56 protein-coding genes, 1 tRNA gene and 1 other RNA gene (2 of these 58 cut by a window edge) are annotated in these 56,970 nt (G+C 68.8%); 26 read left to right on the plus strand and 32 right to left on the minus strand.

Annotation, left to right across the window (positions count from 1 at the left end; translation table 11 throughout):
• The 5 genes from WA675_RS00755 to WA675_RS00775 all read right to left on the minus strand — a co-directional run.
• Positions 1-99 carry the 5' portion of an ArsR/SmtB family transcription factor gene (locus tag WA675_RS00755; RefSeq protein WP_336081030.1) on the minus strand. It extends 399 nt beyond the left edge of the window, so the window shows 99 of its 498 coding nt (coding positions 1-99); its start codon is at positions 97-99; its stop codon lies beyond the left edge, outside the window.
• A gap of 101 nt (positions 100-200) precedes the next feature.
• A complete protein-coding gene (locus WA675_RS00760; protein ID WP_336081031.1) occupies positions 201-833 on the minus strand; it encodes a hypothetical protein in 633 nt (210 codons plus the stop codon).
• Between the two features lie 86 nt (positions 834-919).
• Positions 920-1,297: a hypothetical protein gene (locus tag WA675_RS00765; RefSeq protein WP_336081032.1), complete on the minus strand. Its 378-nt coding sequence runs from the start codon at positions 1,295-1,297 to the stop codon at positions 920-922.
• Positions 1,294-1,608 (minus strand): type II toxin-antitoxin system Phd/YefM family antitoxin, encoded by a 315-nt coding sequence (locus WA675_RS00770; RefSeq protein WP_336081033.1) that lies wholly within the window; start codon positions 1,606-1,608, stop codon positions 1,294-1,296. The genes WA675_RS00765 and WA675_RS00770 overlap by 4 nt, the downstream gene beginning before the upstream one ends.
• A gap of 44 nt (positions 1,609-1,652) precedes the next feature.
• Positions 1,653-2,636 (minus strand): AurF N-oxygenase family protein, encoded by a 984-nt coding sequence (locus tag WA675_RS00775; protein ID WP_336081034.1) that lies wholly within the window; start codon positions 2,634-2,636, stop codon positions 1,653-1,655.
• A 123-nt stretch (positions 2,637-2,759) separates the two neighbouring features.
• Here WA675_RS00775 and WA675_RS00780 point away from each other — a divergent pair, with 123 nt between their 5' ends.
• Positions 2,760-3,722, plus strand: coding sequence for a DUF5996 family protein (locus tag WA675_RS00780; RefSeq protein WP_336081035.1), 963 nt, complete (start codon positions 2,760-2,762; stop codon positions 3,720-3,722).
• Positions 3,723-3,724: 2 nt separating this feature from the next.
• Here the strand turns inward: WA675_RS00780 and WA675_RS00785 are convergent, their stop codons facing one another.
• The 4 genes from WA675_RS00785 to WA675_RS00800 form a co-directional block, all read right to left on the minus strand.
• Positions 3,725-3,913 carry a hypothetical protein gene (locus WA675_RS00785; protein WP_336081036.1) on the minus strand — a complete coding sequence of 63 codons (189 nt, stop codon included), beginning with the start codon at positions 3,911-3,913 and terminating at the stop codon, positions 3,725-3,727.
• Positions 3,914-3,980: 67 nt separating this feature from the next.
• Positions 3,981-4,820, minus strand: a complete 840-nt coding sequence (locus tag WA675_RS00790) for a hypothetical protein (RefSeq protein WP_336081038.1) — start codon at positions 4,818-4,820, stop codon at positions 3,981-3,983.
• Positions 4,810-6,549 carry a diflavin oxidoreductase gene (locus tag WA675_RS00795; RefSeq protein WP_336081039.1) on the minus strand — a complete coding sequence of 580 codons (1,740 nt, stop codon included), beginning with the start codon at positions 6,547-6,549 and terminating at the stop codon, positions 4,810-4,812. Before WA675_RS00795 ends, WA675_RS00790 begins: the two co-directional genes overlap by 11 nt.
• On the minus strand, positions 6,546-11,963 hold the full coding sequence (locus WA675_RS00800; protein ID WP_336081041.1) for a glutamate synthase-related protein: 5,418 nt from the start codon (positions 11,961-11,963) through the stop codon (positions 6,546-6,548). The genes WA675_RS00795 and WA675_RS00800 overlap by 4 nt, the downstream gene beginning before the upstream one ends.
• A 259-nt stretch (positions 11,964-12,222) precedes the next feature.
• Between WA675_RS00800 and WA675_RS00805 the strand changes: the two genes are divergently transcribed.
• A complete protein-coding gene (locus WA675_RS00805; RefSeq protein ID WP_336081042.1) occupies positions 12,223-12,780 on the plus strand; it encodes a hypothetical protein in 558 nt (185 codons plus the stop codon).
• The gene (locus tag WA675_RS00810; protein WP_336081044.1) at positions 12,770-13,468 is read left to right on the plus strand and encodes a hypothetical protein; all 699 of its coding nucleotides are present in this window, start codon (positions 12,770-12,772) and stop codon (positions 13,466-13,468) included. The genes WA675_RS00805 and WA675_RS00810 overlap by 11 nt, the downstream gene beginning before the upstream one ends.
• Positions 13,469-13,533: 65 nt before the next feature.
• Here the strand turns inward: WA675_RS00810 and WA675_RS00815 are convergent, their stop codons facing one another.
• From WA675_RS00815 to WA675_RS00825, 3 genes are all read right to left on the minus strand, one after another.
• Positions 13,534-13,893 (minus strand): nuclear transport factor 2 family protein, encoded by a 360-nt coding sequence (locus WA675_RS00815; protein ID WP_336081046.1) that lies wholly within the window; start codon positions 13,891-13,893, stop codon positions 13,534-13,536.
• Positions 13,894-14,019: 126 nt separating this feature from the next.
• A complete protein-coding gene (locus tag WA675_RS00820; RefSeq protein ID WP_336081047.1) occupies positions 14,020-15,234 on the minus strand; it encodes an acyl-CoA dehydrogenase family protein in 1,215 nt (404 codons plus the stop codon).
• A 32-nt stretch (positions 15,235-15,266) separates the two neighbouring features.
• Positions 15,267-16,661, minus strand: coding sequence for an acyl-CoA dehydrogenase family protein (locus tag WA675_RS00825; protein WP_336081049.1), 1,395 nt, complete (start codon positions 16,659-16,661; stop codon positions 15,267-15,269).
• 132 nt (positions 16,662-16,793) lie between these two features.
• On the opposite strand from WA675_RS00825, the gene WA675_RS00830 reads away from it, so the two are divergent.
• Complete coding sequence (locus WA675_RS00830) at positions 16,794-18,212, plus strand: glycosyltransferase family 39 protein (protein WP_336081050.1); 1,419 nt, start codon at positions 16,794-16,796, stop codon at positions 18,210-18,212.
• Between the two features lie 14 nt (positions 18,213-18,226).
• Here the strand turns inward: WA675_RS00830 and WA675_RS00835 are convergent, their stop codons facing one another.
• Positions 18,227-18,988 (minus strand): alpha/beta fold hydrolase, encoded by a 762-nt coding sequence (locus WA675_RS00835; protein ID WP_336081051.1) that lies wholly within the window; start codon positions 18,986-18,988, stop codon positions 18,227-18,229.
• Positions 18,989-19,010: 22 nt separating this feature from the next.
• On the opposite strand from WA675_RS00835, the gene WA675_RS00840 reads away from it, so the two are divergent.
• Positions 19,011-19,415, plus strand: a complete 405-nt coding sequence (locus WA675_RS00840) for a MerR family transcriptional regulator (protein ID WP_336081053.1) — start codon at positions 19,011-19,013, stop codon at positions 19,413-19,415.
• Between the two features lie 33 nt (positions 19,416-19,448).
• Here the strand turns inward: WA675_RS00840 and ftsX are convergent, their stop codons facing one another.
• The 8 genes from ftsX to WA675_RS00880 form a co-directional block, all read right to left on the minus strand.
• A complete protein-coding gene (gene ftsX, locus WA675_RS00845) occupies positions 19,449-20,351 on the minus strand; it encodes a permease-like cell division protein FtsX (RefSeq protein ID WP_336081054.1) in 903 nt (300 codons plus the stop codon).
• Positions 20,351-21,040, minus strand: a complete 690-nt coding sequence (ftsE, locus tag WA675_RS00850; protein ID WP_336081055.1) for a cell division ATP-binding protein FtsE — start codon at positions 21,038-21,040, stop codon at positions 20,351-20,353. The genes ftsX and ftsE overlap by 1 nt, the downstream gene beginning before the upstream one ends.
• A gap of 60 nt (positions 21,041-21,100) precedes the next feature.
• Positions 21,101-21,250 (minus strand): hypothetical protein, encoded by a 150-nt coding sequence (locus tag WA675_RS00855; protein ID WP_336081057.1) that lies wholly within the window; start codon positions 21,248-21,250, stop codon positions 21,101-21,103.
• The gene (locus tag WA675_RS00860; RefSeq protein WP_336081059.1) at positions 21,237-22,094 is read right to left on the minus strand and encodes a mechanosensitive ion channel family protein; all 858 of its coding nucleotides are present in this window, start codon (positions 22,092-22,094) and stop codon (positions 21,237-21,239) included. The genes WA675_RS00855 and WA675_RS00860 overlap by 14 nt, the downstream gene beginning before the upstream one ends.
• A 73-nt stretch (positions 22,095-22,167) precedes the next feature.
• Positions 22,168-23,286, minus strand: a complete 1,119-nt coding sequence (prfB, locus tag WA675_RS00865) for a peptide chain release factor 2 (protein WP_336081060.1) — start codon at positions 23,284-23,286, stop codon at positions 22,168-22,170.
• 54 nt (positions 23,287-23,340) lie between these two features.
• On the minus strand, positions 23,341-24,081 hold the full coding sequence (locus WA675_RS00870) for a helix-turn-helix transcriptional regulator (RefSeq protein ID WP_336081061.1): 741 nt from the start codon (positions 24,079-24,081) through the stop codon (positions 23,341-23,343).
• Between the two features lie 106 nt (positions 24,082-24,187).
• Positions 24,188-25,573, minus strand: coding sequence for a DUF4365 domain-containing protein (locus tag WA675_RS00875; protein ID WP_336081063.1), 1,386 nt, complete (start codon positions 25,571-25,573; stop codon positions 24,188-24,190).
• An 83-nt stretch (positions 25,574-25,656) separates the two neighbouring features.
• Positions 25,657-25,821, minus strand: coding sequence for a hypothetical protein (locus WA675_RS00880; protein WP_442945554.1), 165 nt, complete (start codon positions 25,819-25,821; stop codon positions 25,657-25,659).
• A gap of 141 nt (positions 25,822-25,962) precedes the next feature.
• Here WA675_RS00880 and WA675_RS00885 point away from each other — a divergent pair, with 141 nt between their 5' ends.
• The 6 genes from WA675_RS00885 to WA675_RS00910 all read left to right on the plus strand — a co-directional run bounded on the left by WA675_RS00885 (position 25,963) and on the right by WA675_RS00910 (position 31,168).
• Positions 25,963-26,553 carry an NADPH-dependent FMN reductase gene (locus tag WA675_RS00885; RefSeq protein WP_336081065.1) on the plus strand — a complete coding sequence of 197 codons (591 nt, stop codon included), beginning with the start codon at positions 25,963-25,965 and terminating at the stop codon, positions 26,551-26,553.
• An 85-nt stretch (positions 26,554-26,638) separates the two neighbouring features.
• Complete coding sequence (gene hisN, locus WA675_RS00890; protein WP_336081067.1) at positions 26,639-27,424, plus strand: histidinol-phosphatase; 786 nt, start codon at positions 26,639-26,641, stop codon at positions 27,422-27,424.
• 96 nt (positions 27,425-27,520) lie between these two features.
• A complete protein-coding gene (gene recQ, locus WA675_RS00895) occupies positions 27,521-29,512 on the plus strand; it encodes a DNA helicase RecQ (protein WP_442945527.1) in 1,992 nt (663 codons plus the stop codon).
• Positions 29,513-29,549: 37 nt separating this feature from the next.
• Positions 29,550-29,786 carry a hypothetical protein gene (locus tag WA675_RS00900; RefSeq protein ID WP_336081068.1) on the plus strand — a complete coding sequence of 79 codons (237 nt, stop codon included), beginning with the start codon at positions 29,550-29,552 and terminating at the stop codon, positions 29,784-29,786.
• Between the two features lie 48 nt (positions 29,787-29,834).
• On the plus strand, positions 29,835-30,308 hold the full coding sequence (smpB, locus tag WA675_RS00905; RefSeq protein ID WP_110036321.1) for an SsrA-binding protein SmpB: 474 nt from the start codon (positions 29,835-29,837) through the stop codon (positions 30,306-30,308).
• Positions 30,305-31,168, plus strand: a complete 864-nt coding sequence (locus WA675_RS00910) for a DMT family transporter (RefSeq protein WP_336081071.1) — start codon at positions 30,305-30,307, stop codon at positions 31,166-31,168. Before smpB ends, WA675_RS00910 begins: the two co-directional genes overlap by 4 nt.
• Here WA675_RS00910 and WA675_RS00915 read toward each other — a convergent pair.
• Positions 31,165-32,466, minus strand: coding sequence for an ABC transporter substrate-binding protein (locus WA675_RS00915; protein ID WP_336081072.1), 1,302 nt, complete (start codon positions 32,464-32,466; stop codon positions 31,165-31,167). The two genes, WA675_RS00910 and WA675_RS00915, sit on opposite strands and share 4 nt — an antisense overlap.
• A gap of 222 nt (positions 32,467-32,688) precedes the next feature.
• On the opposite strand from WA675_RS00915, the gene ssrA reads away from it, so the two are divergent.
• Positions 32,689-33,060, plus strand: a transfer-messenger RNA (tmRNA) gene (ssrA, locus tag WA675_RS00920).
• A 43-nt stretch (positions 33,061-33,103) separates the two neighbouring features.
• Here ssrA and WA675_RS00925 read toward each other — a convergent pair.
• Entirely contained in the window at positions 33,104-34,744 is a 1,641-nt protein-coding gene (locus WA675_RS00925; protein WP_336081073.1) for a TerD family protein, read from the minus strand.
• Between the two features lie 17 nt (positions 34,745-34,761).
• Between WA675_RS00925 and WA675_RS00930 the strand changes: the two genes are divergently transcribed.
• Together WA675_RS00930 and WA675_RS00935 are read left to right on the plus strand one after the other, a co-directional pair.
• Positions 34,762-36,282 (plus strand): outer membrane protein assembly factor BamB family protein, encoded by a 1,521-nt coding sequence (locus WA675_RS00930; RefSeq protein ID WP_336081075.1) that lies wholly within the window; start codon positions 34,762-34,764, stop codon positions 36,280-36,282.
• Positions 36,283-36,317: 35 nt separating this feature from the next.
• A complete protein-coding gene (locus tag WA675_RS00935) occupies positions 36,318-36,974 on the plus strand; it encodes a hypothetical protein (protein ID WP_336081076.1) in 657 nt (218 codons plus the stop codon).
• A gap of 13 nt (positions 36,975-36,987) precedes the next feature.
• On the opposite strand, the gene WA675_RS00940 is transcribed toward WA675_RS00935, so the two are convergent.
• On the minus strand, positions 36,988-38,130 hold the full coding sequence (locus tag WA675_RS00940; protein WP_336081077.1) for a serine hydrolase domain-containing protein: 1,143 nt from the start codon (positions 38,128-38,130) through the stop codon (positions 36,988-36,990).
• A gap of 129 nt (positions 38,131-38,259) precedes the next feature.
• Here WA675_RS00940 and WA675_RS00945 point away from each other — a divergent pair, with 129 nt between their 5' ends.
• The gene (locus WA675_RS00945) at positions 38,260-39,141 is read left to right on the plus strand and encodes a hypothetical protein (protein WP_336081079.1); all 882 of its coding nucleotides are present in this window, start codon (positions 38,260-38,262) and stop codon (positions 39,139-39,141) included.
• On the opposite strand, the gene WA675_RS00950 is transcribed toward WA675_RS00945, so the two are convergent.
• Together WA675_RS00950 and WA675_RS00955 are read right to left on the minus strand one after the other, a co-directional pair.
• Positions 39,119-39,979 carry a DUF1266 domain-containing protein gene (locus WA675_RS00950; protein WP_336081081.1) on the minus strand — a complete coding sequence of 287 codons (861 nt, stop codon included), beginning with the start codon at positions 39,977-39,979 and terminating at the stop codon, positions 39,119-39,121. The genes WA675_RS00945 and WA675_RS00950 overlap by 23 nt on opposite strands.
• 56 nt (positions 39,980-40,035) lie before the next feature.
• A complete protein-coding gene (locus WA675_RS00955; protein WP_336081082.1) occupies positions 40,036-40,374 on the minus strand; it encodes a YnfA family protein in 339 nt (112 codons plus the stop codon).
• Between the two features lie 55 nt (positions 40,375-40,429).
• Here WA675_RS00955 and WA675_RS00960 point away from each other — a divergent pair, with 55 nt between their 5' ends.
• Both WA675_RS00960 and WA675_RS00965 read left to right on the plus strand, forming a co-directional pair.
• Entirely contained in the window at positions 40,430-41,125 is a 696-nt protein-coding gene (locus WA675_RS00960; RefSeq protein ID WP_336081083.1) for an AraC family transcriptional regulator, read from the plus strand.
• A gap of 123 nt (positions 41,126-41,248) precedes the next feature.
• Positions 41,249-41,737: an NUDIX hydrolase gene (locus WA675_RS00965; protein ID WP_336081084.1), complete on the plus strand. Its 489-nt coding sequence runs from the start codon at positions 41,249-41,251 to the stop codon at positions 41,735-41,737.
• On the opposite strand, the gene WA675_RS00970 is transcribed toward WA675_RS00965, so the two are convergent.
• The 4 genes from WA675_RS00970 to WA675_RS00985 form a co-directional block, all read right to left on the minus strand.
• On the minus strand, positions 41,713-42,111 hold the full coding sequence (locus WA675_RS00970; protein ID WP_336081085.1) for a VOC family protein: 399 nt from the start codon (positions 42,109-42,111) through the stop codon (positions 41,713-41,715). The two genes, WA675_RS00965 and WA675_RS00970, sit on opposite strands and share 25 nt — an antisense overlap.
• 49 nt (positions 42,112-42,160) lie before the next feature.
• Positions 42,161-42,574, minus strand: a complete 414-nt coding sequence (locus WA675_RS00975; RefSeq protein WP_336081086.1) for an arsenate reductase ArsC — start codon at positions 42,572-42,574, stop codon at positions 42,161-42,163.
• 87 nt (positions 42,575-42,661) lie between these two features.
• Positions 42,662-43,963 (minus strand): D-arabinono-1,4-lactone oxidase, encoded by a 1,302-nt coding sequence (locus WA675_RS00980; RefSeq protein ID WP_336081087.1) that lies wholly within the window; start codon positions 43,961-43,963, stop codon positions 42,662-42,664.
• Positions 43,964-44,023: 60 nt separating this feature from the next.
• Positions 44,024-44,701, minus strand: a complete 678-nt coding sequence (locus WA675_RS00985; RefSeq protein ID WP_336081089.1) for a TetR/AcrR family transcriptional regulator — start codon at positions 44,699-44,701, stop codon at positions 44,024-44,026.
• 130 nt (positions 44,702-44,831) lie between these two features.
• Between WA675_RS00985 and WA675_RS00990 the strand changes: the two genes are divergently transcribed.
• From WA675_RS00990 to WA675_RS01010, 5 genes are all read left to right on the plus strand, one after another.
• Positions 44,832-46,331: an MFS transporter gene (locus WA675_RS00990; protein ID WP_336081090.1), complete on the plus strand. Its 1,500-nt coding sequence runs from the start codon at positions 44,832-44,834 to the stop codon at positions 46,329-46,331.
• A 393-nt stretch (positions 46,332-46,724) separates the two neighbouring features.
• Positions 46,725-48,362 (plus strand): phosphoglucomutase (alpha-D-glucose-1,6-bisphosphate-dependent), encoded by a 1,638-nt coding sequence (pgm, locus tag WA675_RS00995; protein WP_336081092.1) that lies wholly within the window; start codon positions 46,725-46,727, stop codon positions 48,360-48,362.
• Complete coding sequence (locus WA675_RS01000) at positions 48,359-49,687, plus strand: MFS transporter (protein WP_336081094.1); 1,329 nt, start codon at positions 48,359-48,361, stop codon at positions 49,685-49,687. The genes pgm and WA675_RS01000 overlap by 4 nt, the downstream gene beginning before the upstream one ends.
• A gap of 105 nt (positions 49,688-49,792) precedes the next feature.
• Positions 49,793-50,497, plus strand: coding sequence for a DsbA family protein (locus tag WA675_RS01005; protein WP_336081095.1), 705 nt, complete (start codon positions 49,793-49,795; stop codon positions 50,495-50,497).
• A 184-nt stretch (positions 50,498-50,681) separates the two neighbouring features.
• Positions 50,682-50,754 (plus strand) — tRNA-Ala (locus WA675_RS01010).
• A gap of 407 nt (positions 50,755-51,161) precedes the next feature.
• Here the strand turns inward: WA675_RS01010 and WA675_RS01015 are convergent.
• The gene (locus WA675_RS01015; protein WP_336081096.1) at positions 51,162-51,908 is read right to left on the minus strand and encodes an AraC family transcriptional regulator; all 747 of its coding nucleotides are present in this window, start codon (positions 51,906-51,908) and stop codon (positions 51,162-51,164) included.
• A gap of 207 nt (positions 51,909-52,115) precedes the next feature.
• Between WA675_RS01015 and WA675_RS01020 the strand changes: the two genes are divergently transcribed.
• Entirely contained in the window at positions 52,116-52,883 is a 768-nt protein-coding gene (locus tag WA675_RS01020) for an alpha/beta fold hydrolase (protein ID WP_336081098.1), read from the plus strand.
• Positions 52,884-52,924: 41 nt separating this feature from the next.
• Here WA675_RS01020 and WA675_RS01025 read toward each other — a convergent pair whose 3' ends face one another.
• On the minus strand, positions 52,925-53,344 hold the full coding sequence (locus WA675_RS01025; RefSeq protein ID WP_336081100.1) for a hypothetical protein: 420 nt from the start codon (positions 53,342-53,344) through the stop codon (positions 52,925-52,927).
• A 261-nt stretch (positions 53,345-53,605) separates the two neighbouring features.
• Here WA675_RS01025 and WA675_RS01030 point away from each other — a divergent pair, with 261 nt between their 5' ends.
• The 3 genes in view from WA675_RS01030 to WA675_RS01040 are tightly spaced (at most 28 nt apart) and all read left to right on the plus strand, a layout consistent with a single transcriptional unit that may run on beyond the window.
• Complete coding sequence (locus tag WA675_RS01030) at positions 53,606-54,382, plus strand: Crp/Fnr family transcriptional regulator (RefSeq protein WP_336081102.1); 777 nt, start codon at positions 53,606-53,608, stop codon at positions 54,380-54,382.
• A 28-nt stretch (positions 54,383-54,410) separates the two neighbouring features.
• On the plus strand, positions 54,411-55,130 hold the full coding sequence (locus tag WA675_RS01035) for a hypothetical protein (protein ID WP_336081104.1): 720 nt from the start codon (positions 54,411-54,413) through the stop codon (positions 55,128-55,130).
• Positions 55,127-56,970, plus strand: the 5' portion of a protein-coding gene (locus WA675_RS01040) for a hypothetical protein (RefSeq protein WP_336081106.1). Its footprint extends 295 nt past the window's final position; only the first 1,844 of its 2,139 coding nucleotides appear in the window; its start codon is at positions 55,127-55,129; its stop codon lies beyond the right edge, outside the window. The genes WA675_RS01035 and WA675_RS01040 overlap by 4 nt, the downstream gene beginning before the upstream one ends.

A 56,970-nucleotide genomic window follows, 5' to 3' on the forward strand; every position in this document is an offset into this window, starting at 1 on the left:
CACCGCCCACGGCAGGTTCGGCTCGCCGCCGTCGGGCCGCGTGTTCTCCAAGGCGGTGACCCGCCGTTCCAGTTCTTCGAGTCGGTCGACCAGATCCACGCGGTCAACCTACTTCACGCCGAAACCATTGCGCCGCAATCCCACCCTCGAACGCGACAGCGCACCCCGGCGGGTGGCCGGGGTGCGCCGGGGAAATCCGCTCAGCCGGTGACGGCGCCGAAGGACGGCTGCTGGATGGTGCCCAGCTGGTAGGCGTAGCCGTCGGGGTGCTGCTCGTCGACCGGAACCGACCAGCGGTGCCACAGGGTGCCGTAGACCGCGGCCACGATCAGGCCGCCGCCGGGGTTGAGAGCGGCGGTGCGGATGGTGGTGTCGACGGGCACGTCCTGGTGCTCGCTGAGCACGGCGGTGCCGCTCTGCCCGTTGGACAGGTTCAGCCACATGACCTCGAGCTTGGCGCCGTTCTGGTTCGGCGAGAGGGTGCCGGGGCCGCCGAAGAAGCCGAAGCGGAAGCCGTCGAGGTCCAGGGCGATCCCCGAGCCGTAGACGCCGGGTCCGCCGCCGTTCTGGCCGATGTCGGAGGTCGCGGGGATCTGGAACGGCTGCGCGGGCAGGGCCACCTCGACGGTGCCGTCCTCGGTCAGCTTGTCCAGCGCCGCCAGGGCGGCCGGGTTGTCGGCGACGGTGGTGCGCAGCTGCGCGACGGCTGCGGCGATATCCACGGTCTGCGGCTGCGGGTCGGCCACCGCGGGGGCGGCGAAGACGACGGCGATCGCGGCCGAGGTGGCGGCGACGGCGGTGGTGAGACGACGCATGACGCTCAAATGATGCATAACCAGCTCTCCTAGAGTGTTCCTGGTACTGCTTTCACCCGAGCACCGTAACCGAGACGCGCGTCACACCCGAGACCACCCCGCTCTCACGGCATCGGGGCGACCTGCACCTTGTAACCGCGATAGAGCTCCGGTTTCGCGGTCAGCACCGGCATATCCAGGTGCTGGGCGGTGAACACCACCGGCGCGACCAGCGGCCAGTCGATGTGGTCGTCGGCGATCGGCACGGTGGTGCCGACGCGGATGGCGGTGGCGGCGTCGAGCTCGGCCCAGCGCACCGCGACGCGATTGTCGAGCAGACGCCCGAGCTCGTCGATATTGTCGACCGCCCGCATGGCGGCCATCAGGCTCACCGAGGGCACCACCATGATCCGGCGCTGCTGGGTGAACTGGCGCATGATCACCTGCCCGAACAGCGGCGATCTGGCCAGCGAGGTGAGCGCGGTGTGGTCGGCGACGCTCACCGTTCGCTCGCGGCCGTGCCGTTCAGTGCGCCCATCAGTGTGCTCAGTTTCGCTTCCGCGTCGGCGATCTCGGCCTCGGAATGCTGCTTGATCCGATCGTCGAGCCTGCCCAGGATCTGTTCGCGCAGATCGTCGTTGAAGTAGGCCGGGGGTAATGCCCCGTGCCGTAACACCTCGGCGGGTACCACCGCGACCAGCTCCTTCCCCTCCCGGGTCACGATCACCGGCCGTCCGCTCGCGGACACGCCGTCGAAAACACTACCGAGCTGCCCCCGCAACTCGGTCAGTGGCACTGTCTCGTAATCAGCCATAGTCCACTGTACATCGCTATGTACAGTGGACTGTCGGCTTCGGCTCAGGCGACCTTGCGGGCCGGTTCGCTGCGGTAGCGGGTGGCCGGGCCGTCGATGCTCAGCAGCTTCCACGTGAGCTTGGCGACCGGGTTCATCATGCCGCTGTTGGTGGCCAGGGCCCGCACGTCACCGAAGATGTTGCGGATGGTGGTCTGCGATTCCTCGTTGCCCCAGTACGCGTCGCGCATGACCTCGGCGGGGATGTCGAACTTGTCGACGAACTCCTTGGGCGGGGTCATGATCATGTCGAGCATCACCCGCATGGCGATCGGGAAGGCCACCGAGAGCACGGCCTTGGTGATCGGGTTCATCCCCGGCACGTTGCGGCGCAGGTACTCGTGGGCGAAGGAGATGTGGCGGGCCTCCTCGGCCACGTGGATCTGCATGACGCGCTGCACCATCGGATGCAGGTCGACCCCGGCGCGCAGCAGCGACTTCTGCAGGTGGTCGATCGGCTCCTCGCCGCCGAGGATCATGGTGAAGAACAGCTCGGGGAAGTACTTCACGGCGGGCCAGATGGCCATCGTCAGCTTGCGGTCGATGCTGCCCATGCCGACCACATCGCGGTAACCGATGCGGTTGATCATCTCCTGGAACATCATCGTGTGGTTGCACTCTTCGGCAGCCTCGTGGGTGACGTAGCGGAATTCCGGGTCACCGTTGGGCACCGAGACCAGGTACTGCATGAGCCCGCGGATGAGCAGTTGCTCGAAGTCCAGGCCCACCTTGGCGATGCCCGCCTGGCGCCACATGCCCATGGCGATCTGCTTCTCGACGGGCTGGGCCTTGTACCAGGGGTGACGGCCCAGGGGATCCTCTTCGGGCATGATCCAGCGCGGGTCGTCGGAGTGCACGGCGAACTCGGGCGAATCCCAGTCGATGTCGACGTAGGGATCGAAGTGCCGGTTCACCGAGCCTTCGGACAGGTTGCGCAGGATCTCGTGGTACTCGGGATCGGTCGCGGTGTTCTTGGTTGTCGACAGCATCGGTGATGTCTCCTTCGTGTGGCGCAGCTCCCACTTTATATGAGACCCGAGGTCTCAGACAACTACGGCGCGCGAGATCGCGCGATCCCGGCTCCGGCCACCGGGCGCACGTAGCATGGGGTGATGGCCCGTCTCACCCCCGCCGGAGCCACCTGGCCCGAGCTGAGCGTCGACTCCTGGTCCGATACCCGCGACACCCTGCACATGTGGTTGCAGATCGTCGGCAAACTGCAGATGTCGGGGACCGCGCTGATCAATCACTGGTGGAATGTCACCTCGCGGGTGAGCGCCCGCGGGTTGAGCACCGGTGCGATCCCGATCGACGGCCGCGTGCTCGACATCGAATTCGACTTCGTCGACCACGAGCTGAATCTGCGCACCAGCGACGGCCGCCGGGCCAGTGTGGTGCTGCGTCCCCGCACGGTCGCCGATTTCTACGGCGAGCTGCGCGACATCCTGCACAGTCTCGACGTCATCCTCGATATCGAGGCCTCGCCCAACGAGGTCGACCCGGCCATCCCGTTCGCGAGCGACACCACGCACAGCTCCTACGACGCCGACGCCGTGCACCTGTTCTGGCAGCAGCTGGTGCAGATCGATCGTGTCTTCGCGCTCTGGCGGGCCGGTTTCGCCGGGAAGTCCAGCCCGGTGCACGTGTTCTGGGGCGCCTTCGACCTGGCCTGTACCCGCTTCTCCGGCCGCAGCGCGCCGCTGCATCCCGGCGGCGCCCCCAACTGCGCGGATTGGGTGATGGAAGAGGGCTATTCGCGCGAATGCGCCAGCGCGGGTTTCTGGCCCGGCGGCGCCGAGGGCATGTTCTACGCGTATTCGTACCCGGCGCCCGACGGCTACTCCGACCACCCGGCGGGCCCCGCGGCCGCGCACTGGGACGCCGGTCTCGGCGAATTCGTGCTGCCCTACGAGGCCGTGCGCGGCTCCGACGATCCGGACGCCACCCTGCTCGACTTCCTCGACACCACCTACGCGGCGGCCGCCGACCTGGCCCACTGGGATCGCAAGCTGCTCGACGTCGACCCGCACCGGCTGGACCGGCGGCTACATCTGGACGACACCACCCGGCTGTGAGCTCACTCGTCGGCGGACTCCGGGGTCGCCTTGCGCCGCAGCTGCCCTCGCGCCAGCAGCACCCCCGCCGCCACCAGCCAGATCACCGCGTAGATCACCGCCCGCACCGGGCTCCAATTCGCCACCAGCAGACCGATGGCCACACCGCCCGCCACGCCGAGGATCATGATCGGGTTCCCAGTGCTGCTCATGCGAGCGATCATTCCACGCCGCGCGCCGAGGAGCTCGCCGCGCGGGTGTGACGGTCGGGCCGGAGTCCTATTCCGGGTGATCCGGCAGCGACGCGACGATCGCCTCCCACGCGCCGTGCAGGTGCTGACACACCGGCCCGGTCTGGGTGAGCACGGTGACGCAGCGGTTGTCGCGGTCGTAGAGCTCCACCGCCGAGGTCGTCCCGGCGACGCCGTGCGCCTCGGTGACCCAGCATTCGGCGACCATCGACGGGTCCAGCGCGTACCGCGCCGCGTTGTACATCACCGCGACACGACTGCCCGACCACTCGGCCATCGCCGCCTGCCCGCGATGCAACTGCACGCAGCCGCCACCGGGTACCGCGACGGTGTGCGCCAGGCTGATCTCGGTGAGATGGGTGAGCAGATGCGGCACCACCCGCTCGTCGATCCGGCGGGCGCCGGTGAACGGCAGCACCCGGTAGCGGGCGGGGGTGAGGTCGTCGAGGTGGGTGATCTGGTCGGTCTCGCGCCAGTTCACCGTCGTCCAGTCCAGGGCCCGGTCGGGTTCCGGCTCGGCCGCCGGTGCCGCTTCCAGCGCCTCGACGACCAGCCGGTCCGACTGGGGCGTGAGGTAGGCGCGGTGCGTGCCGGTGCCGTCGGCCAGGGTCAGCGCGCGTGGGGTGAGCAGGGTGTCGGTGACCAGGCTCGGGTCCACGCGCAGCGCGATCTGCTGATCGCCGCAGCTCAGCGCCTCGCCGGGCAGGGCGGGTTGCTGGTATTCGCCGGTGTGGCTGAGCAGCGCGGCGTCGTTGGCGGTCACCGAGACCACGGTGCCGAGGGCGGGCAGTGCGGCGGCGACCACCCGGGCCCCGGCGCGCACGCGGCGGGCCGGGCAGCGCTCGCAGCGCCGGTCGTCAGTACACATCGCGCACGTATCGCTTCTCGCGCTTGAGCGTGTTGACGTAGGCGTCGGCCGCGTCGGCGTCGAGCCCGCCATGCTCGGCCACGATCGCGTGCAGCGCCTTGTCGACGTCCTTGGCCATCCGGGTGGCGTCACCGCACACGTAGAAGTGGCCGCCCTCCTCGAGCCAGGCGTACAGGTCGGCGCCGTGTTCGCGCATGCGGGTCTGCACGTAGATCTTCTCGGCCTGGTCACGGGAGAACGCGAGGTCGAGACGGTCGAGGACGCCGTTCTCGTGCCAGCCGGTGAGCTCGTCGGAGTAGATGAAATCGTGGGCGCGGTGCTGGTCGCCGAAAAACAGCCAGTTGCGGCCCTGCGCGCCGCGCTGCTGGCGTTCCTGCAGGAAGGCGCGGAACGGGGCGATGCCGGTGCCGGGGCCGACCATGATCATCGGGGCGTCGTCGTCGCCGGGGACGCGGAAGTGCTTGTTGGGCTGCAGGAAGATCTTGGCGCCCGCGCTGCGATCGGCCAGGAAGGTCGAACACACACCGCCGCGGTCGCGACCGGCGCCCTGGTAGCGCACGCTGGCCACGGTGAGATGGATGTGGTCCGGATGCGCCAGCGAACTCGACGAGATCGAATAGGCCCGGTGCACCAGCGGTTTCAGCAGGCCGATGAACTCCTCGAGGCTGAGCGCGTCGCCGCCGATGCGCAGGATGTCGAGGATGTCCTTGCCGTAGAGCCAGCGGTCGAGGACGTCCTTCACGCCGCCGCGCAGCACGTGCGAGAGCTCCTCGTGCTCGGCGCGGCTCTCCACCTCGCTGAGCAGATCCTTGGACGGGGTGCTGATCTCGTAGCGGTGCCCGAGCAGCTCGCCGAGGGGTTCGCCGTCGACCAGGGTGTCGGGGGAGACGCGGAAGTGCTCGGTGATCGCCGCGACCAGCGCCGGATCGTTCTCCGGTACCACGGCCAGCGCGTCACCCGCCTCGTAGACGATGCCGCTGTCGGCCAGCGCGAACTCGAAGTGGCGGATCTCTTTGCCCGAACCGGCCCCGGACAGCACCCGGTTCACCGGCAGCAGCGCCGGATACGGGTTCTTGCGGGTCCAGCCGGAGCGGGCCACTGTGCTCGGCGGCGGAGTGCCCGGGTTGCCGCTGGCCCCGGCCAGGGTGACCAGCGTCGAGACCGCGCTGTGCACCCATTCGGCGGCGGCGGTCTCGTAGTCGATATCGCAGTCGGCCCGGCCGACGATGCGGTGCGCGCCGAGCTGTTCGAGCCGGGTATCGATGAGCTTGCCCGCCTGGCAGAACCCGTCATACCCGGTGTCCCCGAGCGCGAGCACGCCGTACGCCACGCCCTCCATGCGCGGGGCGGTGGTGGCCGAGAGTGCGTCCCAGAACAATTCGGCGTTGTCGGGCATCTCGCCCTCGCCGTAGGTGGAGGTGATGATCAGGACGTACTTCAGCCCGGCGAACTCGTCGAGCGCGATCTCGTCGAGCCCGCTGACGGTGGCGTCGAAGCCCTGCGCCTTGGCGGCGGCCGCCGCGTCCCCGGCCACGCTCTCGGCATTGCCGGTCTGGGTGCCGTAGAGGATGCGCAGCGGCACCCGCGGCGCGCCGGTGTCGGTGACGGCCGCGGGTGGGGCGGACAGGTTCATGGCCAGCCGCGAGTGCAGCCCGGCCAGGAAGCCGGACAGCCAGGCGCGCTGGTCCTCGTTGAACGGGGCGTCTTCGGGAATGTAGGCGATCTTCATGCGCTGGTGACCGTTTCGAGGGAGGGGCCGGACAGGGCGACGACGGGAACGGCCTGGTGGGCGAACAGTTCCTCGAACGACGGCAGCCTGCCGATCTTGTCGATGTTCTTGGCGGTCTGGAACAGGATCCAGCCGTAGGTGCCTGGGCTGTCCATGGAGCGGACATTGCGCTTGCGTAGCGCCTGCTTGTAGTCGGACAGGCGCTTGTCGGCGACGAGGACAGCGAGATCGTCGTCGCTGAAGCCGTCGATCGCCTCGCGGGCGTATTTCTGCAGCTTCTGGATGAGGAAGAAGTCCTCGGTGAGGATCAGGTTGCGCACCGCCTTGCCGACGGCCGGATCGTCGACCTGCGCCGGGACCGACATGCGCGAGAGCGCCAGCTGCTGGGCCATGTTCAGCACCGTGTAGGTGTTGAGCAGGGCGAACATCTCCTCGCTGTCGGTATCGCCGTAGCCGGGGACCTGACCGTCGAGGACGGTGCACTGGTCGCGGTAGGACAGCTTGAACTTGCGCACCTGGTGTCCGGCCAGGGCCGCGGCGAGCTCGTCGAGGAGTTCGCGGCGGGTCTTGGCGGCCAGGATCGCGTCGGAGTCCTGGTACTGCAGCAGCGCGCGCGGCATGGCGTAGCTGAGCAGCTGGCGGGTGCTGGCCCAGTCTTCCAGCAGCGCACGGCCTTTCGCCGACCCGGTGGCGGCGACATGCCATTCGAGCATGGTCCGCGCGGCCAGTTCGTGGAACGGCGCGTCGGTGATCGGCAGCACCAGCACCGAGTCGGCGCTCACCTTGGCGGCGAGGTCACCGTCGGGGTTGTACTGGTAGAGGAAGCCGCCGCTCATGCCGTTGGCGACACCCTTGCCGAAGCCGCCGATATTGAGCACCGCGCCATTGGTCATGTACTCGCACAGGAATTCGCCGACGCCCTCGACCACGGCGGTGGCGCCGGAATTGCGCACCGCGAATCGGTCACCGGCTTGGCCCTCCACGAATAATCGGCCACCCGAGGCGCCGAACAGCGCGAAGTTGCCGATCAGCACATTGGCGCCCTCGGCGCCGCCGCCGGGGGAGCGCACGACAATCGTGCCGCCGCAGGCGCTCTTGCCGACGCCGTCGTTGCAGGTGCCGGTGTGGGTCATGGTCATGCCGTCGGTGCAGAACACGCCGTAGCTCTGGCCCGCCGAACCGGTGGTGGTGACGGTGACGCTGTCGGGCAGCAGATAGCGACGGCCGCGATCGTCGAGGGTGACCGCGGGACCGTCGGCGCCCTGGTGGTTGAGCAGGCGCTCGATGTCGATGGCGAGCTGCCCGCCGACACTCTTGTTCCGGTTGGTCAGCGCGACCGGCGCGAACGCGACCCCGCCCAGCTCGAGCTGGTCCAGGAAGGCGTCGTCGATGGTGAAGTCCTTCTCCATGTAGATCGGGTCGTCGACGCGCACCTCCTCGGCGACCTCGAGCATGCGGCGCAGATCCAGGGTGCCGATGCTGGACGGGTGGTCGTGCAGGTGCAGCAGATCGCTGCGGCCGCGCGCCTCGCGCAGCGAACGCAGGCCCAGCGTGGCCAGGATCTCGCGCACCTCGTGGGAGATATTGAGCAGATACTGCGCCAGCGCCCGCGGATCACCTTCGAACACTTCGGCATTGGTGGTGAGTCCGGCCGGGCACTTGATATTGCAGTTCTTGGCCATCACGCACTTGAGCATCATCAGCGCGGTGGTGCCGAATTCGAAGCTGTCCGCGCCCAGCAGCGCCGATTTCACCACGTCACTGGCGGTTTGGTGCGCACCCGAACAGCGCAGGATCACCTTCTGGCGAATCCCGTTGGCGCACAGGGCCTGATGCACCTCGGCCACGCCGATCTCGGCGGACCGGCCCGCGTACTTGAGACTGGTCACCGCCGCCGCGCCGGTGCCGCCGGTATTGCCCGCGACATTGATGACATCGGCACCGGCCTTGGCCACGCCGACCGCGATGGTGCCGATGCCCTCCGAGGACACCAGCTTCACGATCACCCGCACCCGCGCGGCCTTGCAGTCGTGGATGAGCTGCGCGAGATCCTCGATCGAATACGTGTCGTGATGCGGTGGGGGAGAGACGAGTTCGACGCCGGGCGTGCCGCCACGCGCCGCCGCGATCTCCACGGTCACCTTCGGCGCGGGCAGCTGACCACCCTCGCCGGGCTTGGCGCCCTGCCCGATCTTGATCTCGAGTTCCCGCAGCATCGGATCGGCCAGATACCCCGACCACACGCCGAACCGCCCGGAGGCGAACTGCTTGATCCGCGAGCCACGGATGGTGCCGTAGCGGGTGATGTGCTCGCCGCCCTCACCGCAGTTCGACATGCCGCCGACCATATTGGTGCCGTGCGCGACCGCCTCGTGCGCCGGAGCCACCAGCGCGCCGTGGCTCATGGCGCCCGAGGCGAGGGTGCCGGTGATCTCACTGGCGGGTTGCACCTGGTGCAGCGGAATCGATTCCGGCGCGGTGCGCAGGGCGGTGAGGTACTGCTCGGCCGCGCCGGTGGCGCGCAGCCGCAGGGTGTCATCGGTGATCTCGTCGTGGTGGATATCGGTGCCGAAGCGGGCCCGCAGGGATTCGGCCAGGGCGCTCAGCCGCTCGGGGCCGTGCGTCAGCCGCAGGACGAACTCGCCGTCGACCTGCGCGCAGCTCAGGCCGCGCACCTGGAAGTCGTTGTTCCCGACCCGGGCGAACTGGCCCATCTCCGCGCGGAATTCGTCGGCGTCGTGCACGAAGTTCACGTCAGCGGGCAGCGCGAGGACATCGCGCAGGGCCGCCGGGCGCCGGGTGCGTTCGGCGTTCATCGCCCGCACGAAGTGGCGGTAGCCGGGGGTGATGTCGAAGCTGTCGATCGCGCGCGGGGTGAGCTGGTCGAAGCTGGTGTTGCGGTAGGCCTCGTCGTCGAGACCGAAGGCGCCTTCGAGCTGGTTGAGCGGGAGCAGGCGCAGGAAGGTGGCGTCGGTCATGGCCGGGTTGTCGGGGCGGGCGGTGTCGTCGAAGGAGATGGCCTCCTCGGTCATGTCGACGAACCCGCGCACGGCGGTGGTGCCGTAGGAGTGGCCCGCGCCCTCGGCCCGCTCCTTGAACAGGCCGAGCAGCGGGATGTCCTTGTCGCCGGTGACGGTGAGCGCGCGGGCGTGCCAGTCCGCGACGGCCGCGGCCAGGGTCGGGAAGCCGACGCCCGCCACCGGCGAGACCACGTTCGGGAAGTACCTGTGCAGCACCGGGTCTGCGGTGTCGAGGTAGTTCGGTTCGAAGAACTCGCCGCCGATATAGCTCTCGACGGTGCAGAGACCGACACGACCCATGGTCTTCATCAGCGACTTCTCGGCCGCCTTGGCGAAGTGCTTGAACGCCGCGTCGGCGTCGGCGCCGAACTTCTCCTCCGCACGCATCTGTACAGCCAGCGGATACACCGCCGACGCGCCGAAGCCCAGCACGGCGGCGATGTGGTGCGAGGAGCACAGCTGCCCGCTCTCGGCGATCACCGAGACCCGCAGGCGCAGGCCCTGTTCGATGAGCCGCTGGTTGATGGCCGAGACCACCATGATCAGCGGCATGGCCGCGCGCTCGGCCGCGACGTGCCGGTCGGTGATCACCGCGATGCCGCCGGATTCCCGGGCGAAGGCCTCGACCTCGTCGCACAGGGCGTCGATGGCGGCCACCAGCGCGTCGGCATTGGCGCCGGTGTCGGTGAGGTCGACCTGGTAGCGCATGCCGAACCGCCGCACCGGGGTCTGGCTCTGCTCGCGGATCTTGAGCATGTCCAGGTGGGTGAGGATGGGCGAGCGCACCACGATCTGCGGGGCGGCGGTGGCGCCGCTGTTGGGCTTGGCGCCCAGCGCGACCCGCAGGGTCATGCCGTCGGCCTCGCGGATGCTGTCCAGCGGCGGATTGGTGACCTGCGCGAATCGCTGCGAGAAGTACTTGGCGACCCCGCCCTCCTGATCGGAGAGCGCGTTGATCGCCGCGCCGTAGCCCATCGCGGAGATCTTCTCCTGGCCGGTGGCCAGCATGGGATCCATCAGGAACTTGAAGCTCTCCTGATTGAGCGAGTACGCGACATAGCGCTGGTGCCGGGTCAGGTCGCCGTCGTAGCGGGCGGGCGAACCCTGCCCCTCCGGCGAGACCGGGGGCAGGTCGGCCAGATTCGTGCGGGCGGCGGCGAGCATGGCCGGATAGTCGTGGCGCGCGGCCAGCATCTCCAGCGCCTCGGTGGTGGTGTAGGAGCGGCGCTGCGCGTGATCGAAGTAGAGCATGCCGCCCGCCTCGATCCGGCCACGATGGGTGACCTCCTCGGGCGGGAAGTACACCTGCCCGGCCTCTGACATCACGCCCAGGTACTCGGCGGTCTCCACGGTGCGCAGCGGGCGCAGGCCGAGGCGGTCCAGGCGGGCGCCGATAATGGTGCCGTCGCCGAAGATCAGCGCGGCGGGGCCGTCGTTCTTCTCCTCGTAGAGGCTGAAGTACTCCAGCATGGCGGTCACCCGCGCCGACAGCGTGGTGTCGTTCTCCCAGGCGGGCGGCATCATGGCGACGACGGCGGTGACCAGGTCGAGGTCGTCCTCGAGCACCCGGTTCTGCAGGGTCTGGTCGAGACGGCAGCTGTCGGACTGGCCCTGCGGGCGGATGATCGCCCGGTTGCGGGCCAGCGCGATGGCGTTCTCCGAGAGCCGGTTCTTCTTGTCGGTGTTGAGCTCACCGTTGTGCGCCATCAGCCGGAACGGCTGGGCCATCGTCGCGTTGGGCGCGGTATTGGTGGAGAAGCGGGTGTGGAAGAACATCGAATGCACGGCCATCCGCGGATCGTTCAGATCGCGGAAGTACGGCACCACTTCGTTCGAGTTGAGCCTGCCCTTGAGCACCTGGGTGCGCGCGCTCAGCGACAGCGGATACATCCCGAGCAGCTCCGGGCGGGTGTAGGCGATCGCCTCGATGGCCATGAGCGCGTCGTGGATCTTGCGATCGTCGTCGGCCAGGAACACCCACTGGCGGATCGGCAGCTGGTACTTGCGGGCTGCCGGGCGGATGGCGTCGTCGTCGACGGGCACCTCGCGCACGCACAGGATCTCGAACCCCTGCGCGAGCAGCGCCTGCTCGATGACGGCCTCGGCCTCGCCGTGGAAGGCCGGATCGGTGGGCAGGAAGAAGTTGCCCACACCGAACTGCCCGAGCTTCAGCTCGCGCCCGGTGACCTCGGCGAAGAACCGCAGCGACAGGTCCAGGTTCACACCCGCCCCGTCACCCACGCCCTCCGACGACATCCCGCCGCGATGCGGCACCGCGCACAGCGCCTCGTGCAGCTTGTGGATGATCTCGTGCGTCTGCACGCCATCCTTCCGGGTCAGAAACCCGACCCCACAACTGCTCTTCTCCAGCGCCGCGTCATACAGCCCACTCAAACGACGATTCTCCTCGGCCCGCGCCACCAACGACGCACCCACTCTGTCTTCCCTTGCCGCCCGATCCAGCACACGGCAAATGAGCAGAGCCTAGCCTAACTAAGCCTCAGCTAAGTCCCCGAGCGTCCAGCATCACACCCCTCACAACGCCACAAACCGGACCGCCAGGTTTGTGACCGGCGCTGGTCGGTTGACAAGCGTTGCGCAACAATGGAGTTCGTTCTCGCGGGGCAGAGCTGAAGAGACAGGGGGAGGTTACGTGGCACAGACAACCGTTTCTGTCGAGGCCAGAGACGACTACTGGGTGATCGCATTCAGCCGCCGCGACGATCAGCTGCTCGACGCGCTCAAGACGGCGATACCGCAGCGTTCACGCAGCTATGACAGGGCGAATGTCGAATGGCACATCAGGGTCGACGTCACCGCGCTCCTGTCCACCTTCGAGAAACTCGACGCGCGGGTGGAGCGGCTCGGCGAACAGCCCACCGGCGACAATGTCGCCGGTGATGTCGCGGAGTGGAAGCGCAGGTACGAGGCGATGGACACCACTGCCAGGCAGCAGCTTGTCTACATCGAGCAACTCCGGGACGAGATCGAGCAGCTGCGTACCAGTGTCCAGCGGCTGCGCAGGGAATCGGCCGAACGGTTCGATGGATCTGCCGGCGGCGGAACCTGGGCTGAGCAGCTGTTCGGATATGTGGACACCGGTCGTACCGAGGCGATCTTCAGGGCATTGACGAAGGTCTTCCATCCCGACAACATCAAGACCGGTGACACGGTCTTGATGCAGCAACTGAACGACGCCCGTGACAGGTAAGCGATGGTGGCGCGTCGGCGTCGGCGGCGGTGACGGTGACCGGTCGGCGGCGGCCCGAGGCCAGGACTCGTATACGCAGGCAGAACGTTCCTTCCACCTCGAACTGGCAGAGTGGCAGGTCGAGCAGGATCGGCTCGACACTCTCGTTGCGGTGGCGCGGAGGATGTCACGCGGTGGCGGCGGGACAGACTACGGCATTGTGCTGAAGTCGGGCGAGACGGCGTTGTTCGCGGACACCTGTCGGCTGATCGAGCCGAGGAAGCGGCGGGGTTACTCATCCGGCCGTTCGTCGGGAGTGAGCGTCCGCATCGCGAAAGGTGTCTGGTACCGCACCGGCAGCTATCGGGGTACGTACGTGCCCGGACCCGAGCTGCAGACATCCGTCGATGTCGGCCGGGCGGTGATCACCACTTCCCGGGTGATCTTCACGGGCAGCAAGACCACCAGGGAGTGGCGGTTCGACAAGCTGGTCGTCTTTGACGTCGAGGGAGATGCGGTCCTGATCCACGTCGAGAATCGTCAGAAGGTCTCCGGGGTGGTCCCCGACCGTGGTTCGGCGGAATTCCACGCCTACCTGGCGGTGGCAGTAGCCGCAGCCCAGTGCGGCATCGACGAGGTTGTCGGCGAACTGAAAACAGCAGCGGACGCGCACATGGCCCGGCAACCGCAGCAGTTCGGGCACCACTGATTCATCGGCTGTCGGCAAAGCGTGTCAGCATAGATGTGCCGTGTGCATCCTGCTGAGGGCCTGTGTCAGGTGGTGGGGCCCGCGTGGGCGGCGATGATCTGCCAGCCGTGGGTTTCGTCGTGGCGCCAGGTTCGGGTGTAGCGCATTCTGGCTGCGAACGGCTCCCCGTGGACGGTGCCTTCGACGGTGCCGAGGAACCAGGTGACGCCGGTGTGTTCGTCGGCGAGGACGGTCAGCTCTTCCTCGACCAGTCGTGTCATCACCTGTGCCCCGGTGCGATGCAGTTCCAGGTCGTCGGCCTTGGTGTAGACGTCACCGCCGAGGGTGAAGAGCAGGCGGTCGTCCAGTAGCCGGTCGAGCGCGTCGACGTCACCGGCGAGCTGTGCGGCCTGCAATCGATGTTCGGCGTCCCGGAGATTCTCCATGCGCCCCAGCTTGTCAGCGGCGGGGGCACGGCGGGTGAGTTTTCGCGTTCGGCGCAACGTGTCCCGGGAACGAGAAATCCGGTGCGAGTCGATGACGACTCGCACCGGATTTCATTGTCTACCAGGTCACTTCAGCTCGGCGGAGGACTTCCCGAGCACCCGGCGGGCCACGATGAGCTGCTGGATCTGCTGGGTGCCTTCGAAGATATCCAGGATCTTCGAGTCGCGGCCCCACTTCTCCAGGAGCAGGCGCTGGGAGTAGCCGAGGCTGCCCGCCAGTTCGACGGCCTTGAGGGAGACGTCGGTGCCGGTGCGGCCTGCCTTGGCCTTGGACATGGAAGCCTCGAGGGAGTTGGGCTTCTTGTTGTCGGCCATCCAGGCCGCGCGCAGGGCCAGCAGGTAGGCCGATTCGTAGTCGGCTTCCATGCGCAGGAACTCGGCGGCGGCGGCGTGCTGGTTCATGGCGGGGGTGTCGTAGGAGATCTCGACACCGGCGCCGGTGAGGATGGACCGCAGTTCCTCGAGCGCGGCGCGGGCCACACCGATGGCCATGGCGGCCACCAGCGGACGGGTGTTGTCGAAGGTCTGCATGACCCCCGCGAAACCCTTCTCCACATTGACTTCCGGCGAGCCGAGGATGTTGTCGGCGGGAATCCGGCAGTCCTGCAGCAGCAGCACGGCGGTGTCGGAGGCCTTGATGCCGAGCTTGTGCTCGAGCCGCGCCACCGACAGACCCGGAGCGTCGCGCGGGACGACGAAGGACTTGATCGCCGCGCGGCCCAGGCTCTTGTCGACCGAGGCCCACACCACGATGTGGGTGGCCCGCTCGCCACAGGTGACGAAGATCTTCTCGCCGTTGAGGACCCACTCGTCGCCGTCGAGCACGGCGGTGGTGGTGACGGCGGCGGAGTCGGAACCGAAGGACGGCTCGGTGATGGCCATCGCGGCCCACACCTTGCCGAAGCGCGCGAGCTGCTCGTCGGTGGCGACCGCGGCGATGGCCGCGTTGCCCAGACCCTGGTAGGGGATGGTCAGCATCAGGCCGACATCGCCCCAGGAGGTCTCCAGCGCGTTGAGCAGCGCGGACATATTGCCGCCGTTGGCATTGGCGACCAGGTCGGTGCCGGGCTCGTCACCGCGGCCACCGGCGGCGCCACCGATCTTCTGGGTGCCGGAGTCCGACAGGCCCTCGATCATGGCGGCCATGGTGTCGAGCTCGACCGGGTACTCGTGCTCGGCGAGGTCGTACTTGCGCGAGATCGGACGGAAGATCTGAGAGGCGACCTGGTGGGCCTGGTTGGCGCTCGCCTTCAGCTTCTTGGGGAGTTCGAGATTGATCATGGGAAGTCTCCTGGAAGGTAAGAAACGGGCCGTTACACCAGCACGATGCCCTCGGCGACGCCGATGGCACGAAGGTCGCGGTACCAGCGCTCGACCGGGTGTTCCTTGGTGAAGCCGTGGCCGCCGAGCAGCTGCACGCCGTCCAGACCGATCTGCATGCCCTTGTCGGTGGCCAGCTTGCGGGCCAGCGCCGCCTCGCGGTGGAACGACAGGCCCTGCTCGGCGCGTGACGCACCCCGCAGGGTCACGAGCCGGAGGCCGTCGAGCTCGATGGCCATATTGGCGACCATGAACGCGACCGCCTGACGGTGCGAGATCGGCTCGCCGAAGGCTTCGCGCTCGTTCACGTAGGGGATCACGTAGTCGAGCACGGCCTGACCGGTGCCGATGGCCAGCGACGACCAGCCGAGGCGGGCCAGCTGCACGGCGTCGGTGTACTCGGCGGCGCGGGCGACGGCGTCACCGTCACCGAGGACGGCGTCGGCGCTCACGGCGACATTGTCCAAGATCAGCCGACCCAGGCCCGCGGCCCGCAGACCCATGCTCGGGTCGGCCTCCACCGTCAGGCCCGCGGAGTCGGACTCGACGACGAACAGCGCCGGGCGCCCGTCGAGCTCGGCGGCGACGATGAACAGCTCGGCGTCGGCGGCGGCCGGGACCAGGCTCTTCACACCGTTGAGGCGGTAGCCGCTGGGGGAGCGGGTGGCCTTGGTCTGCAGCGCGAAGGGGTCGAACAGGGCGCGCGGCTCGGCGATGACCACCGAGGCCTGCGGCACGTTCTCGCCGGTGAAGGCGGGCAGGTAGGTCTTCTGCTGGGCGTCGGTGCCCCACTGCGACAGCGCCACGGCGACACCGCTGGGCGCCAGGATCGGCAGCGCGAGGCCCATGTCACCGTGCGCGAGTGCCTCGGCGACCAGGGAATTGGTGACCGCGCCCCGCTCGGCGGCGGCGCCCTCGAGCTCCTCGGGCACATTGATCAGGGTGATGCCGAGTTCGGCGGCGCGCTCGAGCAGATCGCGCGGGGCCTTGGCGGCGTTGTCGGCCTCGTAGGCGGCCGGGCGCAGGATCTCACCGGCGAAGTCCTTCACGGTCTCGACGATCATCTGCTGCTCGTCGGACGGGGTGAGGTCGAAGTAGTCCTTGGTCTTGGCCTCGTTGTCGGCCAGGCGCTGCGGCTTGCCGCCCCCGGTGACCTTGGCGAAGGTGCGGGTGGCCGCGCCCAGCGTGCGGAACCCGGTCTTGGTGCCCTCGTAGGTGACTCGCTCGATGGGCTTGCGCAAGTTGTACTTCTCGGCGAGCTCCGACCCGGTAATGGTCGTCAAAGCGCGCATCGCGGTGCCCATCCAGTCCCGCTTGGGCTGGCTGAGGCCGACCGCGGACGTGTCGTTCGGACGTCGCTTGGTCGCGCTGTCTCGAGTGCTCATCATCACCTGATTTCCTCGGCTGTCGGGACACTGGCTGCCCCGCCTATCTTACTCCTCGGTAAGACTATCTTACTCTGGAGTAAGAAGTGCAAGATCCCCCTTGGGAGAATCGCCGGATTCTGTCACGCTGGACAGGTGTCTGTCCTGGCGTCGGCCTTCGCGCTCGTGTTGTTGCTGACTTCCGCGCGCTACGGCTACCACCGTGACGAGCTGTACTTCCTGGCCGCCGGACAGCGTCTGGACTGGGGTTATCCCGATCAGCCGCCGTTCGTGCCCGCCCTGGCGCGCCTGCTCGCGACGATCGATCCCGATGCGCTGTGGCTACTGCGCGTGCCCGCGGTGCTCGCCGCCACTGTGGTCGTGGTGTGCGCGGGCGCGATGGCGGGTGTGCTCGGTGGCGGGCGTGGCGCGCGGCTGCTGACCGCGGGCGCGGTGGCGAGCGCGGCGCTCGTGCAGGGCGCCGGGCACCTGTTCGGGACCACGATCTTCGACCTGGCGTTCTGGTCGCTGATCAGCCTGCTGGTGCTGAAGCTGGTGCGCGGGGCGGACCCGCGATGGTGGCTCGCGGTCGGCGCGGCGGTAGGGCTCGGGGTGCAGAACAAGGTGCTGATCCTGGTGCCGGTCGTCGCGCTGGTTGTCGCCCTGCTGCTGACACCGCAGCGAAAGATCCTCGCCACCAGGTACTTTCCGATATCGCTCGGCATCGCGGCGGTCCTGGTAGCGCCCTATCTGTGGTGGCAGGCGAGCAACGGCTGGCCGCAGTGGACCCTGAGTCGCGCCATCGCCGCGGGGTCCTCGGGCACCTCGGACTCGCCGATCATGTTCGTGCTCTTGCAATTCGGCCTGATCGGGCCGCTGCTGGTGCCGCTGTGGGGATACGGCCTGTGGTGGCTGTGGCGCTCGCGGTACCGGGCCTTCGCGCTGACCTACGCGCTGCTGTTCGTGGTCTTCCTGGTCGCGGGCGGCAAGGCCTACTACCTCGGCGGGATGTATCCGGTGCTGCTGGCGGCAGGGGCCGTCGGGCTGACCGGATGGCTCGGCGCGAGCCGGAAGCGCTGGGCGGCAGTGGGTTCGGTGGTGGCGGTGAACGCGGTGCTGTCCGCCTCGATGTTCCTGCCGCTGCTGCCGGTCGAGGCGGTCCCGGATTCCCCGGTGCTCGCGGTCAACTACGACGCGGGCGAGACCATCGGCTGGCCCCACTTCGTCGAACAGGTCGCCGCCGCTTACCCGCCCGGCGCGGCCATCCTCACCGCCAATTACGGCGAAGCGGGGGCCATCGAGCACTACGGCGCCGAATATGGCCTGCCCACACCGCATTCGGGCCACAACGCGTATTGGTGGTGGGGCCCACCGCCGGACACCGCGACCACGGTCCTCACCGTCGGCCTCGACCACGACCGGCTCACCGCGTTGTGCGCGAGCGTCGAACCGGCGGGCGTGATCGACAACGGCCTCGGGATCGACAACGACGAACAGGGTTCCCCGCTGTACGTCTGCCGCGAACCCCGCCGACCCTGGTCCGAACTGTGGCCCCACCTCCGCGCCTTGGGGTGATCCCGGGTCCGGTCTCAGAGCCGGTGGCGCTCCAGGAAGTCGGTCAGGAGTTTCTCCCAGGCGTCCGGCTGCTCGGCCATGACCACGTGCCCCGCGTCGATCTCGGCGTATTCGGCCCCGGGGATCGCGGCGGCGAGCGCACGGGAGTTGACGGGGTCGATCAGCAGGTCGGCGGTGGTGGCCACGACGAGGGTCGGCACCGTGATGCCGGGCAGGTCGGCGGTGGTGTCGGCCCGGTCGACCAGGTCCGCCTGCTGCCAGGTGCCGCCGGGAATCGAGGCGCCGATCCCGTCCACGAGTTCGTCGACGGTCTCGCGGGACAGGTCGTCGAGGTAGCGAGAAGAGAAGCCCGTCACCAGGGCCAGGCGCGCGAAACCGGCGCGGTCCTCGCGATCGATCAGGTCCTGCCAGCTCCGCACGATCAGCCGCGCGCGATTGTCCGGTGCGGCGAACCCCGCGGTGAGCAGCAGCCCGGTGACCCGTTCGGGATGACGGGCGGCCGCGCGCACGGCCACCGCGGTGCCGAGGGAGAACCCGGCGATGGTGAAGGTCTCCACGCCCGCCGCGACCGCGGCGGCCACCAGGGCATCGGCGAGGCCGTCGAGGGTCAGCGGGGTGTCGTCGGCCGGATAGTCGGAGCCGACCACGGTGTGGGTGCGGGCGAGCGCGGGAAGCACCGGGCCGAAGTTGGCCTCGATCCCGCCCTCGGCCCCATGGGCGAGGACGAGGCCGGGGCCCGAGCCGTGGACGGTGGTCTGCAAGGGAATCGCTGTCATGTCAGCGAAGTTAGGTATTCACATGGATGCGAAGGTCAAGCCCGGAGCCGGAGATCACATGCTGATCGGTGAAGTGGCCCGGCGCACCGGCGTCGCCGCGCGCCTGCTGCGCTACTACGAGGAACAGGGCCTGCTGCGGCCTCACCGCGATCCCAACGGCTATCGCACCTACCCCGAGGACGCGCTGCGCACCGTCGAACGGATTCGCGAACTGCTCGCCGCCGGACTGACCACCGACGACATCGCCGCGCTGCTCCCGTGCGCGCCCGTGGACGGCCCGGTGCAGGCCTGCGAGATGTCGGTGCGGGTGATGGCCGAGCGCACGGCCGAACTGAACCGCCGCATCGAGGTCCTCGACCGGCAGCGCGCCCAGCTCACCGCGCAGCTCGACGCCAGCCTCGCCCACGCCGATCCGTCAGCGAGCTGAGCGGCTGGACCGGCGCAGGTCCCGCCGCGCGACTCACTCGCGCACGTAGAACCGCAGCGTGAGATAGGCCGTCGCCGCCGCGAAGACGATGCCGATCGGCGCGATGGTCAGCGCGACCACCGCGATGTCATCACCGGTGATGCGCGGGAAGACATTGCTGTCGAACAGCGGGCCCAGCGCCCGGTCGATCACCAGCGGCCGCGCGATCACTAGACCCAGCACCGCCAGCACCGAGCCGACGAACGCCGCCGCCACCGCCTCCAGCAGGAACGGCAGCTGGGTATACCAGCGCGTCGCGCCGACCAGGCGCATGATGCCGACTTCCGTGCGCCGGGTGAACGCGGCGATCTGCACCATGTTCAGCACCAGCAGCATGGCCGCCAGCGCCATCACCAGCGCCAGCCCGAACGCGGCATTGCGCAATCCGTCGAACAGGCTCACCAGCCGATCCACGAACTCCTTGTCGTTGGCGACGATCCGCACGCCCTCGCGGGTGGCGAAGCTGTCGTAGATGTGCTGGTACTGATCGGCGTCGGTCATCTTCACCCGCAGCGAGGCGGGCAGCGGGGAATCGCTGATGTACTGCACCATCTCCGGCTGATCGGCGAAGAGCTTCTTGGCCTCCTCCAGCGCGTCGGCGCGGTTGAGGAACTGCACGCTCTCCACCCCGGAGGTGGACTTCAGGTCGGCCAGCAGCGTCTTGCACGGCTCGGCGGCGCAGTCGGGATCGGTGTCGGAGACCACGTCGTCGAGATAGAAGCGCACCTCGAGGCGGCCGATGAAGAAGTTCTCGGTCTTGTCGGCCATCCGCACCGACAGCATGCCGCCGCCGAGCATCATCAGCGACACCGCGGTGGTCAGGATCATCGCGATGGTCATCGTCAGGTTGCGGCGCAGCCCGTCGGCGACCTCGGTGAACAGGAAACTCAGTCGCATTATCGCCCCACCCCGTAGACACCGGTCGCCTCGTCGCGCACGAGTCTGCCGTGATCGAGTTCCACCACCCGCCTGCGCATGGCGTCGACGATGTGATTGTCGTGGGTGGCCATCAGCACCGTGGTCCCGGTGCGGTTGATCCGTTCCAGCAGCGCCATGATGTCGGCGCTGGTCTCCGGGTCGAGATTGCCGGTCGGCTCGTCGGCGAGCAGCACCAGCGGCCGGTTGACGAACGCGCGCGCGATCGCCACCCGCTGCTGCTCACCTCCGGACAGCTCCGACGGCAGGCGATTGCCCTTGCCGCCCAGCCCGACCATGTCGAGCACCTCGGGCACCGTGCGCTCGATGAACTGGCGCCGCTTGCCGATCACCTCGAGCGCGAAGGCCACGTTCTGCTCCACCGTCTTCTGCTGCAGCAGCCGGAAGTCCTGGAACACGCACCCGATGCGCTGCCGCAACTTGGGCACCTTGCGGCCCGGCAACCGGTCGACCCGGAAGTCCGCGACCCGGATCTCGCCGCTGGTCGGCGTCTCCTCCTTGAGCAGCAGCCGCATGAAGGTCGACTTCCCCGAACCGGACGGGCCGATGATGAAGACGAATTCGCCCTTGTCCACCTCGACGGAGACGTTGTCCAGCGCCGGCCGCGTCGAGGTCTTGTACGACTTGGTGACGTTGCGCATGGTGATCACGGGGAGCCAGTGTAGCCAGCGGGCGCCCGGTGACCTGGCCGACAACGGCCGCGGGCGGCCTCAGCGCGTCGGATCGGCCCAGGCCGGGACGGTGTTGAGCAGCGTCGTCGGCGCGGTGCCGGTGTTCTCGACGGGCTTGACGAGCACATAGACGACGAAGGTCGACAGCCACGCGGCCATCAGGATCGCCGTGGACTTACGTGGTTTCACTGATTCCTTCCTTCCGCAGTGCCGCGGCGACCCGAACGCGCAGCTCGCGACCCACTTCGAATTGCTTGCCCGGCAATGTGCGGGCAACCATCCGGATGTTCATCTCGTCGAGGGTGAGCCCCTCCACACCCATCACCGAGGGCTCGTCGAGCAGCAGCGGCTCGAGCTTGCGGTCCCGGTACGCCTTGGTGCACACCTCGTGCAGGATCTCGTTGATCTTGTTGATATCGGCCTGGGAGGAAACCGGCACGTCGATCGCGGCGCGCGCCCAGTCCTTGGACAGGTTGGTGACCTTCACGATCTGGCCGTTGGGCACGGTGATCACCTCACCGTCGGAATTGCGCAGTGTGGTGATGCGCAAGGTCACGTCCTCGACCGTGCCCTCGGCCGGATCGCCGGAGCCGGTCACCGCGATGCGGACCACGTCACCGAAGCCGTACTGGCGTTCGGTGATGAGGAAGAACCCGGCCAGAATGTCCTGCACGATGCGCTGCGCGCCGAAACCGAGCGCGGCACCGAGCACGGCCGCGGGCGCGACCAGACCGGTCACCGCGAAGCCCAGCCTGCGTAAGACCTCGATGCCGACCAGGACGTAGACGATGGTCAGCACCACCCAGGTGATGACCTGGGCCAGGGCGTGCCGGTGCTTGGCCGCCTCGGTGCGCACCAGCGCGTCGCTGGTGTGGAAACCGGAGTCGATCTTGCTGGTCACGCGGTCGCGGACGAACGCGGCGAACCGGCCGAAGAGCATCGCTCCGACGACGAGCAGCACGATCTCGAGCCCGGACGACCGCAGCCAGGCGGTGATCTCGGGGGCGGTGTTGATCGCGAGAAGGTCGTTCACACGAAAAGGTTACAGCCCGGTCACGGTGCCAGGTCAAACGCGAGCTCGCTCACACCGGTGAGCGAACAGATGGCTACGCGTCGGCCTGATCGCGCATGCGCCAACGGATTCCGGATTCGATGAACCCGTCGATATCGCCGTCGAGCACCGCCGTGGGGTTGTTCACCTCGTGGTTGGTGCGCAGGTCCTTGACCATCTGGTACGGGTGCAGCACGTAGGAGCGCATCTGGTTGCCCCAGGACGCGCCCTCGTTGGTCTTGAGCGCGTCCATCTGGGCGCGCTCCTCCTGGCGCTTGCGCTCGAGCAGCTTGGCCTGCAGCACGCGCATGGCCGAGATCTTGTTCTGCAGCTGCGACTTCTCGTTCTGGCAGGTGACCACGATGCCGGTGGGGATGTGGGTCAGGCGCACCGCGGAGTCGGTGGTGTTGACCGACTGGCCGCCGGGGCCCGAGGACCGGTAGACATCCACGCGCACATCACCGTCGGGGATCTCGATGTGGTCGGTGGTCTCCACCACCGGCAGCACCTCGACCTCGGCGAAGGAGGTCTGGCGGCGGCCCTGGTTGTCGAACGGGCTGATCCGCACCAGGCGGTGGGTACCCATCTCGACCGAGAGCGTGCCGTAGGCATACGCCGACTTCACCGCGAAGGTCGCGCTCTTGATCCCGGCCTCCTCGGCGTAGGAGGTGTCGTAGACCTCGACCGAGTACCCGTGCCGCTCGGCCCAGCGGATGTACATGCGCATCAGCATCTGCGCCCAGTCGGCCGCGTCCACGCCACCGGCGCCGGAGCGGATATTGACCAGCGCGTCACGCTTGTCGTACTCGCCGGAGAGCAGGGTGCGCACTTCCATCGCCTCGATGTCCACGCGCAGGGTGGCCCGCTCGGCGTCGGCGTCGGCGGTGGCCTCCGCGGCGGCCGCGCCCTCCTCGGCCTCGGCCAGCTCGTAGAGCACCGGCAGGTCCTCGAGGCGCTGACGCAGATCCTCCACGCGGCGCAATTCGCTCTGCGCGTGCGAGAGCTCGCTGGTGACCTGCTGGGCGTGGTCCTGGTTGTTCCACAGCTCCGGATCGGCGGCCTGATGTTCGAGCTCGTCGATGCGACGGCGGAGCTCCTCGACATCGAGGACCGACTCGACCGTCTTGAGCGTGGTGTCGAGTTCGGCCAGATCGGCGATAACGTCAGGATGCACGATGTCCTAGGTTACCGGTCGCCGCCGACACGGTGAAACACCCGCACCCCGCGGTCAGCCCGCGACGGCGCGCAACCCACCGGGCCGCCTGCCCAGCAGCGCGTCGAGCGCGCTCGCGCTCGCGGTGTCGGCGGGTAGCAGCACGAACAGCACCTGGTCGTCGTCGACGGACAGTTCCAGCGATTCGTAGGCCAGCCGCAGCGCGCCCGCCTCGGGATGCTCGAACCGGATCACCCCGCCCGAGGGCGGCAGCCCCGGCAGCGTGGCCAGCCGGTCGGTAAAGGCGGCGCCCGCGGTCACGGTGAGCTCGTCGACCAGGGCGGACACGATCGGATCGGCCCGGAACGGACCCTGTTTGAGCGAGGCGACCAGCATGTCCGCGGCCGCGTCCCAGTTCGCGTACAGCTCGCGCGCGCCGGGCTGGGTGAACACGAACCGCGCCACATTGGCGGGCTCGCCCTGCTCGAACAACCCGCTCGGCGCCATCAGCCTGCGATACCCCTCGGTGCAGGCCAGCACCTCGGTGAACCGGTTGGTGACCGCGGCGGGCGCGGGCCCGAGCTGATCGAGGATCGCCCGCACGGTCGGCCGAACCGTACGATTGGGCCCGTTCTCCACGGCGCCACAACTGAATCCGGACATCCCCTTGGTGAGCTGATGCAGATGCACCCGCTCCCGCGGACTCAACCGCAGCGTGTCGGCCAGCGCCGACAACACCGGCGGCGATGGATGCCGATCCCGGCCATGCTCGAGCCGGATCAGATACTCCACACTCACCCCTGTGGCTGGTGCCACTTCTGCACTCCCTATGACCGGAGCTGCAGACCAAACTGAGATGAGATCGTCGCGTGCAGACAGGTCACATCCCGGGGCAAGCCGAGACAGTCCGCTTGCTGCGCCATCACCGAGGTTCGGTGGACGCCCTCCGGACGAAGCGCTCCTCCGGCCAAAAGGTGTCTCCCAACGTCAGCTGATCGAACAGAACACAGACGGCTCCCGGCTTGTCCTCGGAATCCCAGACGGCCGATACGTTCCGGCCCCGTTCGTTCCCATAGCGGCTCAGCCAGTAGATCCTGTCTCCCGACTTGAGCTCGCATGCGCTGACCAACTGTCGGCCTGACGTCATGCGAGTACTCGGTTGTCCGACTCGCGCATCGAAACCGTATTCTCCGGTCGGCCGGGGGCACCGCCAGACGATCCGGAACTGCTCGTCGATCGGCAGGGCAGGTGGACCTACTAGCACTTCCTCGACTAGGTAGAAGGTGACCAGTCGGCGGGCCCTATCTGACATCTCGCGCCACGGTTTCGAGTGCGCCTCGGTACTTGCGTCAGCGTCCGCCTCCAACTTCGTGGCGATGACAGCCAGATCTTGGTCGGTCGCGGTTTCCTTGCGGAGAACCTGGATCGATCGGGGCAACGAGTCGGGTTCGACCCGAAGACGGTGTTCGATTCGCCTGGCGACGTAGTTGTCACGTGCGTCGATGTTGGTATGAAGCTGCGCTACGTCAACTGGGGGTTTGCGAGCCCATTGAGCGGCATCGAAGCAAGCAGCTAACCACTGCGCCTCAGCTTTACTCAGTATCTTGTCCACCAGTACAGACATGCCGGGTAGAAGCCCTGGTCGGCCGTTGGGGTAGAAGTGCTCGGGGCCGATGTGCTCCGGGTACCAGTCGAGGTCGCTGTGGAGCAAAGTCGCGAATCCCTCACCTTGGCGCTGCCAAAAGATCAAATCCTCGCCAAATACGTTGACGTGGTGCTGCACGATGTCCGATGGACCGAATTCGACGCCTGCCATCTCACCCAACTGGGCTTGGATGATCCGGTTGCCCCGATAGCGGCTGAGGTAGGCCCTGACCTCGGCGACGAAGTCGGCGATGGATTCGTCATGCAGCTCCTGCTCCGAGTTGACGCTAATGGACTTGAGCATGTCCCCTTTCCGCCGCGCCGACAGAAGTTGCTTGGTGGCGTTGGCCCAGTAGAGGCCGTCGGTGTCTGGGTCATGCACGACGCAGAGCACCGGAATGTTGCCATCGGCCCAGGTGTTGCCGTGGTCACCGATTGGCACGGCGTATCCGCCGGACCTGCGCCGTGAACGGCCACCCTTGACCTGGATCTTGACCAGGTCGCCGGTGACCTCACCGTCCTCGGTGAACGTGACGTGTTGGTCTTCGCCGAAGTCGTTCTGGCCGTCTACCTCCTGAACGATGTGATTGTGTCGCTCCAGAAGCGTCCGCAGCGCGTTGACCGCCGCACGACTAGTTTTGCGAGAATCAGGAACCTTCGGCAAATGCCCCCCCGGATCATGGCGCGCGGTGACCAGAGGAATGGTCCGCGACTAGTTGGACGCGTTGAAGGGTAGCGGCTAGAGATCTAACAAGGAGTGTGTAGCGAACATCTCACCCCGGCCAGCATCGCCACCTCGGCGCGGCGCAAGCCGGGGGTGCGCCTGCGCGGGCCGGTGGGCAGGCCGACCTCGGCGGGGGAGACCGCCTCGCGGCGGGTCCGCAGGAACAACCCGAGTTCGTTGTCGCTCACCCCTTCGACGGTACCCATCGCGGCGGCGCCGAGAGTGGCCGTGTCACTACCACTCTCAGCGTGGTCTCCCTGCCCGGCTGCCGCGCGGCGAGAGTGGAGTCACCGGCCGATCGTGCCGGGTTCCGACAGCAGGAGGACAGCGTGTCCACACAGCCACTGAAGCTCGCGATCGTCATCGGCAGCGTCCGGGAGGGCCGGTTCGGGCCGGTGGTCGCGAACTGGTTCGCCCAGCAGGTCGACGACCGTTTCGAGGTCGACGTGATCGACCTGGCCGAGGCCGAGGTGCCCGCCGCGCTGCCCGCGGTGCCACCCGCCATGGACCCCGACCCGGTCCGCCCGGCAGGCATGACCGCGCTCACCGAACGCCTGGCCGCCGCCGACGCGTACGTGATCGTCACCCCCGACCACAACCGCAGTTATCCCGCCGCGCTCAAGGCCGTCATCGACTGGCACTTCACCCAGTGGGACGCCAAGACCATCGGCTTCGTCGGCTACAGCGGCGCCTCGGGCGGGCTGCTGGCCATCGAGCACCTGCGCCAGGTGTTCAACGAGCTCAACGCCCACACCGTGCGCAACTACGTCTCGTTCCCGCGCTACTACTTGCTCTTCGACGACGAGGGTGGACTGCGCGAGCCCGCCGAATCCGAGGCGGCCGCGCGGGCGATGCTCGACCAATTGCACTGGTGGGCGAGCGCTCTGGTGGCGGCGAGGTCGGTGCCGGTCGCGGCTTGATCGGCAGGCGGGCGCTCGGTTGATCGCGTGGCACGGCGGGGGAACCGCGACCACGGCGGCGCAGGCCCCCGAATACACTTCCCCCGTGGCTGCCTACACCGCTGACCTGGACCTCGCCCTGCGCCTGGCCGACGACGCCGACGCGATCTCGAAGGTGCGCTTCGGCGCCGTGGACCTGAAGGTCGACGCGAAACCGGACCTCACGCCTGTCTCGGACGCCGATCTGGCGGTGGAGCAGGTCATCCGGCGGGTGCTCGGCGCGGAACGCCCCGATGACGCCGTGCTCGGCGAAGAGTTCGGCGGCGACGCCGAGTTCAGCGGCAGGCAGTGGGTGGTCGACCCGATCGACGGCACCAAGAACTTCGTGCGCGGTGTCCCGGTGTGGGCGAGCCTGATCGCCCTGCTCGAGGACGGTGTCCCGGTGGTCGGCGTGGTGAGCGCGCCCGCGCTGGGCAGGCGCTGGTGGGCGGCGGCCGGATCGGGGGCCTGGGTGCAGGTCCACCCGGGCGCGCCCACCCCGCTGTCGGTCTCGGCCGTCAGCGAGCTCGGCGACGCCAGTCTGGCGTTCTCCAGCCTGTCCGGCTGGCGCGAACGCGGCCTGCGGGAGAAGTTCGTCGACCTCACCGACGAGGTCTGGCGGGTGCGCGGCTACGGCGATTTCTTCAACTACTGCCTGGTCGCCGAGGGCGCGGTGGACATCGCGGCCGAGCCCGAGGTCTCGCTGTGGGACCTGGCCGCCCTCGACATCCTGGTCCGCGAGGCGGGCGGCACGTTCAGCTCCCTGGACGGACGGCCCGGCCCGCACGGCGGCGACGCCGTGGCCAGCAACGGCCTGCTCCAGGCCGAGGTCCTGGACCGTTTGCGCGGCTGAATCCGAGTTGTCCACCTGTGGACAACTTCCGGTCAGGGCCATGATCCGGGCCCTCGGCCGGGCTGCGGGCCGGGCGCTCGCTCGTAGGATGGCCCGGTGAGCAATTCCGGCGCCACAGCCCCCGACATCGACGACTTCCCGCCCGAGGACTTCCCGCCCGACGACGCCTACGCGTCCGGTGGCGGGTACGTCTCCGAGCACGACTTCGACGACACCGGCGGCTTCCACTTCGACGATCTCGCCCCGGCCGGTCCGGCCCGGGCGGCGGCTCCCGGCCGCCCGGAGACCGCCGAGGAGGTGCTGAGCCGGGTCTTCGGCTACGACAGTTTCCGCGGCGACCAGGCCGCCATCGTCGAGCAGGTCGTCGGCGGCGGCGACGCGCTGGTCCTGATGCCCACCGGCGGCGGCAAATCGCTGTGCTACCAGGTGCCCTCGCTGGTGCGCCCCGGCGTCGGCGTCGTCGTCTCTCCGCTGATCGCGCTCATGCAGGACCAGGTCGACGCGCTCAGCGCGCTGGGGGTGCGCGCCGGATTCCTCAACTCCACCCAGTCGCCGGACGAGCGGCGCACGGTGGAGGCCCAGTTCGTCGCCGGCGAGCTCGACCTGCTCTATCTCGCGCCGGAACGGCTGCGCCTGGAATCCACCCTGCGGCTGCTCGATCGCGGCACCGTCGCGCTGTTCGCCATCGACGAGGCGCACTGTGTCTCGCAGTGGGGCCACGATTTCCGGCCCGACTACCTGGCGCTGTCGCTGCTGCACGAGCGCTGGCCGGATGTCCCGCGCATCGCGCTCACCGCCACCGCCACCGAGAAGACCGCCGCCGAGATCGTCGAGCGGCTCGATCTCGGCGCGGCGAAACAGTTCGTCGCCAGCTTCGACCGGCCCAATATCCAGTACCGGATCGAGAGCAAGAACCGGGCCGACCGCCAGCTGCTCGAGTTCATCCGCACCGAACACCCCGGCGACGCGGGCATCGTCTACTGCCTCTCGCGCAATTCGGTGGAGAAGACCGCGGCCATGCTCACCGAGAACGGGGTGCGAGCGGTGCCGTATCACGCGGGCCTGGACAACCGCACCCGCGCGGAGAACCAGGCCCGGTTCCTGCGCGAGGACGGCCTGGTGGTCGTGGCGACCATCGCCTTCGGCATGGGCATCGACAAACCCGATGTCCGCTTCGTCGCCCACCTCGACCTGCCCAAATCCATCGAGGGCTACTACCAGGAGACCGGCCGCGCCGGTCGCGACGGCCAGCCGTCGACCGCCTGGATGGTCTACGGCCTGGCCGATGTCGTGCAGCAGCGCAAGATGATCGACTCCAGCGAGGGCGACGCCGCGCACCGCCGTCAGCTGCAACTGCACCTCGACGCCATGCTCGCGCTGTGCGAGACGGTGGGCTGCCGCCGCGTCCAGCTGCTCAACTACTTCGGCCAGCCCGGCACCGCCTGCGGCAACTGCGATGTCTGCCTGAACCCGCCGCAGACCTGGGACGGCACCGTCCCCGCCCAGAAGATGCTCTCCACGGTCCTGCGGCTCAAGCGCGAACGCGGCCAGGCGTTCGGCGCCGGGCATCTCGTCGACATCCTGCTCGGCAAGACCAACCCGAAGATCACCCAGCACCGGCACAACGAGCTGTCGGTCTTCGGCATCGGCACCGATCTGCGCGATACCGAGTGGCGGGGCGTGGTCCGTCAGCTGCTGGCCGGTGGCCTGCTCGCGGTGCAGGGCGAATACGGCGTCCTCGCGCTCACCGACGCCAGCAACGAGGTGCTTTTCGAGGGCAGGCAGGTGCCGATGCGCCGCGAGCCCGAGCGCGCGGCCAAACCCGCCCGGGCGGCCAAGTCGGCCAAGGTCGCCGTCGACCTGCCCGCCGCCGACGTCCCGCTCTTCGAGCGCTTGCGGGCCTGGCGCGCGGCCACCGCCAAGGAGCAGGGCGTGCCCGCCTACGTGGTGTTCCACGACGCCACCCTGCGCGAGATCGCGGCCCGCAAGCCCGCCGACCTCGCCGCGCTCGGCACCGTCGCCGGCGTCGGCGAGAACAAGCTGGCCCGCTACGGCGAGGGGGTCCTGGCCACGCTGCACGAGGAATAGCCCCTGCGACCGGCCGTCGGCGCGTTAGGGTCGGCGCATGGCGGTGAACGGTGACGGACCCGACGAGGACAGCTCCGGCGGTGGAAGTGCCGCCGCCGACGGCCCACCGCCACCCCCACCACAGCGCGCGGTCGACCCCGTCGTCGCGCCCACCCTGCTCGGCACCCGGCACCCGGTGGTGCACCGGGGCAGGCCGCGCTGGACCACCGTCGGGCTGATCCTGGTCTTCACCGCCGCGCTGATCCTCTACCTGGCGCTGCGTCCCGGCGGCTGATCACGCCATGGAATAAAGCGCTGGCGCCGTCACTTAGAGTTGACCGTTATGAAGGAGAAAGGCCGGAAGGTCATCGCGACCAACCGCCGCGCGCGGCACAACTACACGATCCTCGACACCTATGAGGCGGGGATCGCGCTGGTCGGCACCGAAGTGAAGAGCCTGCGCGAAGGCAAGGCCTCCCTCGTCGACGCCTTCGCGACGGTCGACAACGGGGAGGTCTGGCTGCGCGGCCTGCACATCCCGGAGTTCAGCCACGGCACCTGGACCAACCACTCGCCGCGGCGCACCCGCAAGCTGCTGCTGCACAAGCGCGAGATCGAGCACCTGGTCGGCAAGTCCAGGGAGGGCAACCAGACGCTGGTGCCGCTGTCGATGTATTTCTCCGACGGCAAGGTGAAGGTCGAGCTCGCGCTCGCCAAGGGCAAGCAGGATTACGACAAGCGCCAGGATCTGGCTCGCCGCCAGGCCGAGCGTGAGGTCACCCGCGAGATCGGTCGGCGGGTCAAAGGCATGCGTTGATCTCCGTCGCGCTCGCCCTGATCGCGGCGGCGGGCTACGGAGTCAGCGACTTCTTCGGCGGTATCGCCGCCCGGCGGGTCACCGCGCTGCGCGTGGTCGTGGTGTCCTACCCGTTCTCGGTGCTGCTGGTCCTGCTGATCGCCCCGCTGGTCGGCGGGCACGCCGACGCGGCCTCGGTGCTGTGGGGCCTGGCCGCCGGGGTGGCCAGCGGACTGGCGGTGTGGTGGTTCTACGCCGCCTTGGCCGACGGCCCGATGTCGGTGGTGTCGCCGGTGACGGCGGTGCTGGTGGCCGGGATCCCGGTGATCGCCGGGTTCTTCCTGGGTGAGCGTCCCGGCCCGCTCGCGGTGGCGGGTATCGCGCTCGCGCTGGTCGCGGTGGTGCTGGTCAGCCGGGAGGCGCCCGACGAGACCACCGAGGAGATCATCGGCGGTCGCGAACTGCGGTTCTCGCGCCGGGTGGCCCTGCTCACCGTCGGCTCGGGCGCCGCGTTCGGCTTCGCCTTCTTCTTCCTGCACGAGACCAGCGCGAGCGCGGGCCTGTGGCCGCTGCTGGCCCAGCGCGTGGCCGCCACCGTCGTGGTGTGGACCTCCGCGCTGGCCGCCGGGGAGTTCCGCGGCCTGCACGGGGAACCGCTGCGGCTGGCATTGGCCGTCGGTGTGCTCGACGTGATCGCCAACGCCGCCCTGCTCTACGCCTTCCACGGCTCGATGCTGTCGGTGGTCAGCGTGATCGGCTCGCTGTATCCGGCCGCCACCGTGCTGCTGGCGATGGTGCTGCTGGGCGAGCGGATCGGCGGGCAGCAGAAGGTGGGGCTGGGACTCGCGCTCGCCGCGGTCGGGATGATCGCCGCCAACTAGAGCCGGGTGCAGGGCTCGGTGATGCCCAGCCTGCCCAGCGTGGTGCCCTGATAGCCGGTGCTGATCGCCCGCGCGCCCATCGGCGCGGTCTTGTCCGGCTCGAACACCACCGACCACTCCGCGGACAGATCCGGCGCGCTGGCCCCGGCCGGATGCACCACCACCATGCCCTCGCCGTCGGGCTTCAGATCGGTGACGGTGCGGCGCAGCCCGGGCCGGGTCAGTTCGCCCGCCTCGGCCGCCGCGATGAGCAGGGCCTTGAGCGGGTAGGAGATGGCCCAGCCCAGCGAGTAGCCGAAATTGGCTGGCTCGTGGTCGACGGCCGCGCGGGCGTGCTGGGCGCCGATGCTGTTGCCCGCCCACCCGTCGACCGGGGTCGTGTAGTTGAACAGCGCGGTGAGCGCGGGCGCGGCGGGCGTCTGCAGCAGCGCCGCGTTCCAGGTGGGCAGCGAGCCGAGGAACCGTCCGTCGAAGCCCGACTGCACCAGCTTGCCCACGATCTCGGCGGTCTCGGCCGGGCCGGTGGCCAGCAGGACCAGATCCGCGTCCGCGGCCAGCACCTCCTCGACCGGGCCGTCCTGATTGCCGACCTCGCCGTTGGGGCCGGTGTCGATCCGGTCGACGATGGTGGCACCGTTGGCCAGCGCCCACTTCAGCGCGCCGCTGGCGTAGTCGCCGCCCCAGTTGCCGCGGTAGGCCACGATGGCGATATTGCGTGGGGCGTAGTGGTTCTCGGTGAACCAGTCCAGGCCCATCACCGCTTCGGTGCAGTAGGAGTAGCCCGCGCTGAGCACCAGATTGCGGTCGGCGCTGCGGTAGTTCCAGCCCGACCACTGGGTGGCCGCCACGCTGACCATGTCGTCGGCGTCCATCTGGTTGAGCAGCGCGATCGACTGCCCGGTGCCCAGGCTCTGCGCCAGCGCCAGCACGTGCGGCTCGATCTCCTGATACGCGGTGCGGTGGGTGCGCGGATCGAAGGAGGTGTTGCGGGCGTAGGTGGTGATGTCGACGTCGTAGCCGCCGATGCCGCCCGATTCGTTCACCTGGTTCCAGAACGCCAGCTGACCCTCGTTCATCGAGATGCCAAGCGGCGCGAACGGCCCGCCACCCAGATCCGAGAGCACACCCAGGTAGATGCACCCCCGGTCCTTGTGCTCGGAACCGGGACACGGCTCACTGGTCACACCGGGCCCATAGCTCTGCTCGCTGCTCGAGCAGGCCGCCACGGCCGACACCAGCGCGGCCACGACCGGGATCACCACGGCACGGCGCAGCGCCCGCGGTTTGGTGAATGCCATCAGGTAACTCCTTGTTCCAGTCGCCCAGGGGATCTCGCTGTCCCAGTGCGGCCGAACGAGAACAGTACTCGCCTCGACCGGCCCCGCCACCCGGATTGACCCAGTCCCGGCCCGGTTCGCTGTCCGGTGACCGAGCCGACACCGTCGGCTGGCAGAAATAAGGGGAAGAAACGCGGCAGCGTGAGTGTTAATATGACTAGCCCGCAGGGTGCGGGCACGTACGGGGCTGAACGGTTTCGACTGCGTACGTTGATTCAGGGGAAGCGTGTCGGTGCAGGCAAGAGACCACCGTAAGCGTCGTTGCAACCAATTAAGCGCCGATTCCAATCAGCGCGAGTACGCCCTCGCTGCCTAAGTAGCAGGTCGTCTCTGTCAGACCGGGTTCGTCTCTCGACCCGGACCCTGGCATCAGCTAGAGAGACTTACTGTCCGGCCCGGTCGCGGGGTCGGGCGGAACATCAAACAGTGACTGGGATCGTCATCCGAGCTTGTTCGCGAGACCCGGAGATCCAAGCAGAGACCTAGCGAACTGCACACGGAGAAGCCCTGAAGACGCGGCGGAGGACCCGGGTTCGATTCCCGGCAGCTCCACTCGAGGCCCCTCACCTGAACCCCAGGTGAGGGGCTTTTTCGTGGATCAGATGCGCGCGCCCTTCTCGAGGTTGCACCGGCGGCACAGGATCTGCAGATTGCCCACGCTCGTCGCGCCGCCGCGGCTCAGCGGGATGATGTGGTCGAACTCCAGGTAATGGGTGTCGCCGCACTGGCAGCATTGGCCGCCGTCGCGTTGCCACACTTCGGATTTCACGTTCGGCGGGATCGACCGGGTGTCGCGTTGGCCCGGCGCGAGCACGAGTCGTTTCGAGACGCGCAGCGCTCCTTCGAGGACGGCCGCGACGTACTCGGGGTCGGGGACGCTGTAGGTTCCACCGCCGCGCGCGGTCGTCGCCGAGATGACGACATTGCCGTATTCGCTCGTGACCGACACGATCTTCGCCCAGGGCAGCTCGCTACCCGCGGCCGCACCGACGAATCGGAGCTTCTTGCTGCTGCCGACCAACCTGCCGCTGGTGTGCTTCGGTCCGCTGGCCAGATACTTGGTGTGGGTCGCGTTGACATCGATGTACAGCGTCTCGTCGGCGTCGAGATGCAGGTCTTCACGCCGGATACGGGGCAGGTCACCGGCCCGGACCTGGGTGAGCGACCGGCCGCGCAGCATGCGCCTGCGCAGCTCGTCGATGTGACGGCGGGCGACAGTCAAATCGACGGCCGCTTCGAGGTCCTCGATCGCCCGTTCGAAGCCGCTGAGTTCGGAGTCCTCGATCTCGTCGTCGGCGAACGCGAAGGCGACCAGGCGCTCCAGATAGGCGACGGCGAGCGGACGCAACGCCTCCCGGCCGCTCTCCTCGTGGATGCGCTGGAAGCGCAGACCCGTCCAGAGCTCATCCCACCCACTGCCCTGCGGTCCGGAGGTCGTCAGCACCTGCCACGCATGGGTCCGCCACATCGCGAGGAATCTGTTGACGTCGGATTCGCACCAGCGACACGGCGTCGGGCCACCGAATCTCGGGATCCGCTTCTCCCGGCCGCAGCGCTCGCAGATCGCCGGGTCGGCCGGGAAGATCTGCTGGAAGTCGTCGGTCCACAGCGACCCGTTCCACCAGCGGATCCGACCCGGCTGCCCCGTGTCCGGGTACCAGCCGGGTGCCATCCGGGCTTGCGCCGGTGGCGGCGTGTCACGAGGAATGGGCGCGGCCACAGGTGCGGGCGGCTCAGGCGAATCATCGACCTGTACACCGAACTCCTCGGCGAGCCCACGAAGCCCGCTCGCCCATCCCTGCCCGACCGACCGGAACTTCCACAGGCCGTTGCGCCGGTAGAACTCGCCGAGCATCATGGCCGTCACGGCATCGGGCTGGTCGACATCGAACGAGATCAGTGTGTCGCTGCCGTCCTTCACCGTCAGTGTCAGGTCGGTGACCTCGCTGAACGATCTCTCTTCGACCGATCCCGAGATGACGATGCGGGAAACAGCCGATTCGACGCTGGTGAGCGACACCGCGAGGACTGCCCGACCGGCCTGCGACTCGGTGAGCGCGACCGCGCCGGACGGATGCCGCGCCGCGTTGTAGAAGACGAAGTCCTCGTCGCTGCGTATCTTCCCGGTCTCGGCCAGGAGTAGTGCTTGTGGATCGACGTCCTGCTGCGACTTCCACGTCAAGACGACTGTTACTGCGGGTGAGTTGACCGCAGCATTCTCACCTCTGGAGAGCTTCACGCCTGCACACCGTCGCCGTGGTGGATTCCGTTACACCTTCGGTGGTTCCGTCGGCGCGTTCGCGACTTTGCGCGTGGCGCAAGATAATTCGATCGGTGAACGGCGTACGTCGTACGGTCGCGATGGCGCCGAGCGGGTGCGCCGCGTCCTCCTGGGCTATCGTTCGACCCGGTTGTCGGCAAGTGGTCGGGGGAGAGATGCGTAGGACGGTCGTTGTCGGGGCGGTCGTTGCCTGCTTGATGGTGTCGGGGTGTGGTTCTCGATCGATCGCGGGGGAGGGCGTCGCCGCGAGTGAGGCGCCTGGTTCGTCCACTACCGAGGTGGCGAAAAGCGGTGCGGCGTGGTCGGTGTCGGGGTATGCGGCTGGGTCTTCGATGGTTTCGGTGGTCGGGGATGTGGTGTTGACCGTGCGGCCGAGGGCGTTCGTGGCGCTGGATCGGGGGTCCGGGCGGGAACTGTGGCGGCGGGATACCCCCGATGGCTATCCGAAGTACTGGATCAGCGGGGGCTCGGTGGTGTTTGTCGACGATCCGAGGGCCGGGTCGGGGCAGGTGTTGTTCGAGGTCATCGAGATCGTCGGTGGGGCGACGGTGTGGCAGGGCAGTGCCGACAAGGTGACGGTGTTCGACAAGGCGGTCTATACCGCCGAGTGCGAGCAGGAGTCCGGGCGCAGCGAGCGGTGCTCGACGATGCGGCGTGACATTCGCGACGGGAAACCGAGCTGGGCGGTGGCGGCGAGTGGGTCCGTGAGCAGGTCCATTATCGGGCAGCACGGGCGCCTGGCTCCGGCCGAACAAGCGCACCTAGCGTTCTCTGTAGTGTCCGAGCCGTTCGGCATCGATTGGACCTTGCTCGAGACGGCGACCGGCGCGATTCTGCCGGTCCGCGCCAAGAACCGCGCCTGGTACGAGGTCGCTGTCGGGAAGACGCTGATCGTCACGGCGAACGATGATGTCCGAGGGCTGGGAGCATGCCCCGTGCTGATCGAGGCCTTCGGCGGTGACAGCGGAACCAAGGACTACTCGATCACTGTCAACAGCGGCCGCCGCGAGGACGACGACTGTGAGCACTCACTCGGCGGCGACGGATTCGTCGGCAGTGGGTCCCGCGTCGCGGTGGTCGGCGACGACGGCCGGGCTCAGCTACTCGATCTGGCCGCCGGGACAGCGGTGTGGACCTCCGAGGTCGAGGGCAGCGCACTGGCTTGTGACGACCGATCCCTGCTGATCACCGAGCACGCGGATCAGGGCGCACTCACCCTGGTCGATCTCGCTACCGGTCGGCGGCAGTGGCAGGTGACCGATCCCGGTTTCGTCGGATACCCCAACGAGCGAACAGTTTTCGTCGTCGGTGACAGTGTCGTCGTGGGCGGGCGAATCGACAGCAAGCATGGGACGACGCCGGTCACGATCGTCTACGACCGGGCGACCGGCGCGGAAACGGCGACCTACGACGGATCGCTGGAGGGCGCGGACCCGGATTGGGTCGCGATCGTTCGCTACGTCGACGGACACGAAGTCCTCGAGTTCCACACCTGAGTGGGCCGAGGGAAGCACGGAGGGGAGAGTGGCCGGTGGCCAATGATTTTCGGGACCTGGCGGGCAAGGCGGCCAAGGCCGTCGCCGAGGAGGCGCGGCAGCGCGGTGGGTTCCTCACGCTGAACGACGACGACATCACCAGCTTCCTCGCGTCGGCTGTCGAACCCGGCGAGCAGGTGCTCACCTTCGCCGCTGTCACGCCGCATCACGACTGTCCGAAGGTGCCACGGAAGCGGAAGGTCGAGGACGGGTTCGGGGGCAGGTCCGCGACCCGCAAGCTCGCGGGAGCCGCCCTCGGCATCGCGGCCGTCGCCTCCGGCGAGTGGGATCTCGGCGACCCCCGGCAGTCGACCGCCCTGCACGGCGGCCTCGACAGCCTGGCCGGTCAGCTGCGCATCCACTACGACCCGGTGACCAATGGCTGCGAACATGTCCTCGCGCTGACCAGCGCCCGCCTGGTCCTGCTGCGTATCCGCAGCGGCGTCGGCCGCAAGTTCGGCCCGGCGCTCATCCCCTGGTGGGCCCACCGCGCGCACGTCGTCGCGTCCCGCCCGCACGGCACCACCGGCTTGTCCCTGGCCTTCGCCGACTCCTCCTGGATCACCCTCCAGGGCGGCTCCGCCGACCGCGCCACCGCCCTGCGCACCGCCTTCCCCGACGCCCCCGCACCCTGGCCCGGCGACCGCCACTGACCGCACGATCTCCTCAGGGAACGGCGGGTGGCCGATCCGGAACGAGGAGCTCGGCGATCTTCGTGCCGATGCCGACGGCATTGTTCTTGTCGGCATCCGAACTGGGCCCAAGGGTGGTGTAGACGATGACGGTGGTGGCCGATTTCGTGTCGTAGAAGGCGACACCGTCGTAGCCGCCGTAGGACGGGTTCATGAACAGCCAGTCGCCGAGATGGACGACGCCGAAGGCGAAGTAGCGGTCGGCGGTGAGGGGGCCGAGGCCCGCGGTGGAGGGCGCCATCATCTGCTCGAACTGGTCGGGGGTGAGCCGTTCGCCGGTGCCCAGGGCCCGGACCCAGCGGCCGAGGTCGGCGACGGTGGCGTTCATGTTACCGCTGTGCAGGAACGCGGTCGGATTCCAGAAGGTGGAGTCCTCGAAGAACTTTCGCTCATTGGTGTAGCCGTGCAGGAAGGGCTCGTCCATCTGCGGGGTGAGCACCACCTCGCTGTGGTGCATGCCCAGCGGCTCGGTGAGATGCCCGGCGATCAACTCGCCCAGCGGTTTTCCCGCCGCCCGCTGGAGCACCTCACCCAGCACCACCAGATCGCTGTGCGCGTAGGCGAAGCTGGTGCCGGGCTCGAACAGCGGCGGCCGATCGGTGGCGATATCGAGCAGCTGAGGCGCGGTCCACGCGCGAATCGGGTTCTCGCCGAAGATCTTCAGGAACGCGGGGTCGGTCACGTAGTCGGCGATACCGGAGGTGCTGTTGGCCAGCATGCGCGGGGTGATCACCTCGGCGCGGGGGAACCCGGGTAGCCAGCGCGCGATCGGTTGGTCCATCGACAGCACGCCGTCGCCGTCGAGCCGCCACAGCACCGTCGACAGCATCGGCTCCATCGGCTGACCCACCCGCACCCGCATGTCCGCGTTCGCGGGCACCCCCAGCGGCGACTCACCCAGCGCGTCCAGCGCCACCCGCTCCCCACCGCGCCACACCCCGAAGACCGCCGCGCTGAGATCGAGCTCGCCCATCGCCGCGCGCACGATCTCGGTGATCCGCCCGGCCTCGGGACCGGCGGCGGGCTCCGGTGGCGACTCGGCTGCGGCGCATCCGCCCAGCACGAGGACCAGCGCGAGGGCCGCACCGGCGAGACGGCACCGCGACGACTTGCTCATGACGGCGATCCCTTCGTCCAGGAAAACACACCCGAGCAGCGACGATCTCGAATCTACGCCGCCCGGGCCCACCGGCGACACCCCCTCGGTAGGATCCAGCCAGGCGGGGCTGGGCCGGAGGGATTTGCTGTGATCGAGGTGTGGGGTACGCGGGTGGCCGTCCGGTACGGGGACGGGCGGCTGGTGACTACGCCGCTGCGGGCCGACAACGAGGTGGGCCTCGATGTCTCGGTCGCGGAGCTGGCCAGGGTCGCGCTGGCGACCACCGAGGACGGGCTGCTCGCCCTGCTGCTGTTCTTCCGCTCGGCCCAGCACGTGGTCAACGGGGTGCCCACCGATCGGCAGCCGGTGCCGGTGTTCCTCGAGACCGGGGTGCGCGCGCAGGCGCAGGTGCTGGTGCGCGCGGTCGAACGGGACCTGATCGGCCTGCGCCGCGTGTTCCCCCCGCGCCCGAATCTGATTCCCCCGCAATCGGTTCCCGGCCCGGACGGCCCGCAGCGCCCCGATGTCACGGCGGCCGCGGGCCGTATGCGTTATGTGGGCAATTCGCTGGCGGAGATCGCAATCCTGCACCGCTGCGCGCGCTCCGACGAATACGTGCTGGAACTGGCCCAGGCCGGGCACGAGGGGGTGCCGGGCCTGGTCGCCGTCACCACGCTGCGGCTGCTGTTCGTGTCCACCTGGGCCGTCTACGAGTTCCCGGTCGCCGTCCTCACCGGCGCCGAGATCCTCGCGCCGCCGGGAAAGGTCGCCACCCTGCGGGTTTCGGGTGCCGGTGCCGAGCTGGACTTCCTGGACTGGGAGCCGGTCGATTTCGCCCGCGTCGCCGAGGCACTGCGGCTGGCCTGCGAGATCGAACACGCCGACGGCTCCATCGCGCAGTCGCTGCCCTCCTCGGCGGACCTGTTCGGCGAGTGGCAGCTGCTGGTGGAGCGGCGCAAACTCGGGATGGTCGACGACGACCCGTTCCGCCGTCAGGCGGTCGGGATCATGCTGGCGATGCCGGGCTGAACACCGGCGCGCCCTGGTGCAGCGCCACCCGCCGCCACGGGCTCGACGGACGCAGGTGCAGCCCGGCCAGCATCCGGCCGCGTTCGGCCACTTGCCGTTTCGCTGCCGAGAGATCCTGGGTCGCGGCCCAGAAGATCGCCCCGGTGAGGAAGCCGTCGCCGAACTGGCGCCAGTTGCGGTAGTGCTGACGGGCCCGGTCCAGCCCGGTCAGCATGTGCTCCCAGGCCTCGTCCTCGGTGAGATAACCCGCCGTGTGGGCGCCGCGCGCGATGAACACCAGCCGGGCCAGGTCCCAGGCGGTGGCGTCGGTCTGCAACGGGCTCGGCAGGCACTCGGTGATGCCGAGCTTGATGGCCTGCAGCCAGGCGTCGTAGTCGCGGTCGATGCCCGCGGGGCCGCGATAGCCGCGGAAACCCGAGAGCGTGTGCAGGAATTCGCGATGTTCGTCGGCCAGGCCGCTGCGATCCACCCGGCCGGTGTCGCCCGCCGCGGCCACCGCCAGCGGATGCACGAGTTCGAACAGCGGCGCGTGCATGCCAGCGAGCAGCCTGCGGATGGTGTCGCGCGCGTCCTCGGCGTTGTCCACGCCCCAGGATTCGTGCAGGCCCTCGATCGCGGTCTCGCGCCGGGTCACCGTGCTGTCGTCTTCGGGCAGGAAGGCCACGCCGTCGCAGTGCGCGCCCCAGCTGCGGCCGTAGTAGGCGCCGACGGCCAGTGCGGTGATGCGGTTGTCGTCGATGGCCGCGCCCGACCAGAGATCTGGTTCGGTGTCGATATCGGATCCGGGGAAACTCGCGATCCGTGGTGCGCCGCCGCGCACCGATGCCGCCGATTGCATGGAGCCCACCCCTCCGCCGAACCGAATGCCTGTCGCCGCCCGATGCTACCGACCGCTCACCCGGCCGCCCGCGGGACGTACATGATGATGCCGACCCCGACCAGGCACACCAGCGCGCCGATCACGTCCCAGCGATCCGGCCGGAACCCGTCCAGCGCCATCGCCCACAGCAGCGAGCCCGCCACGAAGACCCCACCGTAGGCGGCCAGAATCCGCCCGAAATGCGCGTCCGGTTGCAGGGTCGCGACGAACCCGTACAGCCCCAGCGCCAGCACGCCCGCGCCGATCCACACCGTCCCCCGGTGCTCGCGCACGCCCTGCCAGATCAGCCAGGCCCCGCCGATCTCGGCGACGGCGGCCAGCACGAACAACAGCACAGAACGCAGGACGGTCATGGGAGCACCCTAGGCGGGCCGGAACCTGTCGGTGGGCGGCGCTACCGTCGGGAGGATGAGCGACTACCGGGAGCGCGCGGCACGCATCGACCGGGCTGTCCTCTGGACGCGCACCGTCGCCGCGCACCCGGAGCCGGTCACGGTGTTCCCCGACGGCTGCATGGATCTGATCTGGACCGAGGGCTCGCTCCTGGTGGCGGGCCCGGACAGCCGCGCTTTCCTCGCGCCCGCGGCGCGCGCGAGCGCGTTCGTCGGGATCCGGTTCGCGCCGGGCACCGCGCCCGCGCTGCTGGGCGTGCCCGCCGTGGAACTGCTGAATCAACGGGTCGATCTGGGCGATCTCGTGCCCGCCCGCACGGCCCGGCTGCTGGTCGACAGCATCGACAACGCGCCCGACCGCGTGGCGGCACTCGAGGGGGTCGCCACTCGATTCGCGGCGGCGAACACGCGCGCCGACCCGGTGATCACCGCCGTCGCCGACAGCCTGGCCGCGGGCGCCACGGTCGCCGAGACCGCCACCCAGGCGGGGCTCTCGGCCCGGATGCTGCACCGGCGCAGCCTGGCCGCCTTCGGCTACGGGCCCAAGATGTTGGCCCGAATTCTCCGGTTTCAGCGAGCACTCGCCGCCGTGCGGGCGGGAATTCCGGCGGCCGAGACCGCCGCCGTCACCGGCTTCGCCGACCAGTCGCACCTCTCGCGAGAGTTCCGTGACCTGGCCGGATGCTCGGTCCGGGCACTCCAACCCGGGTGATCGATCCGCGCGGTGCCCGGAAAGTCTCATTCGGCATCGCCCGGGGGGAAAGTTATGCTCACAGAGCACGCCCCGTCGCATGTGCCAGGCAAGTCCGAAACACGACGAGAGGATGTGACCCGAATGATCGACGAATCCGTGTACTCCACGCTCCGTATCGAGGCCGAACGAGACGAAGTCCGTCGACTTGTCGTCGGTGCCGTCGTCGTCCGTCACCACCGGGTGCTCATCCTCCGCCGCCGACGATCCGACTCACTGAGCGGCCGCTGGGAGCTACCGAGCGGGGTTGTGGAACCCGGCGAGGCCCTCGACGACGCGGTGGCCCGCGAAGTCGCCGAGGAGACCGGCCTCGAGGTCACCGGGGTCACCGACTACCTGGGCGAATTCGACTACCTGTCCAGCGCGGGCGCGCGCACCAGGCAGTTCACCTTCGTCGTCGATGTCGCCGCGACCGGCCCGGTGCGGCTGACCGAACACGACACCCACCTGTGGACCAGGCTCACCGGGGAACCGCCGGTCAGCGACGAGGTCCGCGAGATCCTGGACCGCTACCAGCAGCGTCAGCGTGATCCGCGCGGCTGGTCGGCCTATTCGGTGGGCAACGGGGCGTAGAGGTCGATGCCCTGGCCGTCGGGGTCGGCGAGCGTGGCGTAGCGCTGGCCCCAGACGGCGTCCCAGGGCGCGAGTTCGCCGTGGTAGCCCTCGGCGACGAGCTCGGCCCAGAGCTTGTCGACCTCGGCCGGATCGGCGCAGCGGAACGCGATCCCGGTGCGGCCGTGGCCGGTCGGCGGCTGCCAGCCGGGCGCGAAGGAGGCGATCACCTCCTCGGTGTCCAGCGCCAGGCGCAGGCCGCCGCCCAGGGGCGCCTCGGTGTGCGGCGCGGTCTCCGCGCCGTCGGGGAAGACGAGCCCGAGCCTGCGATAGAAGGTCACCGAGGCGGCCATATCGGAGACGACGATCGAGAGCACATCCAGCTGTGGAGTCATATCCGCAGCGTAGGCGCCCGATCGGCGGCCGTCTTGAACGAATCGGACCTCAGCGGGTGGGCGCGGGCACCAGTTCGGCGATGAGATTGCCGATCAGGATCCGCAGGTGATCGCGGATGCCGCGCACCACCTCGATCGGCTGCCCGGCTGGGTCGGCCAGCACCCAGTCGCGGTAGCTGATGCCGGGGAAGTACGGGCACACCTCCCCGCAGCCCATGGTCACCACCACGTCGGAGACGCCGACGGCGTCGTCGGTGAGCGCCTTGGGCCGTTCGCCGCCGATATCGATCCCGATCTCGGCCATGGCCGCGACCGCGACCGGATGGAGCTCCTCGGCCGGTTCGCTGCCCGCGGTACGCACCTCGATGCGATTTCCGGCCATTGCCCGCAGCAGTCCTGCCGCCATCTGCGACCGGCCCGCATTGTGGACACCGACGAACAACACGCTGGGTGTGTGGGCCATGGTCGCCCTTTCGGCGCAGGAGCAAAGTGCTTGTGGCACATCAGATATACCTCGCGCCGACGGTGCGGAACAACCGGTACCGGGGGATCAGTCCAGCGGACCGAGCACCCGGCGCACGTAGTCGTTGGCGAAGACGCCGGTGGGGTCCAGGCGGCGGCGCACCGCGGTGAACCGGTCCCAGTCCGGGTAGCGCGGGGACAGGGTCGCGGCGGTCTGGTAGTGCCGCTTGCCCCAGTGCGGCCTGCCGTCGTAGCGGTCGAAAACCGCTTCGCAGGCACGGAAGTACGGGTCCCAGTCCATGCCCTCGTACTGGTGCACCGCGATGTAGCAGGTCTCGCGCCCGCCCGCGGGGGACAGGAACGCGTCGTCGGGGGCCACCCAGCGCACCTCGAGCGGCATCGGAGTGTCGAAGCGCTTGGCGAGTTCGAGGATCTCGCGCAGCGCGGCCACCGAATGCTGCCGGGGCACGGCGTATTCCATCTCGTTGAACTTCACCTTGCGCGGGGTGGCGAACACGCGATAGGAGCGATCGGTCTGGCGATTGTTGCTGCCCGCGAGCGCGGCCAGCCGGTGGATGGTGGGGATGGCCGCCGGAATCCGCTTGCCCACCTTGCACATTCCGTCGTAGAGATGGTTGGCGAGCAGGATGTCGTTGAGCCACTCCCTGATCCGGCCACGCGGCTGTTCGATCGCGTCGGTGCGGTTGAGCGCCTTGGTCATCGCCAGCTTGCTGTGCGGGAAGGCGAAGAACTCGAAGTGCTCGTTGCCGTCGACGTAGTCGTCCAGATCTGCGAGCACCTCGTCGAGCGGGACCGGTCGTTCGACGGCGTCGAGCACGAACGAGGGTGTCAGCTGCAGTGTCGTCGCGGTGACGACACCGAGTGCGCCGATGCTCACCCGGGCGGCCTTCCAGCCCTCCGGATCGGTCTGCTCGTTGAGCTCCACCCGGCTGCCGTCGGCCAGCATGACCTCCACCGAGTGCAGCGCCGCGGAGATATTGCGCAGTTTCGCGCCGGTCCCGTGGGTGGCGGTGGCGGTGGCGCCCGCGATGGTCTGGGTGTCGATATCGCCGAGGTTGGGGAACGCCAGCCCGTGCTCGTGCAGCAGCGGGCTGGCCGCGTGCAGGGTGATCCCGGCCTCGACGCGCACCCGCCCGGTCGCGGTGTCCACGTCGAGCACCCGGTTCAGCCCGCCCAGATCTAGCAGGGTGCCGTCGGTGAGCACCGCGTCGGTGAACGAGTGACCGGACCCCGCGACGCGCACGGTGCGCCCCGCGTCGGCCGACGCGACGACGATCTCGGCCAGTTCTTCGACGCCGCGGGGCGCGGCGACGACGGCGGGTGTGCAGCGCTGCTCGCCCGCCCAGTTCACCCAGGTGCTCTTGGTCATGTGTCCAACAGTAGAGGATGAGGTGTGACGCGCGCTACTGCACGGGGGTGGAAGCGGTGGTCAGCGACGGCGGCCGAGGCAGCCCGCGGCCTTGGCCTGCTCGACTTCCTCGTCGGTGAGCGGGCCGACGAGCAGTGGGCGCCGGGGCACCGCGTCGGTGCGCACGCCGTTGAGTAGCACGGCCATATAGCGCTGCCAGACCTCGGAATTCACCGGTCCGGCGAACTCGGCGAACGCGTTGACCATGTGGATCAGCGCGAAGAAGTCGGAGGTGGTGATGTCGGGGTGCACTGCCCCGGCCGCGCGGGCGCGGTCGACGATGGCGGCCACCGACGGGCGGATGCGGTCGCGCAGTTCGGCGAAGCGGGCCGGATCCTCCTCGAGCTCGAGCATCACCTCGCCGAAGCCGCGATTGGCCGCGAGGTGGCGGCAGGCGTCCTCGAAGAACTCGACCAGGCCGAGCCAGGGGTCGGGGTGGCCGAGGGAGGCCTCGGCGGTCTCGGCGAAGTCGACCAGGTGCTGGTCGAAGACCTCGGCGATCAGTTCCTTCTTGTTGGCGAAGCGGCGGTAGACCGTGCCCACGCCGACACCGGCGCGTTCGGCGACGTCGTCGAGGGTGATCTCGAGGCCGTGATCGGCGAAGAGTTCGCGGGCGGCCGCGACGATCCGCTGCTGGTTGCGCACGGCGTCGGCGCGCAGTCGGCGGGGTGGTGCTGGGGTCGTCGTGGCGTGATTCACAGGGGCATCCTAGCAATCCGGGGATTAAGTGGAGGTGGTTTCTCCGTTAATCTGGTAGCTTCAGTGAAGCGGAGGCGGTATCTCCAATTATGCCACCGAAAACTCACCCAGACGACTCACGAGGGAAGTTATGACCACCACACTCGACACCGGGACCCAGCGTCCCGCGGACGCGGGCACGAGCCGCCGGGGTTCGCACGCCCTGCGCTGGTGGGTGCTCGCCGTTCTCGGCATCGCCCAGCTCATGGTCGTGCTGGACGCGACGATCGTGAATATCGCCCTGCCCGCCGCCCAGGCCGATCTGGGCTTCGGCGACGGCGATCGGCAATGGGTCATCACGGGTTACGCGCTGGCCTTCGGCAGCCTGCTGCTGCTCGGCGGCAGGCTCAGTGACCTCTTCGGCCGCCGCAACACCTTCATCATCGGCCTGATCGGCTTCGCCGCGGCCTCGGCCATCGGTGGCGCCGCGAGCAGCTTCGAGATGCTGGTGGCCGCGCGGGTCGGCCAGGGTGTGTTCGGCGCGCTGCTGGCGCCCGCCGCGCTGTCACTGCTGACGGTCACCTTCACCGAACCCAAGGAACGCGCCAAGGCCTTCGGCATCTTCGGTGCCGTCGCCGGTGCCGGTGGCGCGATCGGCCTGCTGCTCGGCGGCGCGCTCACCGAGTGGGCGTCGTGGCGCTGGGCGATGTACGTCAACCTGATCTTCGCCGCGGTGGCCCTGGTCGGTGCCGTGCTGCTGCTGGCCAAGCACACCGCCACCACCCGTCCCAAGCTGGACTGGCCCGGCACCGTCGCCGTCACCGCCGCGCTGTTCGGCATCGTCTACGGCTTCTCGCACGCCGAGTCACACGGCTGGAGCGACCCGACCACGCTGGCCTTCCTGATCGGTGGCGCCGTGCTGCTCGCGGTGTTCGTCTGGATCGAGACCCGGGTCGCGCACCCGCTGCTGCCGCTGCGCATCGTGGCCGACCGCACCCGCGGCGGGTCCTACCTGACCGTGTTCACCATGGGCATCGGGATGTTCGCGATCTTCCTGTTCCTCACCTTCTACATGCAGCTGACCCTCGAGTACACCCCGATCGTCACCGGCCTGGCGTTCCTGCCGATGGTCGCGGGCATGGTGGCCTCCTCGACCACCGCGCCCTCGCTGCTGCTGCCGCGCTTCGGGCCCAAGATCGTGATCAGCGTGGGCTTCCTGGTCGCCGCCTCGGGCATGATCTGGCTGACCCGGATCGGCCTGGACACCGGGTACGTCACCCACATCCTGCCCGCCCTGATCCTGCTCGGCCTGGGCCTGGGTGCCGCGATGTCGGTCGCCTTCCAGGGCGCCACCGCGGGTGTGCACCACGAGGATGCCGGTGTCGCCTCGGCGATGGTCAACACCAGCCAGCAGGTCGGTGGCTCGATCGGCACCGCGTTGCTGAGCACCATCGCGGCCTCGGCGATGACCGACTACGTCTCCTCGCACCAGCCCGGCCCGCTCACCATGGCGCAGGGCGCGATCGAGAGCTACACCATCAGCTTCTGGTGGGGGGCAGCGGCATTCGTGCTCGGCGCGATCGTGATCGCCGTGATCATGCCGAACACGGTGCCCGCCCCGGCCGAGGGTGAGCCGGTGCTGGCGCACTGATCCACCACCGCGAGAACCGAAGGCCCGGACCGGATAACGGTCCGGGCCTTCGGCGTGTGCGCCGTTTGCCCGGTATTCGCTGAGGTGTGGGCGCGCCACGACCGGGCCTGCCGAGGCGGACGCGGCGGATGTCGGTGGCTGTCGATACCATGAGCAACGACCATCAGCGGATCGGAGCGGAAACGCACGCCGACCGCGGCGACGGAAGGGGGCCGGGAGGATGAGCGGCGAGGCGTCCGCCCTGTCACCGGGCACGTCGGCGGTTACCATTGTCGGTCCGGCGCGGCCGGACGCTCCGATCGGCGCGAGTCCGGGTACGCGGCCGACCAGGTGGTTGCGCGCATGATCCTGATGACCAGCCGCGCGCAGCCGACACGGAAGGGAACCCCTGCCATGGCCCACGATCGCGCCGGACGGCCCGCCCGCCCGACCGACCTGGTGGACATCGCCCACCTGGTCACCGCGTACTACAGCCGCGTCCCCGACCCGGCCGAACCGGCTCAGCAGGTGGTCTTCGGTACCTCCGGGCACCGCGGTTCCAGCGTCGACTGCGCGTTCAACGAGGCGCACATCATGGCCATCACCCAGGCGATCGTGGAGTACCGCGCCACCCGCGGGATCACCGGCCCGGTCTATCTCGCGCGCGACACCCACGCCCTGTCCGAACCCGCCTGGACCACCGCGCTCGAGGTGCTCGCGGGCAACGACGTCACCGCGGTGGTCGACGCGCGCGGCCGCTACACGCCCACCCCCGCGCTGAGTCACGCTGTGCTGCGGCACAACCGGGGCGGCACCAAGCACCAGGCCGACGGCATCGTCGTCACGCCCTCGCACAACCCGCCCGGTGACGGCGGCTTCAAATACAACCCCCCGCACGGCGGTCCCGCCGACACCAAGGCCACCGACGCCATCGCCGCCCGCGCCAACGAACTGCTGCGCGGCGGGCTCGCCGAGGTCCGCCGGGTGCCGATCGACCAGGCGCTGAGCACCCATGTCGAGCGCTACGACTACCTCGACCACTACGTCGCCGATCTGCCGAACGCGCTGAACCTGGACGCGATCCGCGGCGCGGGCATCCGCCTCGGCGCCGACCCGATGGGTGGCGCGAGCGTGGACTACTGGGAGGAGATCGGGCAGCGCTTCGATCTCGAGCTCGAGGTGGTCAACCCGTTCGTCGACCCCACCTGGCGGTTCATGACCCTCGACAGCGACGGCCAGATCCGGATGGACCCGTCCTCGCGGCACGCCATGGCCGCGCTGGTCGGCATCAAGGACGACTACGACATCTCCACCGGCAACGACGCCGACGCCGACCGGCACGGCATCGTCACCCCCGACGGTGGCCTGATGAACCCCAATCACTTCCTGGCCGTGGCCATCGAATATCTGGTCGCCAACCGGATGTGGTGGGACGCGCTCACCAAGATCGGCAAGACCGTGGTCACCTCGTCCATGGTCGACCGGGTGGTCGGCGTGCTGGGCCGCGACGTGCACGAGGTGCCGGTCGGGTTCAAGTGGTTCGTGCCCGGATTGTTCAGCGGCAGCCTGGCTTTCGGCGGGGAGGAGAGCGCGGGCGCGTCGTTCCTGCGGATGGACGGCACCGTGTGGACCACCGACAAGGACGGCATCCTGCTGGCCCTGCTGGCCGCCGAGATCGCCGCCGTCACCGGCCAGACCCCCTCGGCCCGCTACGGCGAACTCGAACGCCAGTACGGCAGCCCCGCCTACGCGCGCGTCGACGCGGCGGCCACCAGCGCGCAGAAGGCCAAGCTCGCCCGGCTCACCCCCGACGCCGTCACCGGCACCGAGATCGCCGGGGAGGAGATCACCGGCATCCTCACCACCGCGCGCGGCAACGGCGCGCCGCTGGGCGGGCTCAAGGTCACCACCGAGAACGCCTGGTTCGCCGCGCGTCCCTCCGGCACCGAGGACAAATACAAGATCTACGCCGAGTCCTTCCTCGGTCCCGAGCACCTCACCCAGGTGCAGGCCGCGGCCGAGGAGATGGTGAACCAGGCGCTGAGCGAGTGAGCGCACCGGCCAAAGTCCGGCTACCCGCCGAGATCTGGGTCCTGATCGCGGCGGCGTTCGTGATCGCGCTCGGCTTCGGCCTGGTCGCGCCGGTGCTGCCGCAATACGCGCGCCAGTTCGGCGTCGGCATCGCGGCGGCCTCGGCCATCGTCAGCGCCTTCGCGCTGATGCGGCTGCTGTTCGCGCCCGCCAGCGGACGGTTGGTGCAGAAACTGGGGGAGCGGCGGGTCTATCTCGCGGGCATCCTGATCGTCGCGCTGTCGACCGGCGCCTGCGCGCTGGCCCAGACCTATTGGCAACTGCTGGTACTGCGCTCGCTCGGCGGTGTCGGCTCGACCATGTTCACCGTGTCGTCGATGGCGCTGATCATCCGGGTGTCGCCGCCCGCGGCGCGCGGGCGGGTCTCGGGCATCTACTCGACCAGTTTCCTGATCGGCTCGCTGCTGGGTCCGCTGGTCGGTGGTGGGCTGGCCGGGCTCGGGCTGCGGGCACCGTTCGTCATCTATATGGCCGCGCTGCTGGTGGTCTGCGTCATCGTGTTCGCCGGGCTGCGCGATTCGCCGGTGCTCGTCGCCGACGATGCCGCCGCCACGTCGGTGTTCACCTTCCGGCACGCCTGGTCCGAACCCGCCTACCGGTCGGTCCTGCTGTCGAGTTTCGCCGGTGGCGCGGCCGTGTTCGGTGTGCGGATGGCGTTCGTCCCGCTGCTGGTGGTGGAGACCCTGCACCAGGAATCCGGCATGGCGGGCGTGGCGCTGACGGTGTTCGCCGCGGGCAACGCGGCGGTGCTGTTCGTCTCGGGCCGGTTGTCGGACCGTTTCGGACGCAAACCGTTCCTGATCGCCGGTTCGGCCATCTGCGCGCTGGGTACCGGCGCGCTCGGCATCGCCCCCTCGCTGACCTGGTTCCTGATCGCCTCCTTCGTCGCCGGGCTCGGCTCGGGCATGTTCAGCCCCGCCCAGCAGGCGGCGCTGGCCGACGTGATCGGCGCGCGGGCCCGTGGCGGACCGGTGCTGGCGGCCTTCCAGATGGCGGCCGATCTGGGCACCGTGCTCGGTCCGATCGTCATCGGGTGGCTGGCCGAGCGCACCTCCTTCGGCGTCGGTATGGGGGTCACCGGCGCGCTGCTCGCGATCTCGGCCGCGGTCTGGCTGGTGACGCCCGAACCCTCCCGGATCGCGCATCCCGAAGACCCCGCTCACCCCGACCACGCCGGGGACGGCATCGACCCGCAGTGCGGCTGCGACGGCGCCGACGGGCTCCCGGTGGTGCGCGACGGTCTGGTCGCCACAGCCCGCCCGGAGCCCCACGACGTCAAGCACTGACCCGCAGGTCAACGCCATTTCCGGACGCCCGGACGCCGGGTGGCGCGTGTCTCGAGGCAGAGTGGACGGGTGAGCAGCGCCAAGTCACCCCACAATCCGCGCCCCGTGTCCAGCAACACCACCTACGCGCTGGCCGCGGTGGCGCTCGTGCTGATCGGGGCGATCGTGTTCGCCGCCTACCAGTGGGGCAACGACGGGCCGCCACCCGTGCGCAACGAGGGCTACGGCCCCGTCCACGACCCCGCCGTGCAGGTGAGCACCACCCCCGACGGCGTCATCCGCCTCGGCCGCCCCGACGCCCCCAAGACCATCGACATCTTCGAAGACCCCCTCTGCCCCGCCTGCGGTGTGCTCGAGACCAGCTACGGCCAGGAGCTGGCGCAGAAGGTCGACGAGGGCAAGCTGGCCATCAACTACCACTACGTCACATTCCTGGACGACCAGTCCAAGAGCAAGGACTACTCCACCCGCGCGTTCGCCGCGAATCTCTGTGTCGCCCAGGCTGGTTCGGGCCCCACCTACGGCAAGTTCCACGAGACCCTCTTCACCACCCGCCAGCCCGACGAGGGCGGCGCCGACCTGAGCAACCCCGCCCTGGCCACCATCGCCACCGAATCCGGCGCCCCCGAATCCGTGGCCTCCTGCATCACCGGCGGCGCCCAGCTCGACGCCGCCCGCGCCGCCGCCGCGAAGAACCTCGCCGACCTCGACACCCGCACCGGCAACAAATCCGCCACCCCCTCCGTCTACGACGGCACCACCAAGATCGACTGGTCCGACGAGAACTGGGTCGTCACCCTCGCCCCCTGATCCGTCCCGGGTGAGGTTCCCCACACCCCACCCCTCACCCGCACACCACCACCCCTCACCACCCCCTCCCGCCCCACCCCGAAATCCCCACTTTTCCGCCCTCTACCAGCCGATTTGTAGTCGCCGAGAACCATGGTGTAACTTCATTCAGGCAGCAGCGAGAGCGGCTGAAACAAAAGAACAAGGGGCTATGGCGCAGCTGGTAGCGCACCACACTGGCAGTGTGGGGGTCAGGGGTTCGAGTCCCCTTAGCTCCACTTTCGAATAAGAGGTCCGGCTTTCGAGCCGGACCTCTTATTCGTTTCCGGGGTTGTCGTCTCGGGGCAGGAGACGGAATGGCCGTCCCAGGAGACGAGTTTCCAGCCCTTGGCGGGGCTGCCCTTCACGACCACCCGGCCGGTGTTGTGCAGCGGTCGGTCTGCAGCTTGTTCATGTCCGGGTTCCGGACGGACATGAGCGCCCACACCATGATGGCGCCCGTCTTCGACGACGGCGGGCAGATCGCACCGCAACGGCCTGCTCCCGGCCCTTGCCGGTCAGGTCCGGCCCCGGCACCGACGTGTCGATCAGCCCGGAGGTACTGCCCGCGGATTCGGCGTGACGGACGAACGTGAGCAACATTTCACCGGTACTCGGCGCGGCGCCGACAACGGCCCCCGGCGAGCTACCCGGCAGGCCACGCGATCTCGTCGATCGCCAGCCACGGTGCTGACGCGACGAGGGTCGGGGTCATCGCGGTGATCGCTTTGGTGCGGCGGTGGAGATGGGATTGGTCGGCGTAGCCTGCCTCGACCGCGGCGTCCGCGGGTGAGCGGCCTGCCGACAGCAGGTGGGCGGCACGGTCGAAGCGAACGAGTTCGGCGGCGAGCTTGGGCGAGACGCCGAGGCGGGTCCGGAAGTGGGACCACAGTCGCTGGCGGGTCCAGCCGGTCTCGGTGGCGATGGTCTCGACGCGGAGGCGCCCGCCGGTGCGGACGGTCTGGTCCCAGGCGTAGACGAATTCGGGCGCTACAGCGGTATTTTCGGGCACTCGGCGACGAAGGAAAGCGTGGGCGAGGGTGAAACGCTCGTTCCACGACGGTGCCGACCGGAGCCGCTCGGTCAAGAGCGCGGCACTGCCGCCCCACAGGTTCGACAGCGGCGTCACGGAACCGCCGATCGCCTCGGTGTCTCGGAGCATTGCCGCGGCGACGACGGGGGACAGACGGATCTGCAGAACTTCGCCGGGCCCCGTGCCGGCGATACGGAAGGCACCGGCACGCAGGCCGATGACCACGCTCCCCGCGACTGGGCTCCGAGGGCTGTCGCAGACAACTCCGCGCTCGGTGAGATCGAGTAGAAGCGTGACCGCTGGATGCGGGATCATCGCGATGGCCACGGGACCGATGTCGTAGAAGCGGAAACCCGCCATCCGGACTCCCGGAGCCGGGCTACCGGCCGGGACCGCGACCTCGACCCTGCTCCAGTCCAGCGAGCAGGCGGCGGTCATACATCCCAGGCTAACCGGATCGGAACATCGTGACATTCGTCCAAGACGGCGCTACGGGTTCTCGATGACGCTGTCGGTATGAGCGAATCGAGTCCCAGTCCGACGCGAAACGATACGACGGTCCACGGGGTGCACGTCGTCATCGACGGTGACCCGGCGGCACCGCCCTTGCTACTCATCCACGGTTCCGGCGCGACCGGCTCGACGTGGGCGCCGGTGGTGCCCGCGCTGGCCTCGGCCTTTCGGGTGATCACGATCGACCTCCCGGGATGCGGCCGATCCGAGTCGGCCGCCACGTACGCGGTGCCGGAGCAGGCGGACCGAACCGCGGCAGTGATGGACGAGCTCGGGTTGCGGAACCTGACGGTGGTCGGTCACTCCAGCGGAGGATACGTCGCCACCGCGCTCGTGGAGCGTCGCCCGGACCTGGTCGGCGCGCTGGTCCTGGTCAGTACCGGGCCGAGCCCCGCGGCGCTGTCGCCCGAGCCGACGATCGTCAAGGCGCTCACCGCGCCGCCTTTCGGTCCGCTGGTGTGGGCGATCCGCACCGGCTCGATGTTCCGCCGCGGATTGGCGGCGATGGCCGCGGCCCCGATCACGGTGCCCGACACGGTGATCGCCGATCTGCGCCGGACGACCTATCGGGGATTTCGCGCGATTCTCGCCGCCAACATGGACTACATCACCGCCGCGACTGTGCCCGAGCGCCTTATCGCCGCCGGGAAGCCGGTCCTCGCGATCTTCGGCGATTCGGACCCCCGGTGGGACCCGGCCGCCGCGCACCAATACGAGGCGGTGCCGGGTGCCCGGCTCCGATACCTGCGCGGAGTCGGGCATCTGGCGATGCTCGAGGCCCCCGACACCCTCGCCCGCTCGATACTCGACCGCACGCCCTAGCCGCAGGCTTCGGCATCGAGTCTCGGACAGGGACTCGATGGTCAGCTGGAACCGGTGGGCAGCAGGCCCGCCGAGCCGCTGCCGAGCTGGGCGTCGCCGGTGACCTCGAGGACGAGGGTCTTGGTGGAGGAGCCCTGGGTGGCCACGATCGTGTAGGTGCCCTTGGCCGGTGGACGCCAGGTGCCGCGCAGCGCGCTGCGTTCCCGGTCCGGGTAGTCCAGACGCTCGGCGGAATCGAGCTCGCGGCCGTTGATCGTCAGGCTGGCGGGCAGCGCGTAGTCGGCGCCGAACATCCGGGCCATGACGGTGCAGTTGGCGCCCACGTAGTCGCAGGCGACGGGCACTTCACCACCCCAGGCGTAGATGGTGATGTCCTCCACCTCCGCCGACGCCGTCGGAGCCAGGATGGCCGGGAGAACGAGCGCGCCCGCCGCGAGGGCGGTCAGTCCTGCGATTCGCATGGGTTCGGTGGTCCTTCGCTTCGGTCTGGCAGGCCCGGCGTTCGCCGGGGAACCTCGTGAAGCGGTAGCGTTCCACAGTTTTCGGGGGCCCGGAACCCCGAAAACCCAGGGCTTGTCACCGAGTTTCCGCACCGGCATCCATCCCGCTATCACATCGCCCAGCGGAGACTGTGTGGGTGAAACGACCGAAGGCTCCAGACCTCCCCGCTAAGATCGAACATCGTTGTCGCAGTTGATGGTTGGGTCGACGCGCGGGCAACCGTGGCGTGGGGTGGCTGTCGTCGCCCTGGAGATGCCGCTGCTCGACAGGCCGGTCACAAGGGGGAATGCCGTCTGGATTCCGACGAACTGTCCCGATTCAGCCTCGAGGCGCTGCTCGATGCCGGTACGCGGCGCCAGTGGTCGACCGGATCCGCACTGATGAACGAGGGCGACCGGTCGGATCATGTCGTGATCATTCACGCCGGCCGGGTGAAGGTGACATCGGCGGCGGAGAGTGGCAAACAGGTCCTGCTCGCGATTCGTGGGCCCGGTGATCTGCTCGGCGAGTTCTCGGCGATCGACGGCCGGGCGCGATCGGCGACGGTGACCGCGCTGTCGGCCGTGAGCGCGACCGTGGTTCCCGGTCAGGCCTTCCGTGCGATGCTGCGCACCGATGGCCGGGCCGCGTTCGCCATGTTGCAGGTTGTGATCCATCGCCTGCGGGAGGCCGATGTGCAGCGCCTGGAGTATGGCGCGCACACCGTGACCGAGCGTGTTTCGCGGCTTCTGCTCGACTACGCGGCCCGGTACGGACAGGCCGATGACGATCGCGTGGTCATCACCCTGCCGCTGACGCAGGACGAACTGGCGCACGCCGCCGGGGCATCTCGGGAAGCGGTCGCCAAGTCGCTGCGGTTGCTGCGGGACCGAAAGGCCGTGCGTACCGGGCGGCGGCGCATCGAGCTCCTCCAGCTCGGCCTCCTCGCGGAGCTCGCGGGCGGTGTCCCGAGTGTGTATTCGGACGCAGACGGGCCGGGCAGGCCCGAACGAACATGAGGTAGCCCCGACGTCCCACGGAGGAATCATGAACGCACCCACGCACCGCAGCTTTCTCGTCGTCGATGTCGAGAATTCGAGTGAGCTGGGCAATGTCGAGCTCGCGGCGATGCGCTCGACGCTCTACGGAATACTCGACGACGCGCTGGCGGACTCCGTTTCCGACGTGGCCACGGAGGACAGAGGGGATGGGTTTCTTCTCATCCTGGAAGCCTCGGTGCTGGATGTGCTCGATCGCCTGGTCGGCAAACTCCTGGACGGGGTCCACGGGTACAACGGCACGGTGGGTCCGCTGGACTGGCTGCGGATACGAATCGCGGCACACGAGGGCTACGTGCACCACGGACCGAACGGCTGGTCCAGTGATGCCTTGACGGCGACATTCCGGATGAACAACGCGCCCCTGGTGAAAAAGACACTGACGAACGCCGCTCGCGCAGAGTCCGTGGTGGTCGTCTCCGACGCGGTCTACCAAGGGATCGTGCGGCACAACTACCGGCCGACGGTGACCGCCTCGGGGTATCGCAGCGCGGAGATCTCGATCCAAGGCGACGCTCGGGTCTGGATCCGTGTGCCCGGATACGCGGAGCCGCCGGTACCCGCACGGACGGACGAGGTACCGCCGGTGGAGTCCGGCGGTACGAAGCCGGTGCCGAAAGTCGACGGGGTAACCGCCAACAACATGTTCGTCGGTGATGTGCAAGCCCAGATGATCGTCGGCCGCGACAACGTCAGCAGGCCGGCGTGAAGGAGCCGAAGCCGGAGCCACAGGCGGAAGGTCCGGACCCGTCCGCGCCGAAGGAGGCAGCCGATGCCGCTCCAGCGGAAGCCGCCTCGGAAGAGGAGAGCCATCGCGATCGGCTGGCGGCCGCCGCCGGGCGCCCTGACCCACGTGCCGCGTGGTCGGCACGGGTCGGTGCGCTCGGGGAGCTGGGCGGAGGCGGGTTCTCCGCGAACAACCTCTTTCTGGGCAGCGTGCAGGTCGACACGCTGATCGGCCGGGACAACTACGCCCGCACAGCGGGGGCTGGACTGGTGCCCAGCGGAGCGGTCTCGGCGAGCATGCTCGAGGAGATCGCTCAGCAGTTCGTGGCGCCACCGGTGTTCACCGAGCTGCGCCGCAGGCTGCGCGAGCAGGCACTGTTGCTCTTCCGGGCGCCGCAGGGGTGGGGACGGACGACCGTGGCACTGCACGCGCTGCAACTGGACACCTCGGGTGGCGTGAACAAGCTCAGCCCCGATCTGCAGCTGCGGTCCCTCGATATCGAGTTCGTTCCACACTCGGGCTACCTGTGCGACGTCCTCGAGGTGGATCAGGTGCGGACCCTCCGCGAATTCCATCTCGAGCAGTTGGCCCGTCGCCTGCAGGAGGCCGGGTGCCGGTTGATCGTCTTGCTGGACAACAAGGCTCGGGTCTCGCACGATGTCGAACCATTCGTGCTGGACGGAGGTGAACCCACCCCCGCATTGCCGATTGTCTGCCATCATCTCGCCCGGAACCGATGCCTGAAGGTACTGGAGGATCCCGACGCGGAATCACTGCTCGTGGACATCACCGCTGTCCGTCCCCCAGCCCGGGATATCGCCGGTATCGCGGCGCAGCTTGCTGACACAGGACACGGGATAACCGTGGCCGAGATCAACTATCGGCGCTCGGTCTCGAGGAGCAGCGATTTCCAGGAGTGGTTCTCGCAGCTCGACAGTGAAACCAGGCCCTTCGCGATCGCGCTCGCGGTCTTCAACGGGATGCCGGTGCACCTGGTATCGACTGTCGGGCAGCTGCTCGCGCAACGAATTCAGCGTGAACAGTCGCCCGGTGATGCGGAGCAGCAGAGGTTCGTATTCAGCAAGCGAACCGCCGAGCTGCTCGATGAAGCTCAGGCCACGCTGTACTCCTCGACCGAGGACACCGAGCACGGCCGAATCCCGGTCCGAGCTGTGAAGTACACGGACGACAGTTATCCCCGCCGTGTTCTCGAGCACGTCCTGGAGGAGTATCACGCCGCGCACCAGCTGATCCGTGAGTGGCTTCGCGATCTCGGCGGGTTCGCCGACCTGGATGTTTGTACGCGTGCCGGAGTCGCGGTCGGTTTCCTGTCCACTCTGGAGTTCGATCACGCACGACAGCTGGTCATCGAACCGTGGGCGGACAGTGGCGATGAGAACGAACAGTCCGCTGCGATCGGCGCCCTCCAGTTCCCTACCCTCGTGCCCGAACTCGCGCCCCTGGTTGCCCGCATGCTCGCGGCGTGGCTGCATCGGGATCAGCCGCTGGCGCGAAAACTGACCGCGATCGCGGCGTGGGGGAGTACGGCGGGCCAGCAGATGCCGGATCACGCGATCGACATGCTGCGCGGAATGGCGCGCAGCAAGAACTGGGCCGTGCAAGACGCGGTCGGCGAGAGCATCATCCAGCTGTTTCTCGGGGTAGGTCTGACCGGCCGGGTCCTCGGTGAGCTGCGGACATGGACCGGGTCGGCGCTGTACAGCGTTCGCGAGACGGGATTCTGGTGCGTTCTGCGGTTGAGCGTGTCCATGGACGTGGACACCTCGCGGGGCGCCGTGGCGTGGCCGGTGATGGTGTTTCT

The organism is Nocardia sp. SSK8 (assembly GCF_037034205.1).
Classification (GTDB): domain Bacteria; phylum Actinomycetota; class Actinomycetes; order Mycobacteriales; family Mycobacteriaceae; genus Nocardia.

Bases quoted from the DNA above. Each gene is read 5' to 3' on its own strand.
- WA675_RS00950 (WP_336081081.1), bottom strand. From the start codon at position 39,979: ATGCAATCGGCGGCATCGGTGCGCGGCGGCGCACCACGGATCGCGAGT.
- pgm (WP_336081092.1), top strand. From the start codon at position 46,725: ATGGCCCACGATCGCGCCGGACGGCCCGCCCGCCCGACCGACCTGGTG.
- WA675_RS00795 (WP_336081039.1), bottom strand. From the start codon at position 6,549: ATGAAGATCGCCTACATTCCCGAAGACGCCCCGTTCAACGAGGACCAG.
- smpB (WP_110036321.1), top strand. From the start codon at position 29,835: ATGAAGGAGAAAGGCCGGAAGGTCATCGCGACCAACCGCCGCGCGCGG.
- WA675_RS00990 (WP_336081090.1), top strand. From the start codon at position 44,832: ATGACCACCACACTCGACACCGGGACCCAGCGTCCCGCGGACGCGGGC.
- WA675_RS01035 (WP_336081104.1), top strand. From the start codon at position 54,411: ATGAACGCACCCACGCACCGCAGCTTTCTCGTCGTCGATGTCGAGAAT.
- WA675_RS00915 (WP_336081072.1), bottom strand. From the start codon at position 32,466: ATGGCATTCACCAAACCGCGGGCGCTGCGCCGTGCCGTGGTGATCCCG.
- WA675_RS00780 (WP_336081035.1), top strand. From the start codon at position 2,760: ATGGCCCGTCTCACCCCCGCCGGAGCCACCTGGCCCGAGCTGAGCGTC.
- WA675_RS00775 (WP_336081034.1), bottom strand. From the start codon at position 2,636: ATGCTGTCGACAACCAAGAACACCGCGACCGATCCCGAGTACCACGAG.
- WA675_RS01025 (WP_336081100.1), bottom strand. From the start codon at position 53,344: ATGCGAATCGCAGGACTGACCGCCCTCGCGGCGGGCGCGCTCGTTCTC.
- WA675_RS00970 (WP_336081085.1), bottom strand. From the start codon at position 42,111: ATGACTCCACAGCTGGATGTGCTCTCGATCGTCGTCTCCGATATGGCC.
- WA675_RS00840 (WP_336081053.1), top strand. From the start codon at position 19,011: ATGGATGCGAAGGTCAAGCCCGGAGCCGGAGATCACATGCTGATCGGT.
- WA675_RS00790 (WP_336081038.1), bottom strand. From the start codon at position 4,820: ATGTGTACTGACGACCGGCGCTGCGAGCGCTGCCCGGCCCGCCGCGTG.
- WA675_RS00960 (WP_336081083.1), top strand. From the start codon at position 40,430: ATGAGCGACTACCGGGAGCGCGCGGCACGCATCGACCGGGCTGTCCTC.
- WA675_RS00975 (WP_336081086.1), bottom strand. From the start codon at position 42,574: ATGGCCCACACACCCAGCGTGTTGTTCGTCGGTGTCCACAATGCGGGC.
- WA675_RS00965 (WP_336081084.1), top strand. From the start codon at position 41,249: ATGATCGACGAATCCGTGTACTCCACGCTCCGTATCGAGGCCGAACGA.
- WA675_RS00955 (WP_336081082.1), bottom strand. From the start codon at position 40,374: ATGACCGTCCTGCGTTCTGTGCTGTTGTTCGTGCTGGCCGCCGTCGCC.
- WA675_RS00770 (WP_336081033.1), bottom strand. From the start codon at position 1,608: ATGGCTGATTACGAGACAGTGCCACTGACCGAGTTGCGGGGGCAGCTC.
- WA675_RS00785 (WP_336081036.1), bottom strand. From the start codon at position 3,913: ATGAGCAGCACTGGGAACCCGATCATGATCCTCGGCGTGGCGGGCGGT.
- WA675_RS00760 (WP_336081031.1), bottom strand. From the start codon at position 833: ATGCATCATTTGAGCGTCATGCGTCGTCTCACCACCGCCGTCGCCGCC.
- WA675_RS00835 (WP_336081051.1), bottom strand. From the start codon at position 18,988: ATGACAGCGATTCCCTTGCAGACCACCGTCCACGGCTCGGGCCCCGGC.
- WA675_RS00815 (WP_336081046.1), bottom strand. From the start codon at position 13,893: ATGGAGAATCTCCGGGACGCCGAACATCGATTGCAGGCCGCACAGCTC.
- WA675_RS00980 (WP_336081087.1), bottom strand. From the start codon at position 43,963: ATGACCAAGAGCACCTGGGTGAACTGGGCGGGCGAGCAGCGCTGCACA.
- WA675_RS00825 (WP_336081049.1), bottom strand. From the start codon at position 16,661: ATGATGAGCACTCGAGACAGCGCGACCAAGCGACGTCCGAACGACACG.
- WA675_RS01015 (WP_336081096.1), bottom strand. From the start codon at position 51,908: ATGGCGGGTTTCCGCTTCTACGACATCGGTCCCGTGGCCATCGCGATG.
- ftsX (WP_336081054.1), bottom strand. From the start codon at position 20,351: ATGCGACTGAGTTTCCTGTTCACCGAGGTCGCCGACGGGCTGCGCCGC.
- WA675_RS00940 (WP_336081077.1), bottom strand. From the start codon at position 38,130: ATGAGCAAGTCGTCGCGGTGCCGTCTCGCCGGTGCGGCCCTCGCGCTG.
- WA675_RS00820 (WP_336081047.1), bottom strand. From the start codon at position 15,234: ATGATCAATCTCGAACTCCCCAAGAAGCTGAAGGCGAGCGCCAACCAG.
- WA675_RS00900 (WP_336081068.1), top strand. From the start codon at position 29,550: ATGGCGGTGAACGGTGACGGACCCGACGAGGACAGCTCCGGCGGTGGA.